A 57671-nucleotide genomic window follows, 5' to 3' on the forward strand; every position below is an offset into this window, starting at 1 on the left:
TACTACATTATTTGTTGATGGAGGAATGACGCTTTATCCTTCTCAATTAAATGATGAATAATAGAAAAACATCCGCCCCATTAGCCGGCGGATGTTTTTTCTTTGTAGCGGTGTGCTGACTTTGCTGGTTTGCCGAGCAGCATAGGATACTTGCTCAAGAAAGAGATACATGGCACCATGAGCAGCAATGTACCGATCGTATAAAAGAGCGTCCAAGAAAGCTGCGCTGTATCAGAGATATTGATGCCTAGTCCGTAATAAATAAATGCCTTCATGATATCGATACCGGCAAATTGCAGGACGAGAATCACAATGGAATGACGTCCGAGATACGTCAATATCGTGGACGTTTTCAATTTGAAGCTTAAATAAATGACAGCAGCTGAACCGAGCAGTGCACAAGCATAAAAAATGAATAGATCTCCATAGTCATTGACCCGCATATCAATTCGTGAATTAAAGCTTTGCATATATGCAGTCAGTACAAGCAGACCTGTACATAACAGAAGGGTAGGATCTGTTTTTAATTCCACAAACCATTGTTTTGCTAAAAATCCAATTGAATAAAACACAACAGCCGTTAACGCAACGTTGGCGTTCCAAGGGAGACTCTGGTTTAACAATAGCGTGGAAGCATATCCGGCTCCGCCGCAAAGGACGGTCAGTAACATCAATACAGCTGGTTTTCCTTTTGTCAGACGATGCATTAAGAAAAACAACATTTCCACTAAAAAGAGCGTCGTTAAAAACCAGATGGCTGGGTTATGCGTCAGTCTTGCTTCATCGGCATTTGAAATGAAAATTCCCGTAAATGGAACGAAGGGATCAATATCTGTTTGCCCTTTAAAGGCGAAAAATCGGGTCACCGTGAACCAGAAAACGTACGTAATAATGGAGAAATAGAGATAAGGTAAGAGCAAGCTTTTCGCTTTTTTCTGTATAAATGACATAGCAGGTTGTGAGGATGATCGAAACATCATACCTGATAGTAAAAAGAAGAGTGGCATATGAAAAGAGTATATAAATTGCTTGAATGAATCAGGAATGGGTACATGCGCCATAACGACGAGCAGAATGCCGATTCCTTTAGCCGCATCCACCCAGTCGAGTCGTTTATTCATGGCCAGTCATCTCCTTCCATCTCAGCATTGTAAACCGTTACTTCATATGTACCTCTACTATATAAAAGGTACACCTACAATGCGTTTACAGTTCGCTAACGATTAGAAGACACATTTGCGATCAGATGACAGAAGGAAGCTTTTTGACATCTCGATGTTACATTTCCCATTTTTTATAACAATGTAAAAAAAGAAGCCAATGAAAGATTGGCTTCAAAATAGTTCTGCGATTCGTTCAAAGGAACGCTGTTTTTCCATTGGATCAAATGAATTGTTTAATATCATCATCTCGTCCGTTTGATAGCGGTCCATTAAGATTTGCAGCTGTTCTTTCACTGTTTGCTTTGAGCCAACAATCATTCGCTGGCGGTTTTGTAACACTTTTTTCTTTTCTTGCTCAGTGTAATGATAGTTCTCTGCTTCTTCTATAGAAGGAACGCGACTGTCCAGCCCTTTTTCAACCCGAAGTAGCCATAAGTCTGTACTGGTGGCAATGCGGCTTGCTTCCTCGTCTGTGTCTGCACAGATCACAAAGACAGCAAACATAGACTGAGGCTGACGTGAGAAAACGGATGGAGAAAAGTGTGACCGATACGCTTCAAAAGCTTGCCGGCCTCGTGCAGGATGAATAAAATGTCCGAAAATATAGTTGATTCCAAGTGATGCCGCCTGGATGGCACTGTTTTCCCCGAGTCCAAGCAGCCAGACTGGCGGATAAGAATCAACGAGCGGAGCCGCTTTCACTCCTGCATGCCGATGACCAGAAGGCAGGCTGTCAGATAAGTAAAAAAGAAGGTCCTCCAACTGGCGGTCAAATTGAGACAGTTCTTTCTTCACGCCGTCTGTCAAAGCGAGTCTCGTCCGTTCAATTCCGCCTGGGGATTTACCAACCCCGATCTCAATCCGCCCAGGGTAAAGGGCTTCAAGCTGGCGGGTGACTTCTGCTACTTTAAAAGGGCTGTACTGCGGGAGTAAAATCCCCCCAGAGCCTGTGCGCAATGTCGATGTGTGTGAAGCAATATGTGCCATTAATATTTCAGGCGCTGTACTCGCGAGTCCTCTCGTGCTGTGGTGTTCAGCAAACCAATACCGCTCATACCCCAGTGTTTCCGCAAGCTTGGCCAGCTCTGTCGTATGAACCAATGTTTCTTGTGCGGACTGGCCTTTAGGGATGGCGACTTGATCTAATATATGAAGTGATGGCATCATCAACACCCTTTCATCAATACGTTGAATTCTATTCATAAGTATAAAGAAAGTCATGAACGGAAGGAAATGAAAGGGTTTATCACAGCTATGTATGTGAATTTTCTATATCAACATATGAAGTGGGTGCGCGCCCTGTTTTTAAGCGAGAGGCTGTGTAACGGGAACATTCGACAATGTTTCACATGAAACACTTCTTTTACGACATGAATCATTTTTGTCATGGATCTTTCTTTAAAAAAATATCATCATATTGAAACCTCTTTTATACATAGATCGTATATACTAGTAAATAGAAAAAAGAGTAAGAGGCTCCAATGTCATTTCATGAATTTTGTCGAATTTTCATGTATGATGATTTTAATAGGGTCCATCGCTTAATAAATAGATTTTTATTATGCTGGAGGAGTGATTGATTTGGCGATTACATTAGAAAAAGGTCAACGTATTGATTTAACAAAAGGAAAAGCAGGACTAACCAATATTCTAGTTGGACTTGGCTGGGACCCTGTGTCACAAGGCGGCGGTTTTCTTGGAAAGCTGTTTGGCGGCGGAGGCGGCGCTGATATTGATTGTGACGCTTCAGTGCTGATGCTGAAAAATGATAAGTTTGTTGAAAATAAAGATTTGATTTACTTTGGTAACTTGAAAAGCAAATGCGGCAGTGTCGAACATACAGGTGACAACCTGACAGGTGAAGGAGACGGAGATGATGAACAAGTCCTCGTCAACTTAAGCAAGGTACCAGGCAATGTGAATAAATTGGTGTTCGTTGTGAACATTTATGATGCACTTAGAAGAAACCAACACTTTGGTATGATTCAAAATGCTTACATCCGAATTGTTGACCGTTCAAACAATCAAGAATTAGTGAAATATAATTTGAAAGATGAATATGCAGGTAAAACATCATTAATCGTTGGAGAGCTTTATCGCCACGAGAATGAGTGGAAGTTTGCAGCTGTAGGAAATGGTACAAACGATGCGAAGCTTGCCGATATTACGAGAAACTACATTTAATTAGAAGGGAGAGGTTCCTAGTGGGAATTTCTTTAGCGAAAGGTCAAAAAATTGATTTAACAAAAACGAATCCAGGTTTAACAAAAGTAGTCGTAGGTCTTGGCTGGGATGTAAACAAGTATGATGGCGGACATGACTTTGATCTAGACGCAAGCGTATTCCTTTTAGATGCAGCAGGGAAAGCAAACTCTCCATCTGACTTTGTCTTCTACAATCAAACAACTGGCGGTGGCGGAAGTATCGTACATACAGGCGATAACCGTACAGGTGAAGGAGACGGAGATGACGAGCAGGTCAATGTTGATCTTTCAACTGTACCAGCAAGTATTGAGAAAATCTCCTTCGTCATTACAATCCATGATGCAGAAGCACGCAGCCAAAACTTTGGACAGGTGTCTAACGCTTACGTCCGTATTTTAAATGCGGCATCAAATGAAGAGCTCATTCGCTATGATTTGGCAGAAGACTTTTCAATTGAAACAGCGATTATTGTAGGCGAATTATACCGTCATGGCGGAGAGTGGAAATTCTCAGCTGTTGGATCAGGCTATCAAGGCGGACTTGCCCGCATTGCAACAGACTTCGGCTTAGATATCGGGTAACGCCCGTTTTCATATTTTCAGGAGATAGGAGAGATACGAATATGGCGATTCAGCTTTCAAAAGGACAACGTGTCGATTTAACGAAAACCAATCCAGGGCTGACAAAAGTGATGATCGGACTTGGCTGGGATACGAATAAATATTCAGGCGGAGCCGAATTTGATTTGGACGCTTCGGCTTTCTTAGTAGATGCAAACAATCGTTGTCAGCAAGACACAGACTTCGTGTTCTATAATAATCTGCAGCATCCAAGCGGCAGTGTCACTCATACCGGTGATAACCGTACGGGTGAAGGAGATGGAGATGACGAGCAAATTCTCGTTGATTTCTCGAAAATTCCTGCTAACATTGATCGTATCGGAATTACAGTGACGATTCATGATGCAGAGGCACGCAGCCAGAATTTTGGACAAGTCTCTAATGCATTTGTTCGTGTTGTAAATGAAGAGGGCGGGGAAGAATTGATTCGTTTTGATTTAGGGGAGGACTTCTCAATTGAAACAGCTGTCGTCGTATGCGAACTATATAGACACGGCAGCGATTGGAAGTTTAACGCAATCGGAAGCGGATTCTCTGGCGGACTTGCAGCTCTTTGTCAAAATTATGGGTTAGAAGTGTAAAGAGAAGAAACAACTTCATTCAAGAGGCGCTGCCAATGACTCATATGAGGGGATTTTCCAAAGTGAGAAAGAAACAGCGATCAAGAATAACAGCAGGCGAAAGCCTGCTGATGCTTCTACACTTATAGGAGGAAAACCAGTTGGACATTTTGAAACATATGTTGGACACGTATGCCTCGTTTTTTGATTGGCATATGTGGGCAGAGGTATTAACAAATCCTGTCTCTTGGGGGCTTATTGGGACCCTTGTCGTGCTTGAAGGTTTGTTGTCAGCGGATAACGCACTTGTATTAGCTGTTATGGTGAAACATTTACCTGAAAAGCAGCGTAAAAAGGCATTAACCTACGGATTAATTGGCGCTTATTTCTTCCGTTTTCTATTCATTGGCGTAGGGATGCTGCTCATCAAGTTTGCTTGGGTGAAAGTCCTGGGCGCTGCATACTTAGCTTGGCTGGTCATTAAGCACTTCTGGTTAGGTGACGGAGATGACGAAGCGAAGGAATTGAAAAAAGAAGGCTGGATGATTCGCGTATTTGGCGTCTTCTGGGCAACTGTTATTTCTGTAGAAATTATGGACCTTGCCTTCTCGGTAGACAGTATCCTTGCTGCATTCGCTGTATCTGAGGAAGTATGGATTCTTCTTTTAGGTGGAATGCTTGGAATTCTCATGATGCGTACAGTGGCACAATTATTCCTTGTGCTCATCGACCGTATACCAGAGCTTGAGAATACGGCATTTATTCTCATTGGAATTATTGCCATCAAAATGGGCTTAAGTGCTGCTCATATTGAAATCCCGCATCTCGCATTCTTTGCGATTATTATCCTAGCGTTTATCGGAACGTTTATTGTTCATAAAATCAATAAGAAGAAGCATCAAGGTGTAACAAACGAAGCTGCGGCTTCAAAAGAAGAATAGGACGATCAAAAAGGAATGGAGTTGACTAGCGGCTCCATCCTTTTTTGAATCATCAAGTCATTACAACAGGAGGTGGCACTGCATGCGATATTTTCGTTTTTTATCAGAGACGAGGCAGCACGATATTTTTTTAAAGCGGCCGGCGGCAGTTCATTCATTGACGCCAAGGCATGTACTTGCGCATGCATTAGGTGCTACTTTGTATATGCCTGCGACAAGACAGGATGTAGCAGACATGCTGCTTTCGCAGAAATATGAAGCGCTTTGCTCTGTTGTGTTTTGCTTGGAGGACGCCATTGGTGATCAGGAAGTGGACATGGCTGAACAGAATATAGTGGTACAATTGACCTGCCTTACTGAGACAATTCATCACTCTCCAGAAATAGCTGAGCATTTGCCGCTTTTATTTATTCGAGTTCGTTCGCCTAAACAACTGCTCAAAATGGCAGATTTGCTCGGTCCCTCTCTTCATTTACTGACTGGTTTTGTGTTTCCAAAGTGCTCCGTTCACAATGCAAAGGAATATGTAGACAGTTTGAAACGAGCTTCAGCACAAACTCAGAAAACACTATACGGAATGCCCATTTTAGAAACACCAGATTTATTAGAAAAAGAAACGAGATATCAGGTGTTGTCTGAGTTAAAGCAGATCATGCTGAATGATGAGGAATATATTTTGAATATTCGCATTGGAGCAACGGATCTGTGTGGATTATACGGCATTCGCCGTGATCGCGAGACCACCATTTATGAGATCAGAGTCATTGCTGAGTTGATCACAGATATCATCAATTATTTTGGTCGTTCATTTGTGATATCAGGTGCTGTATGGGAGCATTTTGGACCGGCACGAAAAGAACAAAATCCATTCATCTGTGCAATTTCTAAGAGCGGTGAATCTTCCTCATCTGAACTCGATCATATGCAAGGTCTGCTCAAAGAGACAAAGATGGATGTGGTAAACGGTATTCATGGCAAGACAGTCATCCATCCAACGCATCTCAAGCCAGTTCAAAGCATGTACGTTGTCACAAAGGAAGAGTACATGGATGCATTAAGTATTTTAGAGCATGCAGATGGTACAGTCGGCGTGATGAAGAGTACCTTTTCTAATAAAATGAACGAAACGAAGCCGCACTATCGCTGGGCGGAAAACATTTTAATGAAGTCAGACATTTACGGGGTGTTTCATGAAAATAGAAGCTATATCGACATACTCACAGAAGCAGAAGCCGCATACGCTGAACATCTTGGAACATATGGAGGTGGAGCTTAACCTCAAAGAGGGTACGCTTCAGCTTGAAAAAGAACATCTTTTTGACATGGCGGCACGGGTGAACAAAAAGAGAGCCTTTTTATTTGTTAGCAAGGTGCTCGGGAAACATATGCCTGTTCACCCGTTGAAGCCACTCCTCGTCTCAGGTCTTTTGGCAATGGCTTATGCAAAAGAACAAACAGGCAAGACGCCCCCGCATCAAGACGATGTAGTAGAAGCACTAAAAACGAATGATCATGTTAAGTTAACTGAAGCCTATGCTGCGCTCAAAAAAGAGAAGCTTTCGGCGGTAAACGAGCCGATTGTGATCGGCTTTGCTGAAACGGCAACAGCGCTTGGTCATGGTGTGTATGACGTCATAGAAGGAGCATCTTACATTCATACGACACGTGAACAGCTGTTGGATCTTGATCCTTCACTCGTATTTGAAGAGGAACATTCTCATGCGACAGATCAGCTTTGCTACGCAGATGACGCCTTACTTCGGACGGATCGCCCGATTGTGCTAGTAGATGATGAGGTCACGACAGGCCGGACAAATATGAATATCATTCGGGATCTGCACGCAAAGCACCCTAGATCCTCTTATACGATTCTATCCATTTTAGATTGGAGAACAGAGGAGCACGAGGAAGCGATGCTTCAGCTTCAAGAGGAGCTAGGGGTAAATATCACATCATTATCTTTATTAAAAGGGCAGATGATGTTTCGGGGGACAACGCTGGATGAGCCTGCTTATTCGTATGAAATTGCTGCGCAAGAGAAAAGACCTGAACTCTCTTTTCATTCTCTTCAATCCTTCTTTAAGCAAGTGCCATATTCACTTTCCCATGCAGTCAATCCGGCGGGGCATTCGCCGTATATCCATGAAACAGGTCGTTTCGGTTTAAGCGCAGTGGACACGGACGCCATTGATCAAGCAGCTACTGAGGCTGGGCTGAAGCTTCAGCGAGAACGAAAAGGAAAACAGACACTCTGCTTAGGAACAGGAGAATTGATGTATGTGCCGATGAGACTTGCAGCTCATATGGGCGAAGGTGTCCTTTTTCATTCGACGACAAGAAGTCCGATTCATCCGGTTGAAAAGGAAGGGTACGCTGTTCAAAACGGATTCGCATTTTTGAGTCCAGAGGATGCTCGCATTCAGCACTACGTGTACAATATCCCTAAAGATCAGTACGATGATGTCTTTTTGTTTTTTGAGAAAAAGGTGTCTCAAGAAGCTTTGATGCCGCTGATCCACTTATTTGCCGAGCGGCATGTGAAGCATGTGCATATTGTGACTTTATCAGATGAGGTGAAGGTGAATGGCTAACGTGTATACAAAGATGGGAAGCTATCCAGAGCAGGACGTAACCTTCTTACTCAAGGATTTATCATCGATTGAGATGGAGAAAAGTACAGAAGAGCGGGAGCGCTCTATTCAAAGCGGTGCCCATTACTCAGAAATGCTGCCAATTGAATATAAGCCGACGGCATCTTATATGGACTTATTCTATCAATCTCTTGAAGAAAGTAAGCAAAAGGTAGCGGAAGCCGTAGCGGTTGTCGCAGAACAAATTGTGAAAAAGCGAGGATTTCAAACCGTTCTGTGCAGCTTGGCACGGGCCGGGACACCAATCGGGGTGCTCATTAAACGGTATATCAGAAAGACGTATGGTCTCGATTTGCCGCATTATAGCATCTCTATTATTCGTGACCGTGGAATAGATGAGAATGCGCTGCATTATATACTCAAAGAACATCCAGGTTTTGAGATTGCCTTTATTGACGGTTGGACCGGAAAGGGTGCTATTTCCAAAGAGCTTCAAAAAGCGGTGCTCGATTTTGAACAGAAATATGGAATTCGTCTTTCGAGTGAGCTAGCTGTGCTTGCTGATCCTGGTTATTGTACGAGTGTTTACGGAACGAGAGAGGATTTCCTCATTCCAAGTGCCTGCTTGAATTCAACGGTCTCTGGCCTAGTTAGTCGAACGGTGCTAAACAACCGCTGGATCCATGCCGATGATTTCCATGGGGCCAAGTATTATGAAGAGCTCATTGATGAGGATGTCTCTAATCTGTACGTGAATACAATTGAAGAAGCATTTTCTGAACTTAATGCAAATGTACAAGAGAAAGCAGAGACCCTGCTCGCACAAGGAACGCCTCCTGACTGGCGGGGGATGACCTCCATTGAAGCAATTGGTCAGGAGTTCCAAATTGACAATACGCATTTGATTAAGCCGGGCGTCGGTGAGACGACCCGTGTGCTGCTCAGAAGAGTCCCTTGGAAAATACTCATTCAGCCAGGATCTCGGGAAAAGCTCAAGCACATTTTACTACTCGCAGAGGACAGAGGCGTGCCTGTGATTGAATATGCCAACATGTCCTACACATGCTGCGGGCTCATCCGCCCGTTGGAGCAATCGTCATGAAGAATATCGCATTTGCCAGTGATTTAGACCGGACACTGATATACTCACATCGAATGCTGGAGCAGTATGCATACAAGGGAGCATACGAATTAATTGAGGTGCTGGACGACCGGCCGCTTTCCTATGTGTCGATTGAAACGAAAGCATCCTTACAGGCAATTCATCAAGCAGGTTGGTTTATCCCAGTGACGACAAGAACGACAGCACAATTTGAACGAATCACTCTCTTTCAGCAAGAGATCAAACCAGAGTATGCCGTCACGACAAACGGCGGCTGTATCCTTCATCACGGCAAGCCGCTTGAGGAGTGGCAGGCGATTGTAGATGAGAGACTGCAAGAGTGTATGCCGGTGAGAGATATGCTGCGGGCGATCTCTGAACTTCCGGTTGCCGCTTGGGTGAAACGTACTCGAACAGCTGAGGGAAAATTTCTTTATTTAATTATGAAAGACGAGTTTCTTTCTCATATTCCGCTTGCTGAATTAAGGCTGTGGGGTGAGGAGAGAGGCTGGCAGGTTTCCCTTCAGGGCCGGAAGCTATATTTTATTCCAAAGCCGCTCAATAAGTGGGCTGCTGTTGCTTTTCTAAAAGAAAGGCTACACCTTGAATATGTATATGGTGCGGGCGACTCCTTGTTAGATGCTGATCTCATACGTCAAGCGGATAAAGGCTTCGCTCCGAGTCATGGGGAAGTCTTAGATGTTGAGCTATCGTTTGAACCGACGACAGCCTCTGGCATGGCGGCGGCAGACGAAATCGCCGCTTCTGTCGCAAAGAAGATGAACACAGCAAAAAAGCCTTCGATTCGATAGCAGAAGTAGAAGGCTGAATGATATGATAGTAGTAGCTTTCGAGAAAATATAGGAGAAAGGAAGGAGCGGCGTGAGTTATAAAGAAATCAACGTAACCCAGACACGGGCGAAACAGGAAGCCTGGAAAAACCTGCTGAAAAAGCCGCTCCCTGAACGAGACGGCTACGTCAAGGACGAGCACACCTTATCCTTGCCGCGTCTCGCTGCCCGTGTCCTTGGAACTCCACATGATGCAACCGATTATTTTATTTATTTACATGAATTATACGAAACTGACGGCATGCATATTTTAAGTGAAACCCTCAACCGGCATATTGAGCCGGAGCACTTTCAAGCGCTCCAGCGGATTCATATGATCAATCAGGAAGAAAAGGGATTGTCCGTGAATCGATTTGTGGCTTTCTTAGACGGTGAACAGCTCATTGTCCGTCATCCAAACCCAGTGATAAACCGGCATATTCGCCTTTCGTTAATCCAGGTGTTTGAACATTTCAAGCAGTTGCATGAAGGGGGATTCAAGCATCCTGATTTCCGCCGTGTGTTGCTAGATGTGGTGAAGTTTTCAAATAATCATCTAGGACCATGGCTGAAGGAAGTCAATATGGAAGAAAAAATGCCAGCTGTCATTTGGTATGGAGAGGCGAATAAAAGTCAGCTTTATTTTCTTTACTATGTCATGCTGATTGGCTGTGATGTGGTGCTGTTTCATCCAGAAGGCAAGGATCAATTTCGTGAATTAGATCCAGAAGAAAAGCTGACTTTTATTGATCAGTATCCAGGGACGTCAAAGCTTGAACCGTTCCCTACTGAAAAGCCTGAGAGGAAATCAACGGTGGCGTATCGTTCGACAAGAGAGCTTGAAGAGGTACTTCACACAGAAGATTCCATGCTGTATAAGCCATGGCAATTCAGAGATCATACCCCTCATTCTATTACGCTAAAGACAACGTATGATGAGCTGTTTTTAATTGCAAAGGAACGGTCGTTTATCCGCCCGAATTTCAAAGCAGACCGTGACACCATACAGATTCCGAATCTTTTTGCGAAGATGATGGGGGTGACGAGAGACAAGCGAGAATATTGGGACCGTATCCATACGCTAATGGAGGGGAAAGAAACGAAAACGATTCGTCATTTCCCTTTCACACAAGAAGTGTCTTCAAATTATCAATTTCATTATCAGCATGCACTTTCTAAAGCAGGAGAGGTTGACCCTGATTTGTTAATGAAAAGCAATGTGTGGCAGTTCTCGCATTTGTATGAGGGCACGCAGCGTGCGATCGCAGAGGCCATTTCTCGCATTTGTCAGCATCCGAAGCTGTTAAAAGAAGGCCATGAGACCGAATTAGATGTACGTATTTATTTATTCAAGCAGCTTTTGCATATGAATCAAGATGTAATTGAACTCATTCAAACCTTTGATTATGCCCAGACTGTACCGAAAGTGATTTTATACCATACGGAATATAATGGTGAGCTGACTCGTTCTGATGCGGCTGCCCTGATTTTCCTAAATGAAATGGGTGTGGATCTCTTCGTCTATCATCCCGCCGGCTATCAGTGTATAGAGCGGTATATAGACGATCAATTATTTGATACACATTGGCTTGATGAAATGGTCATGAACCAAGAGTTTAAAGAGCCGTCCATTGTGAGAAAGTTATTTCAATCCATTAAAAACCGATAAGGAGATCAAAGCTTATGACAAATACAAACGGAAATGACATCATTTCAATTGATAAAGAGGAAATCACGATTGAAAAGGCAGACGATATTCGCGTTCAGCTGCGCAATGAACCAGAAGTCCAAAACATTGCGAGACAGATTGATGCCAAAAATCAGCTTGAACTGCTTGAATACGGAAAACAGCCGGCTGTCGAAATCTCTAAGTTTTCTGACCGTATCCTCTCTATGATGCGTTCAACAAGTGTCACAGACTCAGGAACGATGCTTACACAGCTTGGAAAAATTATGGATCGTTTTGATAAAAATGATTTTGACGAGCCTAAGGGTGGTTTGTTATCAAAAATCTTTAAACGCGGCGGCAGCATGATCGAAAAGATTTTCAGCAAATATCAAACGCTCGGTGCAGAAATTGAAAAAATCAATGTGGAAATCAGTAAATACAAAGATGAAATGACCAAATCGACGGTTACGCTTGAAGAAATGTATGAGCATAACATTCAATACTATATGGAGCTTGAAAAGTATGTCGTCGCAGGGCAAATGAAGATCGAAGAATTAAAACAATTGGTTCCTTCTTATGAAGAAAAAGCGGCGGGGGGAAACCAGCTGGCACAAATGGAGTTGGATACGCTTCGTAATGGGATTCAAGCGCTTGAAGAGCGTGTATATGATCTTGATATGGCACGGATGGTGGCACTTCAAACGGCACCGCAAATCCGTTTGCTGCAGCGTGGTAATACGAAATTAATCGGGAAAATTAACTCTGCCTTCATCATTACGATTCCGATTTTCAAAAATGGAATCATTCAAGCGGTAACAGCGAAGAGACAAAAGCTTGTGGCTGATTCCATGAGTGAACTGGACAGAAGAACGAATGAAATGCTGAAACGAAATGCTGAAAATATCTCAAGTCAAAGTGTTGAGATTGCTAAATTATCAGGTCGTCCAAGCATCGACATTGAAACGATCGAATCATCCTTCAATACGATTGTACAAGGGATGAAAGAGACGAAGCAGATTGAAGAAGAAAACAAACGATTACGTGAGGACGGAACAAAACGTATGCTTGAACTTCAAGATAATATTAAGAAAGCTGCCCTAGAGTCCTAAAAAAACAGGCTGTCTGTAACGAAAGTTGCAGGCAGTTTTTTCATGAATTTGATTAAAATTTGAGGAAAAAGGTTTTTATGTGACCTTTTTCGGGTAAATCCTGTTCAGGGGCATGGTTCACCCATGAAAGAAAAAGGCCGCTATCACAAGGATTCGACTTATTTTTTAGCACAATAAGGAATTTCCAGTAAAATATTGTCTGGTGAGAGAAAATACCCCGTAAAATATGTAGTTTATGAAGCATTCTATAGGATTTACGAGTAATACGGCGTATAAACTGTAATCACCAGACCTCTATATGGAATTCATACATATTGTACGGAAATAAGCGAATTCTAAAGATTGTTCGCATCATAACGCTTATGTTACGGTTATAAAGATGCTAATTTGGAGGGAAAAAATGAATTCTGAAGAGAGAAAGATCAAAATCAAGATAAATAATGTATCTAAAATTTTCGGTAAAAATGCTAAAAAAGCATCTCAAATGCTTGAAAAAGGGAAGACAAAGAGAGAAATCCTAAAAGAGACCGGCGCAACAGTTGGTGTCAATCGAGCAAATTTTGATGTGTATGACGGCGAGATATTTGTCATCATGGGGCTATCAGGGAGCGGAAAGTCCACACTTGTGCGGCTGCTAAATAGGTTAATCGAACCAACCTCCGGCGAAATTTATATTGATGGGGATATGATAACAAATATGTCAAAGGATCAATTGCGTGAAGTTAGACGGAAAAAGATCAGCATGGTCTTCCAAAACTTCGCATTGTTCCCGCATCGTACCATTCTGGAGAATACAGAATACGGGCTTGAATTGCAAGGTGTAGAAAAAGAACAGCGCCGCTCTAAAGCGCTTGAATCTTTAAAGCTTGTTGGACTTGAAGGTTTTGAAGAGCAGTACCCAAATCAATTAAGTGGCGGTATGCAGCAGCGTGTTGGATTGGCACGTGCACTAGCTAATGACCCTGATATTTTGTTAATGGATGAAGCATTCAGCGCACTAGATCCATTAATTCGTAAAGACATGCAGGATGAATTGCTTGAGCTTCATACGTCTGTAGGAAAAACAATTATTTTCATCACGCATGATTTAGATGAAGCGCTTCGTATTGGCGACCGCATTGTCCTCATGAAAGACGGGAATATCGTTCAAATCGGAACACCAGAAGAAATTCTGATGAACCCATCGAACGAGTATGTTGAACGTTTCGTTGAAGATGTAGACCTTTCTAAAGTATTAACCGCTGGTCATATTATGAAACGTGCAGAAACAGTTCAGCTTGATAAAGGGGCACGTGTTGCGCTCACGCTCATGAAGAACCTTGGTATTTCGTCTATCTATGCAGTAGATAAGAAAAAGCATTTATTAGGTGTTATTTCTGCACAAGCAGCGAAAAAAGCGGCAGAAACGGGTGCGTCGCTAGAAACTGTTCTTGATAAAGAATTTACGACAGTATTGGAATCAACGTATTTAACAGAGATCTTTGACGCGGTGTCTGATGCGAACATTCCAATTGCCGTTGTAGATGAGAAAAACAGAATGAAGGGTATTGTGGTCAGAGGTGCATTGATTGGTGCATTATCAGGTAATGATGAATATATCAACATGTCTTCTAACGAGCTAGAGGAAATTAAAGCACAAGAGCCTTCTGCACAGGAGGTAGAATAAGATGTTTAGTATGAGTGATTTACCTAGAATTCCGTTCGCGGATTATATCGATCAATTTGTTGACTGGTTAACATTAACCTTTGGTGGTTTCTTTGATGGCATCACAAATGGATTAGCTGGAACAGTAAATGGTATTGTAGCTGCACTTGGCGTCATTCCATCCATTATTTTAACGCTTATCTTTGCCGGCATTGCTTGGTGGATCAGTACAAGAGGAGTTGCTCTTTTCACACTTATTGGATTCTTACTGATCGACTATTTAGGCTACTGGCAGCCAATGCTGCAAACACTTGCGCTCGTTCTGACAGCTGTGGTCATTTCTATCGTGATCGGGGTTCCGATCGGTATTTGGGCATCACAGAAGGAAACGGTGCGTAAAATTGTCACACCTATTTTAGACTTAATGCAGACAATGCCTGCATTCGTATACCTTTTACCAGCGATCTTCTTCTTTAATATTGGAGTTGTTCCTGGGGTTGTGGCATCGGTTATTTTCTCTATGCCGCCAACGATTCGTATGACCATTCTTGGGATTAAACAAGTACCATCTGATTTAATTGAAGCAACAGAAGCTTTTGGTTCAACGACATTCCAGCGTTTGTTCAAAGTTCAGCTTCCACTTGCTACAAAAACCATCTTAGCTGGGATTAACCAAAGTATCATGCTTGCTCTATCCATGGTCGTCATTGCGGCAATGGTTGGTGCACCAGGACTTGGTTCGGAAGTATATAGTGCAGTAACGCAGCTGAAAACAGGGATTGGTTTTGAAGCTGGTATTGCCATTGTTATCGTAGCGATTACACTGGATCGTATTACACAAAACATTAAAACGAAAAAAACCAGGGGGAATGCTTAATGTGGAAAAAGTCTCTCTACATTGGGATGACCGCCCTGCTCGTCTTTTTACTAGCGGCTTGTGGTGCACAATCAGATTCAAATGCAAGTGCAGCACAGCAGGTCAATAAAACGATTATCGGGATTGATCCGGGTTCAGGTATTATGGCCTTAACCGATCAAGCGAAAAAGGATTACGGTTTAGAGGATTGGACGGTTGTATCTGCCTCAAGTGCAGCGATGACAGCGACATTGAAGAAATCGTATGACCGTAAAAAACCGATTATCATCACTGGCTGGAATCCTCACTGGATGTTTTCCCGCTACGATTTGAAATATTTAGATGATCCGAAAAAATCATATGGTGACGAAGAAGAAATTCACACCATTTCTCGTAAAGGATTTGCGAAGGATCAGCCGGAAGCAGCCAAAATGCTCAGTCAGTTTAAATGGTCTCAAGATGATATGGGTGAAGTGATGCTTGATATTCAGGATGGCGTCAAACCAAAGGATGCTGCAGTTAAATATGTGAAAAAGCATAAAGATCAAGTAGCGAAATGGACAAAAGGCGTGAAAAAGTCAAACGGTGACAAAATCAATCTTGCCTACGTTGCGTGGGATAGTGAGATTGCAAGTACCAATGTGGCCGCAGAGGTATTGCGTGAACTTGGCTTTAAAGTGACCTTGACTCAGGTTGAAGCGGGCCCAATGTGGACAGCAATTGCAACCGGAAGTGCTGATGCATCATTATCTGCATGGCTTCCAAATACGCATAAAACGTATGCAGCGAAGTTTAAAGGAAAATATGATGATCTCGGTACAAGTATGAAGGGTCTTCGCATGGGTCTCGTTGTTCCGACTTATATGAAAAACGTCAACTCGATCGAAGATTTGAAAAAATAGCCAATTGTATAACAGTTCCCTTATAATAGAAGGGAGCATATGGAAAAAGCAGTCTGCTCAAAAAGCGACTGCTTTTTCTTATATATAAGGATGGTGGATGAGTTGTCGATGGTGGAAAAACCAATGATGATTTTCCTGCACGGTGGAGGCGTAAGCAGCTGGATGTGGCAGGAGCATATGGAAATATTCAAGGAAACGTATGAATGCTATACCCCTGATTTTATTGGTCACGGGACAAGAGCAAATGAAACGTCGTTTTCCATGCGAGAAAGTGCTTATGAAATCATTTCATGGATAAAGGAGCATGCACATGGCCGTACAGTCATTCTAATTGGCTTCTCTCTAGGTGCACAGGTAGCCGTTGATGTGTTATCGAGAGAGCCAGACATCGCAGACATCGCCATCATCAATAGCGCCCTTGTGTTGCCATTACCATGGCTCTATTTGATGGTAAGGCCCATTTTACCTCTTACATATCCGTTATTAAAGAAAGATTGGTTCATCCAGCTGCAAGCAGAAAAGATGGGACTTCCAAACGATGTACTGGATCATTATGCAGCGGATTCCAAACAATTGCAGAAGAAGACGCTGCTTACGATGTTTCAAGAAAATCTTCATTACAAGCTCCCTGACACGTTTCAACAAGCAAAGGCACGGATTCTTGTGACAGTGGGAGAAAAGGAAAAGGGCATTATGACTAGGTCAGCAGAAAAAATCACGAATGCACACCCGAATGCAGCCGGGTTCATCGTTCCTGACATTGGACATACGTTTACTTTTGAAAAGAAAGAACTTTTTGTCGACATGATCAAAAGCTTTATAGAAGCGCGTGCGTTACCAGAGGAATTAAAGGAAATAAGGAAGCTAGGCCATTTAGAAAGTAAAGATGAGCATAAAAGGGGCAGGCATGTATAAGACACTGTATGATATAGGTATAAAACGCTTACAGATGAATGGGTGTAGTGGTGGAAGCTCGTAAGTGAGCCATGAAGGAGGAAGCATGAGTAAAAACTATATCATATTCGGTGCGAGTCAAGGATTAGGGGATGCCTTTGTAAAAGGTCTTCCTTCAAGTGGAGATACAGTATGGATTGTGTCACGAAGTGAACCAAGCAGTTTGAACATAGACGATGGGGTGCGTAGAATTTGGCTGAAGATCGATTTATCAAGCCAAACCCATATCCCTTTTATGCTCGAAGCATTGAAGAATCAAACAATTGATGTACTTATTTATAACGTCGGTTTATGGGAGAAACGCGGCTTTGAAGATGATTATTCTTTCGATCATGATCAACCGGAGGATATCGCTCATTTAATCAATGTGAACGTTACCTCAACGATTACCTACATTCAAGCTCTGCTTCCGCACGTAAGGACATCTGGGAATGGAAAGATCATCGTCATTGGTTCTACTGCGGGACTTGACCATACGAATTTGTCTCAGGTTTCTTTTGTTGCTTCTAAATTTGGGCTTCGTGGTATTGTGAACGCACTAAGAGAGCACGTAAGGAAAGATAAAATATCCGTTACCTGTATCAATCCAGGGGAGCTGGCGGCAGAAGTTCCGTACGAAGATGGCGCTGAAAAAGCCATTGCTCTGTATGATGAAACGAGAATACCTGTACAAGATATTGTCGAGCTGGCGAGATGTGTTATTCATCTATCCAGGGTGTCCTGTGTCAAAGAAATCAATGTCCCGGCAATGACAGATGTGAATGCGTAAAATAAAGGAGACCACCCGCTTCAGAAAAGACGGGTGGTTTTTTTATTTTACGATGAATGCTGCTGAAGTGTTTCGTATACAGCTTCCGTCAAAATCTCAATGCCGGTAAAAATCGCAGAGCGATCGAATGTCATATAAGGGTGATGAAGCCCAGGTTTTAAATCACAGCCTAAACCGAGCATCGTCGATTTAATATGCGAAACCTTTGCTGCATAAAAATGAAAGTCCTCTCCGCCTGTCGTCACGATCGGTGGATCGAGCTGTTCTTTGCCTAGCACTTGCTCTATGGCATGTGACATGATCTCCACAGCTTCTTCATTTAATGTCGCAGCTGGAAGACGATGATCAGTTGAAAGTGTGATAGAGGCGCCAAAAGCATCCGCTACAGAATGGCATGCTCTTTCAATTTCCTTTTCTAATTCATCCATCACTTCGTTTGTCTGCGCCCGAACGTCGAGTGTAAAAGAGGCCTTGCCAGGTATGATGTTGGAGCTGCCGCCGCCTGCATTTAAATTGGTCATTTTCACAGAATGAGCGACTCGTGGATCGACATGGATATGCGCCAGTCTTTGCACAAGCGTAGATGCAACTTCGATGACGTTGACCCCAAGGTGCGGGCGTGCACCGTGTGCTTCCTCCCCTAGAATGGTCCCGACGTAATGATTACTTGATCCGTGCAAAATGGCAGGAGCGCAGCGTCCGTTTAAGGTTTCTTGAATTGGGCGCACATGCACCCCGTATAAATAATCGACGTCAGCTAACACACCTTTTTCGATCATCTTTAAAGCGCCGCCGCCTCTTTCTTCGGCAGGCTGAAAAATGAATCGGATCGTGCCACTTGGAAGTTCTTTTTCTTTCAATGCCATGAATGTCCCAAGTGCCATCGTCATATGAGCATCGTGTCCGCATGAATGGTTGGCTTGAAATACGCCATCTACTTCCTGCCACAATGCGTCAATATCGGCTCTCACAGCAACCACTGGTGCGCCTTCCCCAATTTCACCAATTACCCCTGTACAGTCTTCAAATGTTCTCGTTTTACAGCCTAATTTCTTTAATAGAGCTTCAATATAAGCTGTCGTATTTGTCTCTTCCCAGCTGATTTCTGGATGAGCGTGCAGATGTTCAAAGATGTCTGTCACGGTTTGTTTCATCTCGTTTGTCAAAGTTGTCATGAGAAGCCTCCTTGCTGACAGATAATCTGCCAAAACATTCTTTTAGTGAAATAATATTGATCTTAAATATCATCAGTGTTTATAATATAACACATCATTTGATTATTCAGAAAATTAAGTGAAATTCCGATCGGGACAAAGGGGTTTTGACAGATGAAAACAGCGACAGTATCAGCACCTGAGAAACAAAAAAGAAAACTTCAGATGCCGGATGCGTATGTACTCTTATTTATGATTGCTTTAATTTGTACGATCGCAACGTATTTTGTACCAGCCGGTGAATTTGATCGAAAAACGTCAGGAGAAATCACAACAGCTGTTCCTGGCAGTTATCACCGTATAGATCAATCACCAGTTAGTCCGGTTGGTTTTTTTACAGCGATTCAAGAAGGGATGGTTGGTTCATCCTCTATTATTTTTCTGATTCTTTTTACTGGCGGAACCATTGCGATTTTGGAAAAGACAGGTGCCATTAACGGGATGATTCACAATGTCATCAGCCGGTTCCAAACGAAACAGCTATTGTTTATTTGTATTGTTGGCGGATTGTTTTCTGTACTTGGGACGACCGGAATTGTGGTGAACTCGGTCATTGGCTTTATTCCTATTGGAATCATTGTGGCACGTTCTTTAAAGTGGGATGCAGTGGCGGGAGCGGCGGTTATTTACATCGGCTGTTATGCAGGTTTTAACGCAACCATTTTGTCTCCATCTCCATTAGGTTTATCACAAACGATTGCAGAACTGCCGATTTTTTCTGGTATTGGTCTGCGTGTCATCATTTATCTTTGTTTTCTTCTATCTAGTATTGTGTACATCTATTTATATACAAAACGCCTGAAAAATAAAGAAAAGGGGAGCCTGCTTGGTGACGAGTGGTTTCCTGCTAAAGGGCTTGGAGGAGCTGATGCGGAATCTGTGGACAAGCCTGAATTCACCGGCAGACATAAGCTGATTTTAGCGGTGTGCGGTTTGTCGCTTGGGGGTTTTTTATATGGTGCGCTTCAGCTTGGCTGGACCGATAAGGAAATGGCTGGTGTGTTTATTTTCATGGCCATTGCTGCTGGACTGCTTGGGGGATTAGCTGCCAATGATATTGCAAAAACGTTTATTGTCGGCTGTCAAAGCCTTGTATACGGCGCACTCATTGTCGGCATGGCACGCTGCATTTCAGTCATTTTGGAAAACGGCAAGCTGCTTGATACTGTGGTGAATGGGCTTGCGAGTATGCTGACAGGGTTTAGTCCAATCGCTGGTGCGATCGGCATGTATATCGCCAGTGCGCTCCTTCACTTTTTGATTTCATCAGGATCAGGAGAAGCGGTTGTCTTTATACCGATTCTTGCGCCGCTTGCTGATTTAATGGGTATCACGAGACAAGTAGCGGTAGAAGCAGTGATGCTCGGTGAAGGGGTGGTCAACTGCGTGAATCCGACTTCAGGTGTGTTGATGGCTGTCTTGGCTGCAAGTGGGATTCCATACGTGAAATGGCTGCGTTTTATGGTGCCGCTTGCGCTCATTTGGTTCGTCATCGGCCTTGTCTTTATTTGTATCGGTGTCATGATCAATTGGGGACCTTATTAAATAAGAGAGAAGCCACCAAAGAGTGTTTGGTGGCTTTTTTCTTATGAGAACATGTATGGGGACAGCGGTTTAAAACCACAATATGAGTGTTCACAAAATGGCTACATTATTTTTTTGAGCAATCCCCTTGCAAAAGTTTGTGAAGTGTTGCACAATAAGAATGTGAAATACTTCACATAAGAAAAACAACCTAGTTTTACTCAGGAGGATGAGATAAATGACAAACGAAAAAGTAAACAAAGTAGCACTTATTGGAGCAGGTTTTGTCGGCAGCAGTTATGCCTTTACATTAATAAATCAAGCAATCACAGATGAATTGGTAGTCATCGATTTGAATCAAGATAAAGCAATGGGTGACGTCATGGATTTAAACCACGGGAAAGCATTCGCCCCGCATCCTGTGAATACTTGGTATGGAGATTATGAGGATTGTCAGGATGCTGACATTGTATGTATCTGTGCTGGTGCAAACCAAAAGCCAGGTGAAACGAGACTTGACCTTGTTGAGAAAAATTTAAATATATTTAAAGGCATTGTAGACAATGTGATGAAAAGCGGATTCGATGGTATTTTCTTAGTTGCTACGAACCCAGTTGATATTTTGACTTATGCGACTTGGAAATTCAGCGGACTACCAAAAGAACGAGTGATTGGCAGTGGAACAACGCTTGATACGGCAAGATTCAGATACATGCTTAGTGAGTACTTTGAAGCAGCGGCGCACAATGTGCATGCGTACATCATTGGAGAGCATGGGGATACAGAGCTTGCTGTTTGGAGCCATGCGAATATCGGAAGTGTACCGATCACAGAATTAATGAAGAGAAATGACCAATACAAACAAGAAGATTTAGACGACATCATGGAAAATGTCCGTCATGCCGCTTACCAAATCATTGAGAAAAAAGGCGCGACTTATTACGGCGTAGCGATGAGTTTAGCCCGTATTACTAGAGCCATTTTACACAATGAAAACAGCATTTTGACTGTCAGCACTTATTTAGATGGGGAATACGGAGCAGAAGATGTCTACATTGGTGTACCTGCCCTCGTGAACCGAAATGGTGCAACAGAAGTGATGGAGCTCGCACTGAACGACACAGAAAAAGAAAAATTCGCACATAGTGTGAATGTGTTAAAAGAGATTTTAGCTCCTCATTTTTAATCAATCAAAGGCAACCTATCTGAGCAGAAAAGGATGAATCACTATGTGGCAGCAAATATATGATCCGTTTGGTAATGAGTTCGTCAGTGCATTGGTGGCCATGCTTCCAATCTTGTTTTTCCTACTAGCATTAACTGTATTTAAGTTAAAAGGGGTATTAGCCGCTTGTTTTACCTTGATCGTCAGTTTTGTAACAGCTGTTTTCTTCTTTCATATGCCAATTGAAAAAGCATTATCTGCTGTGGTGCTCGGTGTATCTAATGGGCTGTGGCCGATTGGATATATCGTCATCATGGCCGTGTGGCTCTATAAAATTGCTGTGAAGTCTGGAAAGTTTGATGTCATTCGTTCTAGTATTGCAGGAATTTCTCAAGATCAACGGTTACAGCTCTTATTAATTGGTTTTAGTTTTAACGCATTTTTAGAGGGAGCCGCTGGATTCGGTGTACCGATTGCGATTAGTGCCGCTCTTTTAACAGAGCTTGGGTTTAAACCACTAAAAGCCGCAATGCTCTGTTTGATTGCGAATGCTGCGTCTGGCGCTTTTGGTGCAGTAGGTATCCCGGTTATTACTGGAGCACAAATGGGTAATATGACGCCGCTAGAGCTGTCTCAAACCCTTGTGTACACCATTCCGTTTATTTCTTTCTGTATCCCGTTTCTGCTTATCCTCATTGTAGACGGCTTTAAAGGGATCAAAGAAACGCTTCCAGCCTTGCTTGTTGTGAGTGGAAGCTACGCGATTCTGCAGGCTGTTACAATGGTCACGATGGGCCCTGAGCTTGCCAATATTATTTCAGCTTTAGCGAGTATGGGAATTTTGGCTTTATTTCTTCGAAAATGGCAGCCGAAACATATTTATCGTGAAGAAGGGGCACCAGCCATTGAGAAGAAACAAACGTATAGCGGGGTTGAGGTGCTGAAAGCATGGTCTCCGTTTTATATTTTAACTGCCGTCATTACTGTATGGAGCCTACCAGCTTTTAAAGCATTATTTGCTGAAGGAGGACCGCTCAACTGGACAACCATTTTAGTGAAAATGCCGTTTCTGCATCAGCAAATTGTGAAATTACCACCTATTGCTCAAACAGAAACACCGATTGATGCGATTTTTAAAATTGATGTTATTAGTGCAACAGGTACCGCCATTCTAATTGCAGTGATGCTGACAGGATTGTTCAGCAGACATATTACATTAAAAGAAGGGGCTGCCTGCTTAAATGCAGCGGTCAAAGAGCTTTGGGTCCCTGTTCTTACGATTTGTTTTGTCATGGGCTTTGCCAACTTGGCGAACTTTGCAGGTCTAAGTTCTGCTATCGGACTGGCGCTTGCTAAAACAGGCGATTTATTCCCGCTTGTCAGCCCAGTGCTTGGCTGGATCGGCGTGTTTATTACGGGATCTGTTGTGAGTAACAATGCCTTATTCGGTAACCTTCAAGCAGTCACCGCTTCTCAAATCGGCTCTCAGGCAGGTTTGTTAATCGGGGCAAATACGACCGGTGGTGTGATGGCGAAATTAATCTCTCCACAATCCATTGCCATTGCAACAGCAGCTGTTGGAGAAACAGGTAAAGAATCTGAGCTCTTCCAAAAAACAGTGAAGTACAGCTTCATTTTGCTCGGCATCGTATGTATATGGACATTCATTCTTGCTCAATTTGTATAGGTTGATCGATTGATTGAAAAATGAAAGACTGAGAGATTTCTCAGTCTTTTTTTATGTAGATTCTCGTGTGACAAGCCGAGTAGGTAGCTGAATATGTTCACGTTGTAATGGTTTTTGATCTTGGAGCAGCTGAATCATTTGTTTTACAGACTGCTGGCCAAGCTCGACGATGGGGATGTCGATGGTCGTGATCGTTGGAGCTGTCACCTCGCAAATGTCTTGGTTGTCATAACCGATCACCGCTACATCCTTAGGAATGTGATATCCATATGAAATGGCTTGTTTAATGAGGCCTGCTGCCACTTGATCATTGCCGGTGAAAATCGCATCCGGCGCATCCGGCATCCGGTGGATTAAGTCCATCAAACGAAAGCCGTCTTCAATGGTAAAAGCCTCGCCAAACAGCCAATCTTCTTTAAGCGGCAAACCGTGATCAGAAAGCGCATCAAGATAGCCTTGCTTTCTTTGTTTTTGTGCTTCACTGCTTTCTGTATCAAAGCAAAATCCAATGGATGTACGCCCTGATTGAATCAAGTAGTCAACCGCTTTATAGGCAGCTTCCCGCTCATCATATCCGATAATCGGAATGTCTGCTGTTTGATGAAATTCATTTGCCATGACGATTGGGCCGTTTGCTAAAAATGGCTCGATTGTTTCCCACTTATTTTCTAACGCCCCCAATATGACACCATCTACTTCTTTTCTTTTTAATAATTGAAGCCCTTCAAGTTCTACTGATTCTTGATAAAACGTCTGGAGCACGATGGCTTTATACCCTTGATCTAGTGCTTCCTTTGAAATGCCTTTAATCAATTGTGCAAAAAAAGGATGGTCCACAGCTGGAACAGACACAGCAATGGTTTTTGTCTGATGTGACCGAAGGGTGCGGGCTGCTGAGCTTGGTGTATACTCCATTTCCTTCATCACCTGTAAAATGTGCTGGCGCTTTTCTTCGGATACATATGGATGGTTGTTCAGCACCCGAGAAACAGTGGTCGTTGAAACCCCGCAGCGTTTGGCAATTTCATAAATTGTACACATATTAACAAATCCTTTACACAAAGTTATTGTTCTGAAATCGATAACATCATTTACAATGTGAAACAAGTTAAATATTAACAAATGGAATTGATTAATTGGAGGGAATGGAATGCAAATATTGACGAAGATATCAGGTAAAAGCAAGGATTATCTACCGTTGCTGGATATGATCAATCAAGGTGTTCAAGTAAAGGCTGATTCAGTTGAAAAGAATCTAGCGAATGATAAGCTTGCTGCGTTCCTTGAGCAAGATATTGCGCGTACGGGTTTGGAAAAAATTCTCTTCCATTATAAACAAAATAAGGAAAAAAAGATACCGTTCCTGCCGGTCGATAAACTGATTTCGGAGGATGAGATCGATGATATTATGCAGGTGCTGAAAGAAGTATTAAGTTCAGGCCGTTTTACATCAGGCCCTTATATTCCAAAGTTTGAAAAGACGCTCGCAGCATACTTAGGGAAAAAATATGTCATTGCCACATCAAGTGGAACAGATGCCTTGATGATCAGTTTAATATCAGCAGGCGTCCATCCTGGAGATGAGGTCATCCTGCCTGCCAACAGCTTTGCTGCAACAGAAAATGCAGTGCTTGCGATTGGTGCGATTCCAGTCTATGCTGATATTGATCCAGACACCTACTGCCTAGCGGCGAATGAAATAGAAAAGCATATCACAGATAAGACAGTATGTATTCTCCCGGTTCATTTGTATGGAAAGCAAGCGGATATGAAGGCAATTTCGACGATTGCGAAACGGCATGGTCTATCGATCATTGAGGATGGCTGTCAGGCGATTGGCAGCAGCGGGCTTGGGGAATTTGGGGATGGACTTGTTCTCAGCTTTAATCCTTACAAAAACCTTGGAGTTTGCGGAAAGGCAGGAGCCATCGCGACAAATGATGAAGCCCTAGCCGAAAAATGCATGGAAATCAGCTATCACGGTTTTGAACCAGGAAAGAAAAACGTGAAGCGCAGTGACTATGGCTTTAATTCCAAGATTGATAACTTACAGGCCGCAATCGGGCTAGAACGAATGAAATATTTAGGTTTACAAAACTTTAAACGCTTTTACTTGGCAAAGAGATACATAGATCAGCTGCAAACGCTGGAAGACGAAGGCTATATTAAGCTTCCGAAGCTGACAGACGATCATGTATGGCATCTATTCCCGATCAGAGTGGTGAAGGGAAGCCGAGATGAGCTGGCAGAGAAATTATTAGAAATGGGCATAGAAACAGACGTCTATTACCCAATTTTATCGCATCAGCATCAAACGAATCTTGTTTCTCAAAAGTATAGACAAACGGAACTACCACATACGGAAAAAGCCGTACAGCAATTACTCCACTTGCCGCTTTATCCAGGTATGCCGCTGCAAGATCAGGAGAAAGTCATCGAGGGGGTCCATCATGTTATCAAATCTTCCATTCAATAAAAAGCTTGTGCATCAACCGCAACATCCGCAGTGGATCGTCTTCTGTGATTTCGATGAGACCTATTATTCTCACGGAATGACCGAGGAGCAGAGAGAGGATGTAAAACGGCTGGAAGCTTTTGTGGCAGAAAAGAGCGAAGCCGGACAGCTCATGCTGGGCTGGGTGACGGGAAGCAGCCTCGATTCTGTTACGAGCAAAATGGAGAAGGGTGGTTTCTATCAATTCCCGCATTTCATTGCGTCGAATTTAGGAACTGAAATCGTGTATACATCAGATGGGAAATTTGGACAGCCAGATGCAGAATGGATGAAACGGCTTGATGCACAGGGCTTTTCAGACGAAAAAATCGAAGATATTCTGCAAAGCGTACGTGAAAAGGGGATCACTCTTAGGCCGCAAACGCAACTGGGCAGCTCTGGGTATAAAAAGAATTTCTATTATCAGGAGCAGGATGAACGGACAGACCTTCATCATCTATCATTCATCCAAACACTTGCGAAGGAGCGGGGTGTGGCGGTGAACATCAACAAATGCAACCCACTTGCGGGTGACCCTGCGGATTGCTATGACGTTGATTTTTTACCAGTTGGAACAGGAAAGGATGAAATCGTTCGGTTTATGCTGAATCAATATAACCTGTCAAAAGATAAGGGCTTTGCTTTTGGTGATAGTGGGAATGACCTGCGGATGCTTCAATCCGTCACGCACGGCTTTCTTGTCCAAAATGCAACAGCCGAAGCCAAACGGCACCATCATCAAATTTGTCATCATGGGTATGCAAAAGGAATCTATGAAACATTGAAAACAGTGATGTATAAACATGAGGAGGCACATTCATGAAGAAAATTGGAATTGTTGGAGCAGGGAATATTGCAAAAGCACATGCTAGAGCATTATCAACGATCAAAGGTGCAGAATTATCTGGGGTCTATGACTTGCACGAATCCGTCGCACAAGGATTTATTAAACAGTACGGCGGACGGGTGTATGCCAGTATCGAAACACTAGCGGATGCATCAGATGGATTGATCATTGCTTCCCCTAACTTCTGTCACAAGGACCATGCCCTTCAGGCGCTTAGAGCAGGACAGCCGATTTTATGCGAAAAACCGATGGCTGTATCGTTAAAAGAAGCGAAGGAAATGGTGGAGACAGCCAAACAGTTCCAGGTTCAAGCCAGTATGGGTTTTAACTATCGCTATTTATCCTTTGTGAATATTTTGAAGAACTTGATCGCCAATGGTGAATTAGGACGCGTTTTGACAGTACGGACACATTTTAAGAAAAATAGTGCCCTTAGAAGAAAGACATTTTCGTGGAGAGACAGCGGTGAAAGTCTGCGTACAAGCGGTGCATTAGGAGATTTAGGGATTCATTTGATTGATATGCTGTGGTACTTATTTGGCAGTGAAATGAAAAAAGAATCCCTTAATACGAAGATGCTGACACATGTAAAGGAAAAAGAAGAGAAAAAGGTACAGGTCGATGACCATACCGAAATTTTTGGGCAAATGGAGAATCAAGTGTTCTTTCATTTGGTGACGTCCAAAAGTACGCAGCCCGAGGAATGTGGATTTAGTGTAGAAGTGGTGGGGCATGACAAGGTTTTTAAATACCATACAAACATGAAAAACGAATATGAGATCAGTGATGGCTTGTGTGTAGAGCGTCATCAAATGCCGCAAACATTGCTGACAGATCCACCAAATGAATTTTATGGATGGTCTGATACATTCCGTGATCAGCTGATGCATTGGGTAAATACAAACTCATATCCATCTCATATGAAGGTAGCTGATTTTGAAGATGGTTATCGCGCGCAGGCTGCGCTGAATACATGCTTCGAGAGGGAAGAGGCTGTCGTCTCTGCCCGTGCATATTAATGAAGAGGTGGAGCGGAGGATATCATAACTCCGCTCCTTTTTAGAGGAAGTGAAAAGATGAAAAAGGTGTTTTATTTTGGCTGTATCTTTTATTTTTTTATTGGGACCATTCATGTGTTTTTTGGCAGTTTAACGCCTTATTTGCTGTCTAGTTATGATAAGGGTCCTGGGGAATTATCTTCTTTAATCTTCTTTCAGTTTATTGGTTTTTTGACAGGCGTTCTTTTGTCGCCCATTCTTGTGAGGAAAAAAGGCTATGGCACTGTTCTGACGATGGGATTGCTGCTGATGATCGGAGCGCTTCTTCTTGGCCTTTTGGTACCAGGTTGGACGATTCTTGTGGTGGCAGGTTTTTTCCTTGGGAGCGGTGCAGGCAGTCTTGAGACGACGGCCGGGGCGTATGTGATTTCAATGGCAAACAGTGCAAAGCGAATCAGCATCATGGAGGTCTTTTTTGGATTAGGTGCGCTATTATTTCCTCTATTGATTCTGCTGACTGTGACAGAGGAAACGTGGCATTATGTGTTTTTATTTCAAGTCGGTGCACTGACTTTTTTTCTCATGCTCTGGCTTACCTTTATGAATAAACTCCCTCGTGGGCAGATGGCGGCTCCAATTCAAGACATGAAGAAACCGTCCTTGCTGTTTGATCGAGGGAATCGAATGATTGTGGTGTTGATGATCTGTTTTGCGTTTTTCTACGCAGGAATTGAAACGAACTTTGCGAACTTTTTACCGTCGATCATGCTAGAAAAAGGGGGAGACAACTGGGGTCTTTTTGCGGTCTCTACTTTTTGGACAGCGATCGTCATTGGCAGAACTGTCATTGCGAGAAAAGCCGATCAGCTGCATCCGCTGCGTTTTTTAAAACTAAGTGCAGCACTTATGATTGTGCTGCTCGCCGTATTTGCTCTAGCCACCCACATCGCTGCGCAGCTGATTCTTATCTTTTTCATCGGTCTGTGCGCAGCTGGCATGTTTCCCATTGCCTTGACGGCTTCTGCATTAATGATTGAAAATGCCATCGACGAGGCAACGAGTTATTTTATTGCCGCCGCTAGTTTAGGTGGAGCCTGTTTGTCCTTTTTGATTGGGTTTAGCCTTGAGTGGGCAGGTGCGGCAAGCGCCGTCTTTGTTTTCGCCTTTTTAGCTGTTCTCCTTTTTGCGGCTGCCATTCAAATGAATCGATCTCGGAAAAAAGAAACCATACCCACACAGCCGCCGGCGATGAAAGCAGATCGATAAGCAGCTGATCTGGTGGCTCCTCCTTTTGTATAGCTTATCTTCAGAAAAGGTGACGAAGGACTTGTACTAAAACAACGAAAGCGTGAATAACATGTACAAGTCAGCATCAAAAGGAGGACGTCTATGTGGCGGTGTTTTTTGGTTATATCTTTTTAGGGTTGTCACTTTCAGCGCCTGTTGGGCCAGTCAATGCAGCCCAAATCGACAGAGGGATTAAAAGTGGATTTTGGCACGCTTGGATTTTTGGTGTGGGGGCTATGGCTGCGGATATTGTCTATATGATCCTCATCTATTTTGGTGTCGCCCAGCTTTTGACTGCACCTCTTGTGAAAACCTTTTTGTGGCTGTTCGGCTTTTTCGTTCTGACCTATACCGGTATTGAAAGCCTTCGTAAAATCAATTTGCAGGAAAGCCCAAAGAAGGATGGAGGAAACACGTCGATCGGGCATTCGTTCATGACGGGATTTTTTATTTCTCTTTCCAATCCGCTTAGTATTTTATTTTGGCTTGGAATTTATGGAAGCATTTTGGCCAATACGATTGAAAAGTATGGAGCATCTCAAATGCTGATGTACAGCATCGCTATTTTCATCGGCATGCTCATATGGGATTTCTGTATGGCGATGCTCGCCAGTACGTTTAGACGATATTTAAATGAACGAATGTTGCACGGCTTATCCGTTCTGGCAGGTCTCTCTTTACTCGGCTTCGGTGCTTACTTTGGATATCAAGGGATCATGGCGCTCATTGGATAGAATGGTTGATCAGAAAAAGGGCTAAAATCTAAATCATTTTAGCCCTTTTTCATATTTGACAATAATAGGACACTCTTCAATAATGATGGAAGATACATAAAATTGAAGGAGTTTTTGCCATGCGTATGTTCCTGCCAGCATTCAACTATGTGTGTATGCTGATTTTGTCTGTGATCACAGCGACATTCGTTTATACCATGTTGTTTGCCCCACCTGAATCCAGATTCAGTTATGTGGAGGTCACCAGTCTTTTCATTTTGATCGCTTATGTCCTATTTGCTGCACCTATCCAAATGGTTTTACACCGTCATCCTGAGAAGTTTCGACGCCGTGATTTATTGGTTTATTTTATCGGGGCGTGGGTGGTTTGTTCGGCGCTTGCTTTATGGATTGATTATGGTGTTGTCGTCTTTATTAGCTACAAAGTTTATCTATTTAGCTTTTGCGCGGCCTTTATTTATTGGCTGCTTGATTCAGTCTTTTTAAAGAAGAAGAATCAATCATAAAGGTTTTTCCCGTTTTTTCTCCTGAAAATGAACGTGTATGACCTTCGAGAATCCGCTTGATACAAAAGCAAGAGCTGTCATCAGAAGGACCCAGTATAGATTGCTAAGGTCAAATCCAGTATAAACGAAGATGAAAATCATCGAGATCACAGACGTTAATATGAGGACAGGCCATATCCGTTTAAATAGCAGATAACCAACAAATCCCCAAAGGAAAGCCATCACTGGTAGTGTAAATAAGATCAGATACATCGGATGGAGAAAAAGAAGACGCATGTCATTCACCCATTTCTTTTATGATGACCGACTCTATTAGATAGAGGCGGCTAAATGATGATATGCAGAAGCATACTCATACATGATTAGATAAATGGAAGTGAATTCCTCCTTCATTCTTTCAAATAAACCACCTTGTGAATGTCCAGTGAAAGTCGTTGAAGGACAGTCACCACAGCTTTTTCCTCCTCATAGGCTATGGAGAAGACGCTAAAACGAGGTGGAAAAAAATGGCCCAGCTGTATGCAAAAAGTTGCCTTGATCAAAATCTACGATCACTAGATGAATGGAAGCAGGATGCTTTCACACAGTTTGGAGAAATGGTCGGGGATGAGGCAGATACATTTCCGTGTGTACCAGGCAGACAAGGATTTTTTCTCGATCATTTGCGTTATGGGTTTGTCGGTGATCCGCGGGGAGAAGAGGCCGTGAATGAATTAGCAGAGCTTTTAAGGGAATACCAAAGCTGCTCTAGGGAAACCGGTCAATATGCTTCGTTCATTTGCTTTTTTGAAACACCGCAGGATATGAAGGAGTATTCGCTCGAAGAGTATGAGGAGCAGTTTTGGTCGGTTGTTCAGCAATTACATCAAAAGGATGAAATGAAATGGCCAGAGGAAATTCCATCAGATCCTGAAAATCATGAATGGGAATTTTGTTTTCATGGAGAGCCTTATTTTATTTTATGCGCGACACCAGCGCATAAGCTAAGAAAAAGCCGTCACTTTCCTTATGTGATGTGGGCCTTTCAACCAAGGTGGGTGTTTGAAAAGATGAACGGTTCCACCACATTTGGTCAAAAAATGAGTAAACTCGTTCGGAAGAGGCTGAAGGCGTATGATCAAGTAGATGTACACCCAGCATTAAAATGGTATGGGGATCAGAAAAATTTAGAATGGAAGCAATATTTTCTCTCAGATGATGAGGCGGAGAAACCAGCCTCCGCCAAATGTCCATTTACTGCTTTAAAAAACATGATGAAATTATGATGCGGCCTGATCCTGTTTCCACTTTTTTCTCATAAAGAGTACCATGATGCCAATCACGGCGATGATCCCAAGGCTTATAAAAAAGCCGGGTCGTCCGCTTGCCTCTGTCAGAGTGCCTGAAACGGCGGCACCGATTAAGATCAGGGCAAGAACCATTTCGCACGTTTGGCGAGTGGATGGCTTTGACAGCTTTTTGCTTGAAAGCAGAATAAACACCCATGTGTATAAAAGAGTTAAGCCGGCTGCTGTTGTGAGATGCTCATATATGTGTTTGGACAAAAAGAGTGCCAGCAAAATCGAGACAATCAACCCTGCAGCAGTTAAAAGAATTGAAGACCATCTGACATGAGATGGTTCTTTTTGTTTAAAACAAGCAGGTGCATCCTGATGCTCCGACATCGTGCCAAGCAGCGTCGTGACTGCATAGAGGGAGGCAACCAATGTGGAAAACCCAGCAATAATGAAAATGCCATTAAAGATATGAAGAAAAATCGATAAATGAAATGGTTCCAGTGATGTAATAAATGGACTGCTATTCTCGTTAAAGGCTGTCACTGGAACAAGCAAAAGCGCAAGTCCGATGGAGACGATATAAATGACAGCAAGAATGATCAGCATCACACGTCCAGATTTTGCGGCGTCCTTCGGGTCTTTTAAATGAACCGCCATCAGCCCCATGACTTCAATTCCCCCGAAAGCATAAAACGCATAAATCAGCCCATTCCATAGACCGAGCGGGCCGAGCGGCATCCATTCATGGTCTTTATTTGGCAGGTGGAGGGTGGGCCTATGCTCTGTGAGAATGCCGCATAAAACAAGAACGGCAAGGACGACAAACAATAGGATCGCCCCGGTCTTCAGCACGGCAAGGACATTTTCCGTCTTTTGAAAAGAAGAAAGCCCAATGATAATCACAAGCAGGGCAAGAGCGGAATAAATCGCTGAAAATACCCAAAGTGGAATGGATGGAAACCAGTGACGAGTAAAAAGAGAAATCGCCGTCAGCTGACTCCCTGTGATGAGCATTTCTGAAAACCAATACACCCAGCCATTACTAAATCCCGCCCAGCGCCCATAGGCTTTTCGGGCATAGGAACAAAATGATCCCTTATCTGGGTTCTCGGCTGTCATCGCAGCCAGGTGTTTAAAGACGAGATATGTGCCGACTGCCGCAAGCAAAAATGAAATGCAGACGGAATAACCGGATTTTGTAATGGCGATGCTGGAACCAAGGAAGAAACCAGTGCCGATTGTACAGCCGACTCCGATAAGAGAAAGCTGCCACCAAGATAAAGATTGTTCTTCTTTCAATTTGTGTGCAACACCTTTCCGATTCAATAGCATTAGCTTGTGACCGCCTCTTTTTTTTATACATGATCAAGAGGACGTTTTGGGCATACTGTCAACATGGAAAGGAGTGCATGTGATGAATGGAGAATACGTGATTTTACCAAAGGATGGATTTGGCTTTCGGTTAGGAAAAGGACAATGTATTCGAGTGGTTGATGTCGAAGGGCAGCAAGTAGCAGACGTGATGGCCTATCATGAAAAGGATTTTTATGAAAAATTTGATCAAGGCGCTACAATGGACAGCCTGTTCTCTTCCAAGGTGAAAAAGGGAGATCAGCTATATTCTAATTTATATAAACCAATGTTTACGGTCATCGAAGATACAGTTGAATGTCATGATTTATATATGCCTGCATGCCGGCAAGAAATGTATCAGCTCTTATACGGCAGGACGCACCTAGAGGTCATGCATACATGCTACGATAATCTCAGGACGGCCTTTGAGCCATTCGGGATTCCAAAGGAGGATATGTATTATCCTTTTAATGCGTTTATGAATACAGTTATTGATGAGAAAGGAAAACTGTCTGTCGAGCTACCAAAATCGCTCCCTGGTGATTACATTCGTCTGCGTGCAGAAATGGACCTCATCGTCGCCGTGTCTGCCTGTCCTGCCGACATTGGAAAATGCAATGGATCAAGCTGTACATCCATCCGGGTGGAGATTGATTGAAAAGGAAAGACCAGTCAAAGAGACTTGGTCTATTTCGTTTGTGAATGTTTGATCATTTATGAAAAAGGGGAACGTCTAAAAAATATCTTTTTTCAAAACATGATATAATAAAGTAGCTAAAATCGTAGGTAAATCAATTGAAATGGAAGTAAAACCTGTTCTCTTCATGTAGAGGATGCTTAGGAGGAAAAGTGTATGAGTTTGCAGAAAAAAATCAGCCAAGAGTTGCATGTGCAGCCCTCAATTGACCCAAAGCAGGAGATCGAAAAACGGGTTGGATTTCTAAAGGCTTACTTGAAAAAGACCGGTGCAAAAGGATTCGTTCTCGGTATTAGCGGCGGACAGGATTCAACGCTTGCCGGCCGTCTCGCTCAGCTCGCTGTAAGTGGGCTTCGTCAAGAAGGAAAAGAGGATGCTGTCTTTATTGCAGTCCGTCTTCCGCATGGCACGCAGCAAGATGAAGACGATGCGCAGCTGGCTCTATCATTTATTCAGCCGGACAAGTCTTGGAAATATGATATCGCGCCTGCCGTGACGGCATTCAGTGAACAATATCAAAAGGAAACAGGCGGTGCGCTGTCTGATTTTAATAAAGGGAACGTCAAAGCACGCATGAGAATGATCGCACAGTATGCCGTCGGTGGACAGGAAGGATTACTTGTCATTGGAACGGATCATGCAGCTGAAGCTGTGACTGGGTTCTTCACGAAGTATGGTGATGGCGGTGCTGATGTCCTTCCGCTCACAGGTTTAACGAAACGCCAAGGACGGTTGCTGCTTGAGACCCTTCAGGCGCCGGAGCGATTATACTTAAAGAAACCGACAGCCGATCTGCTGGATGACAAGCCTCAGCAAACGGATGAAACAGAACTTGGTATTACGTACAATGAAATTGATGATTACTTAGAAGGAAAACCAGTTTCAGATCAAGCAGCAGAAGCGATTGAAAAACGCTATGTTCAATCAGAACATAAACGTCAAGTACCAGCTTCTATGTTTGATGACTGGTGGAAATAAAATAAGTGACCTCTCCAGAAGATGGAGGGGTTTCAGGCTGTCGAGAAAATCTCGACAGCTTTATTTTTTCCTTAAAGTTTCCATATCCAAATTTTATAATAGAGATACAACATCAATCTGTAAAGGATTTATCCGATCGCCGCATTTTTGGTGTCATCGCACATAGACGCTTTCATCGAAAAAGAGGAAATTCCAGTATCATTTTGAACATGATCATTACATATGCCCAAATGGTGAAAAGCTATCATATACGACAACTGACCGAAAAGGTTATAGGTACTATAAATCAGACCCTAAAAAATGCGTTTCTTGTCCTTTCCTTGAAAGCTGTACAAGATCGAAAAATTATCAAAAAGTGATCTCAAGACATGTATGGGAGGAACAAGAAGAAAAGATTAGACAAAATCGTCTGTCTATCTCTGGAAAAAAATTATATAAAAAGAGAAAAGAAAAAATAGAGCGAAGCTTTGCAGATTCAAAACAACTGCATGGGCTTCGCTACTGTTGGTTGAGGGGAAAACAGAATGTGAGTGTGCAAGTTCTCCTCACAGCTACGTGCCAGAACATGAAAAAGATTGCCACAGACCTAGACAAGCTAGGCTAGGTCTGTGGGAGGCCTTTTTTATTTATTGTTGCTTAACAGTAATTTTTAAGGTATTTTTACAGTATATGCTAAATTAACAAACATAATATTTACGCCTACATCAACTTTCTTATATTTGTTTTTAACTGCCCATGCAACAGCACCAGAAGTTCCAGCAGTAATAGCCGCAGCGGCTCCAGCACCCCATGGTCCAGCAGCAGCAATTCGACTTGTGTACCAACCGATATATCCGGCTGCAAATCCACCTGCTACTATGGCATTCATGCTTCTAACTTTCGGTCCTAATTTGAGGTGTAAACCTACAAAACCTAATGTCTGCATGTCACCTTTTTTCTCATTCTCTTCAAAGCTAAATTCTTCTGATTTCATTGAAGTCATTAGTAGACTGTCGTGTTCTGAAATTCCCATTTCCATAAGGGTTTCTTTATCAGCTGTAAAATGAATATTTCCATCCTTATCTAATTCGAAGTAATTAGATAGTTTCTCTGCTAATTCCAATTGTTTTTTATCTACACTGACTGGGGGGTTCTCATTATTACCTTGACTGGCATGACTAATCATTGGAGAAGAGAAACCAAATGTAATAGTAAGCACACATAACACTACTAGAAATTTTTTAAACATAGGTACCACTCCTATTTGTTTTTTGGGTAACGCATACATGATATTTCCTTCTATTGGGGTGGAATACTTAGAGGTTAAGGAGAGTAATAAAATGTATTTATTCTTATTTACTTTGATTTATTGTGTAATCACACAAATGTTGAGTTTTTCCTTTGAGATGTCTTTTGGTGTGTACTTGATAGGGTTAGCTTTAATCAAAGGACTTTCCAGTGGGGAAATTAAAGACATCTTTAATTTCAAAAAGACAAGTGACGTGTTCAAAGAAAACAGATTTATAGATTCTTTGATGGAATTGTTTTCTTTGGTAATAGTGTTTATTAATGCATACATAATTGATTATGAACCATTCTCTCCCTTTGAGTTTGTTTATACTTTTTTCTTGCTTGTAGTTCTGTACAGGTTCCTATTTTGGGGGATCATAAGAGAGTCTAAAAAATGGTTGCATAAAGAGTCATAAGAGACAAGGGCTTATAAAAATCACTCACTTTCTTTGATACATTCCAATGCTACCATTTATTTCTATGTAATTGGTAATATGGTGGGAATTTTATTTTTCAGTTGCGGTGTCCGCAATAAAGGTTCTTTTAATTGGGAGGAGAAATTTCGAATAGAGAAGAATTAGATTGTCAATTATCGCTAATGAACAGGCTGGAGAGCCTGTTTTTTTTTAAAAAAATATTATGTTTTTGTTGAAAAATTCCATTTTGCTTGCGGTGTCCGCAAGCATTTTTTTTATTATTCAGTGCTTCATTTTGACGGATTTTTTTTTGTGATAAAATCCAGTCACTGCGGAGGTGAATCATGTGAAGGTAGAAGTAGGAATAAGCCTGTTTGAGATAGGATTTCTCATTCTAGGTGTTTCAGTTTTGTTTTTAATCAAAGCTAATGAGGAACGAAAACGAAAAAGAAAGAGCTAGGCTGCTTCTTGAAAGGCGCTTGACGGAAATCAAGAGATTTTAACACTCACATAGAGGTTTACTTAAAAATTTCAGTTGAGATCGCTCAGATTTGATTCTGATCGCTTTTTTTGTTTAGGTATTAAAAGTAGGGGTGGTGTGTCAAAAACGCTTATAAGGGCTTTAAATGTGTTTTTTCGTTTTGGCTACTGAAATCAGTTTGAAAATCTGTTTGCGAGATACCGAAAATTTTCAAAATTGGAACTAAAATGGGTTTTGGACGCATTTCATGTGCTAGGATTTAACATAAAACGGCAAAAATTGAGGGGGATGAATGAATGGCAGCTGTATCTTCAGCGAAAATCGGTCAGAAGATTAATGAATGGTATCAGAATATCAAGAGGCTGAATGTAACAGATGCGGAAATGCTTCGGAGTGAGATCAGAAGGGATTTAGACATCATGGAGGAAGATGAGCAAGCTGTTCTTTATTTTCAGCTTATGGAATTCCGCCACGAACAAATGCTTGAATACATGAATCTAGGAGCTCGGAAATTAAATAAAGCGGAGTACCTGCGATCAGTTGAAGGGCAAGGGCGGAAGCTTACTGGAATCCTGGAATACTATTTTAATTTTTTCAAAGGGATGTATGAGTTTTCGCAAGGTGATTACATTACTGCGATTACTTTTTATCGACAGGCAGAAAAACGGTTGGATCGAGTGGCGGATGAAGTTGAAAGAGCAGAGTTTTACTTCAAGATGGCAGAGATTTTCTATCACATGAAGCAAACTCAAATGTCTATGTATTACATCATGCTAGCCCTTGATACATATAAGGCGCACCCGACTTATCTTGTCCGAGAAATTCAGTCTCGTTTTGTTGTTTCAGGAAATTATATTGATCTTAACAGTTCTGAAAAGTCTCTCCCGCATTTAGACAAAGCATTAGAAAAATCACATGCGATTAAGGATGAATTAATGATTGGTATAAGTTTGATGAACTTGGGTCACTGTTATTCTAGTTTGGAAAAATATCAGTTGGCATTAGATCATTTGGAGGAAGCTGAAATTTATTTGAAACGTCATTCTCACATACGAGCAATCCTTTATCAGCAGGCTCTGATCCATTTTAAATTGGGTAACGATGAATTGGCCAAGGAATATTTGCAGCGTGGCATAGATTATCTAAAATCAAACCCTGATCAATTATTCGGATCTTTGTACGATTTTCTTGTAAACCTATATATAAAGCCACTTAATCTTGATGATCTCAAGGATATTTTGAAACGATTTGATAACATTAGGGGTTATCCATATTTAGAAGAACTGGCATTAGAGTCCGCAGAATTTTATACTAAATGTGAGCGTATGGAGGAATCTGTATATTTGTATCAGCAAATGGTGTACGCTCAAAAACAAATTCGAAGGGGCGACTGTTTGTATGAACATTAGAAAAAGCTTTGTTTTAGCTGGTCTTGCGATCATGATGTTGGTTGGTGGTTCATATCTGAATCATACCGAGACTGCTATGGAGTTAGCTATTCGATTAGGTACATGAAAAATGGCAGACCTTTTGGGTCTGTCTATTTGGAAATTCTTCTGGAACAACACCAATGCACTAACAGACACTCAGAAAAAATCCCTTCCAATTGGATAGGGATTTTTTGAATAAGCTGTGATCTAATTCAAAGTTGCATAACCCTAATCAACAACAAACAGTACGGCCGTTCCATCTTCGGATTCATTTAGTTGGTGGGACACCCAAGATCCCGCACCTCGATTGTCTGAAGGAGATATTTATTCTATATCGGCTCCTGCACCGCCTTCTTCACACATAGCCATAGGGAATTCATCTCGATCATATCCCCTTTTTGTTGGTATGTCTTTCAATGATTCTTCTCTATTTTTATCGGCACCTTCTTTATCAATCGTGCAGACGGCAGAAGCGCCCTTTTTTATAGCATTGTTTATGTCTCGTGCTCTTTCTGGATACTTATCAAACGGAAACTTCAATTTCACATCATACTGAGACCTCTCCAGAAGAAGGAGAGGTTTTTTTATGTCGAAGTGGGTTTGACAAAACAACCAAAAATTCATTAAATTAGTAGAACGATATACTTAATTCCATTTAACTAAATATCAATTTTTTGATTGAAAAAAGCAAATATAATTAGTTCGATTCACTTAATTTCTCATCAAAAGACAGTATTTTCAGAAAAAATGATTGACGATAAAAACGAATGCGCTTACAATAAAAACACATTCCAAAAAGTGAAATTGAATTCCACTAGACGGAATATAAGGAGTCGTTCATCTCCAAATAAGTGGCTAAAGGAATGATTCACACAATGAAAAATCGAAGTGCACTGGAAATATACAAAGAAGGAGGCGCTTGGTGGGAGACTGAGATTAGTCATATTCAAAAAAATTCAATTGAACTTCGGGGCTATCCAATTGAAGAGCTTATTGGTGAATTGTCGTATCCGCAGATGCTTTATTTACTGCTTGTTGGTGAATTACTAGATGATTCGAAGGCAGCTCTTTTTGAAAGTGTTCTTGTCGCAGGTGCGGATCATGGGCCAAGAGCACCGTCTATTGCAGCGGCAAGAATGGCGGTTACGTGCGGCATTTCGTTTAATTCTTCTGTTGCAACAGGGGTGAATCTATTAGGTGATATTCATGGCGGAGCTGGTGAAAAGGCGATGCGTATGTTATACGACGCCAAAGCAGCCTACGATGAACACAAGGATATCAAGTCTGCTGCAAAGCAAGTATGTCAGACGTGGTTAGCCCGCAAGGAAAAAATTCCGGGGATCGGTCATCAGCTGCATGACGATGATCCGAGAGTGAGACGGCTGTATGAGCTGAGTCAAACATATGTGCAGCAAGGTGATATCAGCGGAACGTACTTACGGTTAGCTGAGGCGATTAGGCATGAACTTGAACAATTAAAAGGGAAAAAAATCACGATGAATATAGATGGTGTATCTGCTGCGATCCAATGTGAATTAAGCATTCCAGCTGAAGCGGCAAAAGGCATCTTTTCCTTATCCAGAGGAATGGGCATCGTGGCGCATGCATATGAAGAGCTGACAAAAGGTGCCCTAGTGAAAGGCCCTTGTCCGAATGAAGAAAGACTTGTTCGTTATGCGGGGGTCGGGACGCGTCACTTGAAGGAGGGTGAGAGAATTTGAGTGAATTGAAAGCGTTATCATATATAAACGGCGAATGGCTGGATGCAAACCATGGCAAAGAAGATATCATCAATCCATACTCTGGGGAAATGATTGGTACATCCTATCTTGCATCCTCAGAAGATATAGAACAAGCGCTTTCTATTGCGCAGCAAGCTAAAAAACAAATAGCGGCAATATCAGCATTAGAACGCTCAACGCTTCTAACAAAGGCAGCCGCTTTATTGGAAGAACAAAAAGAGCATTTCGCAAAACTCATTTCTTTAGAATTAGGCAAACCGCTTAAAAATACAAGAGATGAAGTCTCACGATCAATTGAAACGCTCGCACAGTCAGCTGAAGAAGCCAATCGATTAATCGGTGAGACCATTCCAGGCAATGTATCTTCCCGTGGACAGAGAGCAATGGCGATGACATTTAAAGTGCCGGTTGGGGTTGTGCTGGCGATTACGCCTTTTAATGCGCCTCTCAACTTAATTTGTCACAAAATCGGTCCAGCTTTTGCGGCAGGGAATGCCATTATTTTAAAACCAGCACCGCAAACATCAGCTGTTGCCACAGCGTTTATTAAGCTCCTGCTTGAAGCAGGGTTTCCAGAAAAGAGCCTGCAGCTTGTAATTGGAGGAGTAGACGCCGGCAGACAGTTAGTCACGGATGAAAGAACCAATCTTGTTTCTTTTACTGGCGGTGCGGTGGGCGGAGAACATATTTCAAACTCTGCTGGATTAAAAAAGGTACTGCTGGAACTCGGAGGAAATGGAGCGACGATTGTTCATCATGATGCAGATATCGAGCAAGCCGCATCTCTTTGTGCCAAAACGGGCTTTAGCAACTCTGGTCAAAGCTGTATTTCTGTTCAAAGAATTTATGTTCACAAGCAAATTATGTCGACATTTACTGAGACACTTAAACAAAAAGTAGAACAGCTCGTCGTTGGAGATCCGCTGTCTAGTGAAAGTGATATCGGCTGTATGGTTGATGTACAGGCAGCAAAACGTGTGGAGGCTTGGATACAAGAGGCAGAGAAAATGGGTGCCGAGCTTCTATCTGGAGGACAACGAAATGGCGCAAGCATCACACCGGCTATTTTGCTAAACCCGCCAAAACAAGCCAAGGTCGTCTGTGAAGAAGTGTTCGGTCCAGTTGTCAGCATTCTCCCATATGAGGAGCTGGATGAGGCAATCAAAGAAGCAAACGATAGTCGATATGGTTTGCAGGCAGGTGTCTTTACGAATCAGCTAGATGTTGCGTTACACGCAGCAAAAGAGCTTGAAACTGGCGGCGTAGTCATCAATGGGACATCGAATTTCAGACTAGATCACTGGCCATATGGCGGGATTAAACGAAGCGGTATTGGAAGGGAAGGCCCACGTTTCGCCATCGAGGAGATGACCGAAACCAAAATGGTTGTGCTGCCAAATGGGCTATAAAGGGGGCAGATGGACGTGAATGACTTTCAGCAAAAGGTAAAGAGTGCGCAGACAGGCGGTCAGCCGATGATTTGTACGCCGCTCATTGGACAAACAAAGGAAGAATTGTTTCTTGAAGTTGAGGTGTTAGCTGATAAAAAGCCTGATGTGATAGAGTGGCGAGCAGATTTTTTCAATCACCTCAATGACAAGGAACAAGTCATCGACACCCTAAAAGGGATGATCGAAAAGGCAGATAACATCCCATTTTTATTCACCATTCGTTCTGAAAAAGAGGGCGGCGAACGCATCTCACTCTCAGAGGATGAAAAAGTTTCCCTGCTTGTCGAGCTTTGTACCACTCATCTTGTGGCTGCCGTTGATTTTGAATTAATGCATGATGTCTCGCATATCCAGCAAGTCAGTCAGGCGGCTAAGAGAAACGGGGTCATCTTGATTGTGTCGTACCACGATTTCCAGCGTACCCCGGAGGCGGATCGGCTCGTGGAACTATTCACCAATGCAGAATCGGTCGGTGCCGACATTGCAAAGATCGCCGTCATGCCGCATTCCTATGAGGATGCACTGACACTGCTCTCTGCGACTGGCAAGGCGAAAAAGCATCTGTCCATCCCCGTTATTTCGATGGCGATGGGGGAATACGGCGCCTTCACAAGAATGGTAGGTGGACTCTTTGGGTCTATCATGACCTTTGCTGTAGGGAAAGAAAGCTCAGCACCTGGACAAGTTGCGATACAGGATTTGAATACCGTTCTATCGATTGTGTTTTCAAAGAATCAGTGAGTAGCAGATTCATAGCTGCACCGTGAGAGGAGAGAAACATGAAGAAGAATATATCTACACAGGTCATTCAGTATTTAGAAAATCGAGGAGTTGAGCATATCTTCGGTCTGTGCGGTCATACGAATATTGCTTTTTTATCAGCGTTAGAAAAAAGCCGTATTCAATTTGTGAATGTCAGACATGAACAGATAGCGGCGCATGCAGCAGACGGTTATGCACGAGCGAAAAAACAGACGGCTGTTGTGCTCAGTCACTTAGGTCCTGGACTCACCAATGCGGCAACAGGTGTAGCGAATGCCGCACTCGATTCCATTCCAATGGTTGTCATTGCAGGAGATGTTCCAAGTCATTACTACGGAAAGCACCCACACCAAGAAATCAATCTTCATTCCGATGCTTCTCAATACGAAATTTATCGCCCGTTTGTGAAAAGAGCATGGCGAGTCGACATTCCAGAATTATTTCCTGAAATTTTATCAAAAGCGTTTCAGTTAGCTGAAAGCGGCCGCCCTGGGCCAGTCCTGATTTCAGTTCCGATGGATGTGTTCTCAAAAGACTTAGATGTGTCGTTATTTGAACAAATCGCTCATCATACACACACCGTTGAAAAACCATCTATTGATGATCAAACAGCGAATCGGATAATAGATCGATTGCTGCAGGCAGACAAACCGCTTTTATATGTAGGGGGAGGCATTTTACTAGCCGATGCAGCAGAAGAGTTAAAGGCATTTTCTGATCATTTGAGTATCCCTGTTGCCCATTCTTTGATGGGGAAAGGGGCGATGCCAGATGATCATCCAATGACCCTTGGCATGACAGGGTTTTGGGGGACGAAATTTATCAATGATCAGTGTAAAGCAGCGGATTATATATTGGCATTAGGCACCCGTTTTGCTGAAGCAGATGCGAGTTCGTGGGAATCGGAGTATACGTTCAATTTCCAATCAACCAAGCTCATCCATATTGACATTGATCCGAATGAAATTGGCCGAAATTATCCTGTGGAAATTGGAGCAGTAGCAGATCTCAAGCAGGCGCTGACTGTACTTAATCGTGTGGCGAAAGAAAGGCTGCCAGAAGGTCTGGATCGCCCTCAATTGAAAAAGGACATTGCGGCATATCGTGAGGAATTTCAGAAGAGCAATTTGACGAATATTCAAGACGAGTCTTTCCCAATGAAACCACAGCGTATTTTGCAGGAAGTGCGGGAAGTATTGCCACCTGATGCCTTCATTACAACCGATGTTGGCTGGAATAAAAATGGGGTCGGACAGCAATTTCCTGTATACACGCCAGGCACTATTTTAACCCCAGGTGGTTTTGCGACGATGGGATTTGGCGCTCCTGCTGCACTTGGAGCAAAGATTGCCCAACCTGACCGTGTCGTTGTATCACTTGTTGGGGACGGCGGTTTCGGTCAAAATCCATCTGTTCTCGCAACAGCCATGGAAGAAAACATTCCTGTCGTGTGGATTGTGATGAACAACAGTGCGTTTGGGACGATCGCCGGCTTGCAAATGGCACACTATGAAACGACTTACGGCACTGTTTTTAGAAAAGATGGAGAAAGCTATTCGCCTGATTTTGCAGCCATTGCAAGAGGTTATGGGATGAAGGGGATCAAAATTACGGCGGCTTCTGAATTCAAAGAAGCTTTGGCTGAAGCAATCGCTTCTCAGGAGCCATGTGTCATTGATGTAGCGATGAAAAATGATCCAGTGCCTACTGATGGACATTGGAACATTAATGATATTTATTCACCAAATACAAAACGTTCACATGTCAGTGTGAACTAAACATGACTAGGGAGGAATCAACAATGAAAATTAAAGTATTAAATCCATTTCAAGACGGTCATCCATTATGGTTAGGTTTAGATCATCCAGAAGAGAAAATGATTCGGAAAGTGTTTCAAACGATCACACCAGATACCGTAGGGTCAGAGCATATGATGGCAGGTCTCACTATTTTTGAGCCGGGCGAAGCAAGCTCGGTACACAATCACCCGGGTTCAGAGGAATTTGATTATGTGATTAAAGGGTCTGGCGAAGTCATTTGCGATGGAGAAAGACAATCATTTAAACAAAATGACTTTATGTTTATTCCAGATGGTGTCTCACATCAGCATGTGAACACAGGGGACGAACCTTTATGGCTGATTTGGCTCTATACACCGCAAGGGCAGCTTCCGAAGGACTAAAAAAACCTTGCACGAGAGAAAGAAGAAAAGGGGCTAAAATAGAAAGCATTTTAGCCCTTTATCAATTGAATGAAAGGGAGTCAAGCAATGAATAAGAATACACCGCTTGAAGGAATCAAAATATTAGATGTTTCTACGATGATTGCTGCACCATACGGCGCGGTGCTTCTAGGGGATTTTGGTGCAGAGGTCATTAAAGTCGAGATTCCTGGAAAAGGGGATACACTGCGGCATGTTGGTCCTTTTGCAGATGGTGAACCTTTGAGATGGTCTGGGCTTTCAAGGAATAAGAAATCTCTTACACTCGATTTGCACAAAGAAGAAGCAAAAGACATTTTTAAAAAGCTTGCAGCGCAGGTTGATGTGATCATTGAAAATTTTCGTCCAGGAACACTAGAAAAATGGGACGTTGGGTACGATGTATTAAAAGAAATCAACCCTCGTTTAATTATGATTCGTGTTTCGGGTTATGGGCAAACCGGTCCGTTTAAGGACAAGGCGGGATTTGGTACACCTGCGACGGCGTTTAGCGGCTTTACATATATTCAAGGGTTTCCAGATCGGCATCCAGTCAGCCCTTCCTTTTCCCTTACGGATTATATCGCAGGAATTTATGTGGCGTTTGCCACTGTGACAGCGATGTATTACCGTGACACACATTCAGAAGGAACTGGGCAAATGGTGGATTTGGCTCTCTATGAATCTGTGTTCCGCATGTTAGAATTTTTGGTTGCTGAATATGACAAGCTAGGGAAGGTGCGTGAGCGTTCACCAGGGTTAAGCGGTCATTCAAGCCCTGCTGGCACCTACGAGACAAAGGACGGGCATTATTTGGTTCTTGTGACGAGTACTGATTCGACCTTTAATCGATTGGCAGAGGCGATGAATCGCTTAGATTTACTTGAGAACGAGAAATTCTCTGTGAATGCAGCCAGGCTGAAGCATAACGATGAAATGGATGCGATCGTCTCGCAGTGGATTGCGTCCAAAACAAGAGATGACGTCCTAGACATTCTAGATACACATGGTGTGCCTGTGAGTCCGATTCTAAGCATTCGGGATATCTTTGAGCATCCGCAATTTAAAGCACGAGAAAATATTGTCGAGGTGCATCATCCGCGTCTTGGAAAAGTGAAGGTGCCTGGGATCATTCCGAAGTTTGAAAAAACCCCCGGCCGTATTCGCCATATTGCGCCTGATTTAGGTGAACATAATTATGAAATTTTAACGAAAATGCTTGGCTTCACAGAAGAAGAGTGTAAACAGTTAGAAGAAAAAGGGGTCATTTAAGACACTCAACCGATCCGCACGCTGCGGAAACAAAGGAGGATGGTTATGAAAGTGCATTCAGAACTGAAGGGGAACGACTTGCGGCCTGCTTATGCGAAACCAACAAAAGCTCGTTTCGGCATCTTGATTCTGTTGTTTTTTATTACCGCTATTAATTATATTGATCGAGCCAGTGTATCCATTGTTGCACCTGCGATTCAGTCTTCATTGCAATTAAACCCTGCCTTATTAGGCCTCATCTTTTCAGCATTTAGCTGGACCTATACAGCCATGCAGATCCCTGGCGGCTTTATTCTTGATAAGTTTGGATCAAAGGTAACGTATGGAATATCACTCATTACTTGGTCTATTTTCACCGGTTTACAGGCGTTTGCGAACAGCTTTGCCTTCTTATTTGGCTGCCGTTTGTTTATCGGAATTACAGAATCTCCTGCATTTCCTGCGAATAATCGCATTGTGACCACATGGTTTCCAAGGCGTGAACGCGCATTTGCAACAGGGGTTTATACCGCTGGAGAGTATGTGGGGCTTGCATTTGCGACACCTCTTCTTTTTTGGATCATGACAACTTTCGATTGGAGAACCGTCTTTATCACTGCTGGTGCGCTCGGTATTATATTTGCTTTCTTTTGGTACAAGTATTATCACGAACCGAAAGAGCATCCAAAGATCAATGAAGATGAGTTAGAATTGATCCGTCAAGGCGAAGGGCTGACAGTGGCATCACAGGAGAAACTGAAATGGGCAGACTTTGCCGCACTTTTAAAATATCGTAAATTGATTGGACTCTATATTGGTCAATTTTCTGTTGCGTCTACCCTCTTTTTCTTTTTAACATGGTTTCCGACCTATTTAGCAGAGGCGAAAAATATGGCCTTTCTCAAAGTGGGTTTTGCGGCATCCCTGCCATACATCGCTGCATTCTTTGGGGTGCTGTTTGGAGGATATGTGTCTGACTGGCTGCTTAAAAAGGGTGTATCGGTCAATGTAGCGAGAAAGCTGCCGGTTGTGGTCGGTCTGCTTCTGACAAGTACCATTGTTTTAGCGAATTTTACAACGAATATCCCGCTTGTGCTGACTATTTTATCCATCGCTTCCTTTGCGCAAGGACTGTCTAATATCTCCTGGACCATGCTGTCTGAGGTGGCACCACGAGAAATGGTCGGTCTGGCTGGCGGCGTATTCAACTTTTTTGCTAACTTATCCGGCATCATCACCCCGCTGATTATCGGATTCATTGTATCGGCGACAGGCTCTTACAACGGCGGTATTTTATTCGTCAGCTTAGTGGCATTAGGCGGAGCGTTGTCGTATATCTTTATTGTAGGTAAGATTGAGCGGATTCAATTAAAATAATAGAGAGAACTCATTGGGTTCTCTTTCAGCGTGTAGACAAACCCTCGCATTCGGTGTCAGTCCTGCGCGCTGGTGCTCACGAATGTCAAATTCGCTCCGCGCCGGTACTCGTCCTTCCTAGACTGTAAAGGTTTTCTATCACACTGAAAAAAAGACAAAGGGCTAAAATCAAGTTCATTTTAGCCCTTTGTCAACAATCTTAAAAGAGAACTCATTGGGTTCTCTTTTTCTATGAATAAAAGATGACGGTGATGATCGTTGCACATGCGATACCCATGCTGACATAAAAACCAGCAAACCAGATATTCCATCGAGTGATTCGGTAAGGGTTGACCTTCATCAAATCGGCTAATAGGGAGACAGATACATTATATGGGCTAAACATGACCGTTGAGGTTCCGGCGATAATGAGCATGATTGCGATGGGAAGGGCAGGCAATTCATGAATGACAGGTGCCATCAAGCTCACTAATAGAGCAAGCGAAACGAGCGGGTGAAAACCGCAAAGAGCGGTGATGAGAAAATACAGCCCGATGACCCCATAAACCCAAATGGCATGATCTGATATACTGACGATAAATGCTTGAATCGGCTGCAAGCTGTTTGTGACAAGCAGCATATCGACAAAGAAGCCCGCGCTTAAAAATAGACACATATAATTGGAGAGCTGGCGGGTCCGTTCTTTCCAATGGGGAATAGAGACGGCTACATATTGTTTTCGTTTTTTGATGATAGACGAGAATAATAGAGCGAAAGGAATAATCGTCAGCACAACAGCGAACAGATAACCTTTCCCGATCCAGGCGTCAACAAGCGAAACGACTGTCATAAAACTGAGTAGCATGAAAGCAAGCTGAAGGGTTTTTCTCTTGATGCGATGAGGGTTGGAGTGAGCTTCTGCCGGCTGGATGATATGCGGCAATCGTTTGCTTTGACGAGAAAACAGCAACCAATCCGTCAACAGCACAAGCACCATTAAACAAAAGGTAACGGGTGCAATCTGATAATATTTCAATTTGGTTGCATCAATGGTGACACTCACCAGTACTTCGACAGGACTCCAGCTAAGACATAGCGCATATGACCTTAAAAGATTGCGCGTATAAAGGTGCTGTTTGACTTGTTCCTGAAGGGCGTTCAGCGATGGTTTCAAGGATGTATATAATAAGGGAATCGTTGCGATATTTAAAAACATGCCAAGAACATGAGTGACAAATGAACTCTTGCGATAAAGCTGATTTGTACTCGTTGTATGTAAAGTAAGCAGTTTATTTAATTGAGTATCGAAATGTCCAACATGTATGAGAGAATGAATAAATGGCAACATGAAAAATAAAGAAAGCAAGCCTAGCATGGAATGAAAATGAAGAAAAAGCGTATGCAAAGGCTGTTCTGACCAGAAAAATAACACCAATCCAATCAAGAGAAACATAGCACCCGTTTTCAAATAAAGCCCACTTGCCTTCTTAAAGGAAATGGTGAGCGAAGCAGCCGCCAGCAGACCAACCAAATAGGAGAGAATGGGAGCAGGGAATAGTTGATGAACGATGTATAAGCTAATAAGAAGTGTGAAAATGAGCAGGTAGATCATGATATCTCCTCCATCAAAACATCTATCGGTTTTATTCCGTACAGTGGAATTTGTTTTCTTTTAATGGAACATTTAAAATGGATTATAGCAAAATTGGTTAATCATGTCGATAAGAAATCAAAGGGGAAAAGGAGAAAGTGAACATGGCTGATAAAAAGTCAAAAGAAGAATCAGGATTGCGTACCGTTCAGCGCGCTTTGGATATTCTTTCTTGCTTTAGCGAAGAACGTCAAGAGCTGACGCTAACGGACATATCAAAAGAGATGAACTTAGCAATGTCTACCACAACGAGACTGCTTAAGGCACTTGAAATGAATCATTTTGTAGAAAAGAACCAAGAGACAATGAAGTACCGGCTCGGTCAAAGACTTTATCTTCTCGGTTATATTGCTGGGAAGTCCATCAAATTGAGGGAACTGGCAAAACCGCTCATGTACACACTTCGTGATGAAACGAAGGAAACCGTCAACCTGTATGTGCTCGATCACAAAAGCAGGGTATGTATTGAACAAGCCGAAGGGCTGCAATCGATTCGGCATCTTGTGAAAATAGGTGAGAAGCTGCCGTTATACGCTGGTGCTGGTGGAAAGGTGCTGCTTGCTTTCCAAAGCGAAGAGTTTCAACAGCAAGTTTTTGCATCTGAGGCTGATCACATGACGATGGAGCAATGGCAAAAAGAATGTCGTCATATTCTTGAAACGCATACCGCTTGCAGTATTGATGAACGGGAAGTCGGATCGGCGGCAGTGGCGGCACCGATCTTTAACATTCATGGGGAGGTGCAGGCATGTTTATCCATATCTGGACCGACCCAACGATTTACTGAAGATGTCATCCCTCAATTGCAGCAAAAAGTGAAAGAGCATGCCGAGAAGCTCTCCGAACAGCTCGGTTACGTCGTCAAACACAATTTTTAAGAATGCCTATCTTTTCTCAGTCCATTTATCATATAATAGAAACATTATGTAGCATTCCTTGTCGTAAGGAGGACGTGTCACGAACATGAAAAACAATAGAGAGATTCCTGTGAGACAGCGAAATATTGTCCTCATTGGCTTTATGGGCGTTGGGAAAACAACCATTGGGCAGCTCGTTGCCAAAAAGTTATATAGAGATTTTATTGATGTTGATCAGGAGATTGAGAAAAAGTACAACATGACGATTCCAGAAATGTTTCAGCAAAAAGGAGAAGATTTCTTCAGACAGGCTGAAAAGGACTATATCGTCGATTTATGTGAACATACTCAGCTAAAGATCGTGTCTCTTGGAGGCGGTGCGTTTAAACAGGAAGAAATCAAACGATCTTGCTTAAAGCATTGTACGGTTCTTTTCCTTGACCTATCTTGGGAGAATTGGAAACAGCGGCTGGATATTTTAATTGAAAACCGTCCTGTTCTTCATAACCGCACGCTTGACGAGATGAAAGAGCTGTTTGAAGAGCGCCGGGAAATTTATTCCCTTCATAACTCAAGAGTGGAAACAGATCATCTAGAAGCTGAAGAAGTCGCCAATTATATTGTCGACACACTCAAGCTTGGCTGGGATCTATATTCGAAATAAAAAAGTCTATCCTAAGGGGTAGACTTTTTCTATTAGATCAGGAGTAGTCAAAGAAATGACAGTCTAAGTTGGATGATGGATGAAAAAAAGAAGAAAAGATGTTTTTTTCTTCGTCATTATATCAAAATGCATGCATCCTTTATGTGGTGTGTCTAGCCATTTGAAAAAAGTGGTGATTAGACTACAACTAAGTCAAGATGATGAGGTTTTTGATTGATGCGGGAAACGACATATATCTCTCATTTTCTTTTTTTGAAAAAATAAAATAGTATCTAAATTCCAATAATAGTTTTTTGAATTATTATAATTTTTAAAAATCTGGTTGACACCTTCGGTTATATCATTCTATGATTATTAACGTAAACGCTTACCGTAAACGTTTACTATAACGGATGGGGAGGAATTTGTTGATGAAAAATAAAGAAAAATGGAGCGGTGTATTCCCGGCAGTCTTAATTCCTTTTAAAGATGACTATTCAATTGATGAACCTGCTTTTCGTAAGCTTGTTCGCTGGGTGGCGGGGCACGAAGGGATTAATGGGATCGTTGTCAATGGACATACTGGCGAGATTATGACTTTGCTGCCACATGAACGAGCTGAAGCTGTGCGTATTGCAGCCGACGAATTAAAGGGAGAAATTCCTGTCATTTCTGGGGTTTCAGCTGAAGGGACAATTGAAGCGATCCAGCATGCAAAAGCAGTGGAGGAAGCTGGTGGAGAAGGTATTCTTCTTATGCCGCCACATTCATGGCTGAGATTCGGTATGCAGCCTGAGTCACCTGTCCAATTCTTTAAAGATGTTGCAGAAGCAATTGACATTTCAATCATCGTCCATCAGTATCCAACATGGACAAAAACCTCTTATACAACCAGTCAATTATTAGAAATGTCGGAGATTCCAAACGTTGTCTCATTTAAAATCGGTCAAAGAGACATGGCGCAATATGAAGTCGATGTGCGCGCACTGAAAAAGCATGCACCAGATGTATCGTTGCTCACATGTCACGATGAATATTTATTGCCAACATTAGTTCAAGGAATTGATGGGGCGCTTGTAGGTTTCGGCTGTTTTGTACCAGATTTGATTGCTGAGCTTGTGAAATGTGTGGAAGAACAAGACCTTGTAGCGGCTAATAAAGTGTACGATAGAATCTTTGAATTAAAGCATGCTGTGTATAAAATGGATGAACCTTCCTCTACCTCTCATCTGCGAATGAAGGAAGCGATGTTCCAGCGAGGTTTGATCAGCAGTTCGCTTGCGAGGAAACCAGTATTACCTTTAACTCAAAAGGAAAAAGAAGAGATTCGTCAGGGCCTTCAAAGTGTTGGTTTACTTAAGGAAAACGTTAGTAAATAATAGACCATTGATTTCATGATGAAGGTGAGTCAGGTTATAATAGAGTATAAAACAACAGACTCCCGGAGGTATGAAATGTGTCAGTAAGTATTAAAGATGTCGCATTGAAAGCTGGAGTATCTATCGCCTCTGTTTCCCGAGTATTAAGTGGCAAACCAGGAGTAGGTGCTCAAACGGCTGAAAGAATCAAACAAGTGATTGATGAATTAGGCTATCGTCCTAATTTAGGAGCTAGAGGGCTCGTTAAAAGAAAGACTGGCAATATTGCTGTCGTGGTTCCTCGTGGTTCATATATTTTGAATAATCCATTTTTTTCGACGATTTTAGATGGGATAGCGAAGGAATTAGATGAGACTGAATTCAATATGTTGATGTCATTTACATCTGTACAGCAGCAGCGATTACTTGAAACGCAGGCTGTAGATGGTGCTATTTTATTTTCTCCAAGAAATGAAGAATTGAGCATGGATTGGTTAAAAAGTTTAGCTATTCCCATTATCGTTGTCGGAAGTTACTTAGAGGATTCTCCATTTCCATGTGTCAGGCCTGATGATGAAGAAGGTGTGTGCCAATCTGTCACGGCCTTATTTGATAAAGGTCATCGAACCATTGGACTGGTCAATGGTCCAATGAGTTCGATGCATAGTGTGAGGTATTACAAGGGGTATGAGCGTACACTGAAAAGTTTAGGATTAACAATGAACAAAGAGCTTGTGTTTGAGTTAGATGAATTTGATGGGGGAAAAGTAGTAGAAGTGGTTTCTCAATTTCTCCAAGGAAACCAGTACATGACTGGAGTTGTTTGCTCTTCAGATTTTTTGGCGATAGGGGTCATGAAAGCGGCAGATATCGCAAATGTGTCAATACCTCATGATTTGTCTGTCGTTGGTGCTGATGATGTGCCCATTGCAAGTTTTCTAACCCCTTCTTTATCTTCTGTTCATGTTGATTTAGTTGGAATGGGAAGAAAAGCGGTTTCTTTACTAACGCAGTTAGTAGAAGGAGAACAGTTAGAGAAGATGGAACATATCTTCCCGATGTACTATGTAGATCGTGGCACCACGGGAACGCCAAAAAAGAAATGATAGATGCTGAAAACTCATATGATCGCTTTAGAATGTCTCTTCATTTAAAATGTAAGCGATTTCTTTTGTGCTCATCAGCATGTACTTTTGCATCATTTCCTCTATTAAGGAGGAGATATCATGACGTTAGAACTCAGCGGAAATTCAAATTCTCATGATGAGCAAGTTGTTGATAGAGCTTCACAACTATTGACTAGGATGGAAAGTGTACCTTTTTCGAGATGGCATTTAAAACCTCGTATCATTATGGGATCTGCTACCTTTTTTGATGCTTTTGATGCACTATCTTTAGCGTTTGTTCTCCCAGTTCTCATCGGCATGTGGAATTTATCACCTGCTCAAATTGGTCTTCTTATTGGGTCTGGTTATATCGGACAAGCGATTGGTGCTATTTTCTTTGGATGGTTAGCAGAAAGACGTGGCCGTGTATTTAGTGCAAAGTGGACTGTATTTCTCATGTCTATTATGAGTATCGCATGTGTATTTTCAGGTAACTTTATGGCCCTTTTTATTTTTCGTTTTATACAGGGGATTGGAGTAGGAGGAGAAGTGCCAGTAGCGGCCTCATATATCAATGAGTTGTCCCGGGCCCAAGGCAGAGGGAGATTTTTTATGCTCTATGAGATGATTTTTCCATTAGGATTAATGATCTCAGCTCAAATTGGTGCATTTGTTGTACCTAGCTTTGGGTGGAAATGGATGTTCTTGATTGGTGGAATTGGCGGTTTAATCGTCTTTTTCTTCTTTTTCATGTTGCGTGAATCTCCAAGATGGCTTATTTCAAAAGGCAGGTTAGATGAAGCCGAAAGAATCATTGAAGAGATTGAAGCTAGTACGGACAAACGAATGCCTGTTGCAAAGCAAGTGTCCAGCAGCACTGAAAAAGGCGACTGGAAAGAGCTCTTTTCTACTTTTTATCGTAAAAGAACATTGATCGTATGGGGACTATGGTTTTCTGCCTACTTTGTATCGAATGGATTAAATAACTGGTTACCGAGTCTTTATAATACGGTTTACAATTTGCCAGTTGGAGATTCATTAAGGGCAGCCTCTCTCACAAATATTTTACAGACCATAGGGGTATTCGCTTGTGCATTTTTGATCGATAAAGTAGGACGGAAGCGCTGGGCAACCATTGCATTTATCGTAACAGGTGCTTTATTAACGGCTTTATGGATCAGCGGAGCAAATTCTCCAGAAAGCGTTATTTATTTAGGGTCCGCTGCCTACGGAATGATGGGGACCATTACAGTTCTTCTCTATTTATATACACCTGAAATCTATCCAACCCGTATGAGGGTAATTGGTACGGCATTTGCTACAGCGTGGCTTAGGCTGGCCTCAGCCATCGCTCCTATTATGATAGGTTTTATTTTAGAGGTGAGCGGTGTTTCAACTATTTTTATTCTTTTTGCAAGTGTGACTGTAGTGGGAGCAATTCTTGCTTTTAAAATGATCGAAACGAGAGAGAAAGTATTAGAGGATATTGCACCGTAAGTGATGCATGCAGTGAAGAACTTATTCTAAAGAGGGTAGGTTCTTTTTTTATTCAGAGGATTTACGTACACTTTTGAAAAAGCCTAACCTACCTCAATTCAATTATCTTATAATAGAAACATTATCAACACTCCTTGTCACGAACATGAAAAGTAATATCTATCAGATAGTGGAAATGTATATTCATAATATAAAAGTCTACCGGCTAGGGTAGACTTTTTCGATCAGTTTAATGTTTGATCCCTTGAAGTAGTGCGGCTTTTAGGCAAAAGGATATTGGCTGACGATGTTCGTCGAATTGCAGTTGAAACAGCTGTTTCGTTTCATCGTCTGCAGCATGAAGGTGGGCAACAATCTCCTTTTGAACATTCTCTGGTGTACGTCCACGTATGATCCAGTCCTGATATTCAATATGCAGATCCCAGTAACGGATATCTTCTTTCGTCAGATGGTTGTCAGCGAAAAGCTCTTTCCATTCTGATAACGAGCTTTCTCGCACATGGGAAGGATCTCTCAGTCTATTTAAATGATTAATAAATGAATCCTGTACAGGGTTTTCGGGTGCATAATGATCGACAAGTAGAAATTTGCCGCCTTTCTTTAAGACTCGGCTGATTTCAGACATGGCTGCCGGGAGATGTGGGAAGTGATGAGCAGCAAATCGGCATGTGACGAGATCAAATGATGCATCAGAAAAGGGCAATGCGTCTGCGGATGCCTGCTCAAACGTAATGTGGTTCAGCTGTCGCTCTTTTGCAAGTGCTGTAGCAACCTCGATCATTTTGTGCGTGACATCAATCCCGATTCCTTTAGAGATGACGTCTGAAAAGGAAAAAACAGTATGACCTGCCGCGCAGCCGATATCAAGTAGGTGCTCATCGCCCTTTGGCTTCGTCGCCGTTTTCATCCATTCAAGCTCTTTTCCAGCTGCAAAGATGGGTGAATCTCGATAGTTCTCTGCATTTTGTGAGAATTGTTTCTCTGCTTTTGAATATGGATTCATTTCTTTACCCCCTTTTTGTTGTTTCTTTATCGTAGGGTTCTTCTTGTGATTTGTCTAAGACATAAAAGATATGATATGAATAGTTAAAACCTATGAGGTGAGAGAAGTGGATATACGAATGATGGAATATGTCATGGAAGTGTACCGGCAGCAAAGCTTTACAAAAGCAGCGGAAAAACTTCACATTGCACAGCCCTCATTAAGTCAGCAAATTAAAAAACTTGAGGAGGAATTAGATACTCCTCTGTTTATTCGGAAGTATGGACAAGTCACTCCTACACCTCAAGGAAACCGATTGATCAAAAGAGCAGAGACCATTTTGAAGGAACGAGATGATTTGTTACGTGAGATGGGGGAAGCTGCTTATGAGGTAGGGAAAGAACTGAAGATCGGTGCGCCAGCTGTCACAGGGGGATATGTCCTGCCAAGTTTATTAAAAACCTATTGTCAAACGTATCCGCACGTTCACGTTCATTTGATAGAAGAATCGCCTCGTGAGCTAGAAAGACGTTTACTCGCTGGGAAACTGGATCTTGCGATTCTTTCTCTGCCTGTCGAGCATGAATCATTGAAAACAAAACAAATGCTGACAGAGCCGCTTCTCCTCGCCATTCCGCAAACGGCTCAACCGTGGTTGACGGATGAACTCAATGAAATCATCAATCAAGCGGATCAAGAAGGGTCTGTCCCGTTTCATCTTCTGGAAGATGCCCCATTTATTATGCTGAAAGAGGGATATGGCTTTCGGCAAGTGGTCACGGAACTGTGCCGTCATCATGGCTTTCGGCCTAGGATTGCATTTGAAACAAGTCATATTCAAACAGCTCAGGCATTGGTTGAAAATGAGCTAGGGGTGACAGTGGTGCCGAAAATGGTGGCACAAGAGGAAAGGAAAGCAGTCACTTATTTACACATTGATTCATGCCCAACCCGCACACTTGTGTTTGCATATGTGGAAGAAAGATATTTAACGAAAGCCGCTCAAGCCTTCATGGACCTTCAACAGAATCAAGGAAAAGCTTAAACAAACGTTTAATTAAACGCAAAAAGCAGGGGAGTCCCCTGCTTTTACCTTTTTTCAGCGTGATAGAAAACCTTTGCAGTTTAGGAAGGACGAGTACCGACGCGGAGCGAATTTGACATTCGTGAGCACCGGCACGCAGGACTGACACCGAATGCGAGGGTTTGTCTACACGCTGAAAGCAGGGGAGTCCCCTGCTTTCTAATATAAATCCAGCCGCTGATCTGTCATGACGGGGATTTGTTGTCTCACTTCATCTACGAGCTGAAGATCAATGTCTGCATAATAAATGTCTTCTTCATCATTTGTCTCAAGTAGAATGCGTCCGAGCGGGTCAATCACCATGGAGTGACCAGGGAACTCAGTGTCTCTGCTTGTGCCCGTCCGGTTCACCGCAATCACAAATGACTGATTCTCAATGGCTCTTGCGATGAGCAGACTTCGCCAATGGTCCACTCTTGCTGACGGCCATTGAGCGGTATTAACAAGCACCTTCGCCCCTTTGTTCACGAGCGTCCTAGAAAGCTGAGGGAAGCGGAGGTCATAGCAGATCATGGTGCCAATCTTGACATCTTCATCATAGTTAAATAAACCAAGCTGATGACCGGCGGTTAAATAGTTGTGTTCATCCATTAAGCGGAATAAATGAATTTTATCATAATCTAACAAAAGCTCACCTTGGCGGTTAAAGACATACATTGTATTGGTGATGTTTTCATCTTCTGTCCTCTTATTTAAAACACTGCCTGCGATGAGATACACTTGGTGCTGACGAGCAAAGGAAGAGAAGAGTTGTTTTGTTCGCTCGCCATCTGCATCGGCAAGCTCATCCGCTTGTTCTAACGCATAGCCGGTATTCCACATTTCGGGTAGAATAATCAAATCAGGCTGTTGGCGGATGGCTTCTTCTAAACATGCTTCTGCTTTCTGAAAGTTTACATCAGGTTCTCCTATTTGTACGTCCATTTGAATCAGGGCGATGTTCATGTCGGTCGTCCTCCTTTATTCGTTTCATGCAATGAATGGTTCGGGTGATATTGCCTGAAGCATCTAGTCTTCAAGCCAGTTTCTTTATCATAAAGCTTTCCGCTATCTTTGCCAATAGAAATGTCAGAAGGTTTTGTTAAATGACTTTCTCAATCAAGAAATGAGTGGTATGATACTCATAACTAATAAAACAAAGGGGAATAGTATGATATGCAATTGTTCGATTTATCACTAGAAGAGCTACAGAAATATAAACCAAAGAAAACAGCACGTCCTGATTTCTCAGACTTTTGGAAGAAATCGCTCGAAGAACTGCGCCAAGTGGAGGCAGAGCCAACACTTGAATCTTATGACTATCCAGTGAAAGGCGTCAAGGTGTACCGCCTGACGTATCAAAGCTTTGGACATTCTAAAATTGAAGGCTTTTATGCTGTGCCTGATCAAACTGGTCCGCATCCATCGCTCGTTCGTTTTCATGGCTATAATGCCAGCTATGACGGCGGCATTCACGAC

Annotated in this window: 53 protein-coding genes and 2 pseudogenes (2 of these 55 cut by a window edge); 44 read left to right on the forward strand and 11 right to left on the reverse strand. The window is 42.5% G+C overall.

Translation table 11 applies throughout. The features are described from left to right. On the forward strand, window positions 1-61 hold the 3' portion of the coding sequence (locus NSQ11_RS01690) for a glucose 1-dehydrogenase (protein WP_017366553.1). Its footprint begins 722 nt before the window's first position; 61 of the gene's 783 nt are visible here — the last part of the coding sequence; its start codon lies beyond the left edge, outside the window; its stop codon occupies window positions 59-61. 19 nt (window positions 62-80) lie between these two features. Here the strand turns inward: NSQ11_RS01690 and NSQ11_RS01695 are convergent, their stop codons facing one another. Both NSQ11_RS01695 and NSQ11_RS01700 read right to left on the reverse strand, forming a co-directional pair. Next, window positions 81-1121, reverse strand: coding sequence for an acyltransferase family protein (locus NSQ11_RS01695; protein ID WP_342501218.1), 1041 nt, complete (start codon window positions 1119-1121; stop codon window positions 81-83). 213 nt (window positions 1122-1334) lie between these two features. Further along, window positions 1335-2327, reverse strand: a complete 993-nt coding sequence (locus tag NSQ11_RS01700) for an LLM class flavin-dependent oxidoreductase (RefSeq protein WP_045034624.1) — start codon at window positions 2325-2327, stop codon at window positions 1335-1337. Between the two features lie 417 nt (window positions 2328-2744). On the opposite strand from NSQ11_RS01700, the gene NSQ11_RS01705 reads away from it, so the two are divergent. The 15 genes from NSQ11_RS01705 (at window position 2745) to NSQ11_RS01775 (ending at window position 17916) form a co-directional block, all read left to right on the forward strand. Then, the gene (locus tag NSQ11_RS01705; RefSeq protein WP_017358594.1) at window positions 2745-3347 is read left to right on the forward strand and encodes a TerD family protein; all 603 of its coding nucleotides are present in this window, start codon (window positions 2745-2747) and stop codon (window positions 3345-3347) included. Window positions 3348-3367: 20 nt separating this feature from the next. Then, the gene (locus tag NSQ11_RS01710) at window positions 3368-3949 is read left to right on the forward strand and encodes a TerD family protein (RefSeq protein WP_008342133.1); all 582 of its coding nucleotides are present in this window, start codon (window positions 3368-3370) and stop codon (window positions 3947-3949) included. Window positions 3950-3990: 41 nt separating this feature from the next. Then, window positions 3991-4569: a TerD family protein gene (locus NSQ11_RS01715; RefSeq protein ID WP_007498343.1), complete on the forward strand. Its 579-nt coding sequence runs from the start codon at window positions 3991-3993 to the stop codon at window positions 4567-4569. Window positions 4570-4709: 140 nt separating this feature from the next. Then, window positions 4710-5489, forward strand: coding sequence for a TerC family protein (locus tag NSQ11_RS01720; protein ID WP_050826900.1), 780 nt, complete (start codon window positions 4710-4712; stop codon window positions 5487-5489). An 82-nt stretch (window positions 5490-5571) separates the two neighbouring features. Then, complete coding sequence (locus NSQ11_RS01725; RefSeq protein ID WP_342501219.1) at window positions 5572-6765, forward strand: HpcH/HpaI aldolase/citrate lyase family protein; 1194 nt, start codon at window positions 5572-5574, stop codon at window positions 6763-6765. After that, window positions 6749-8080 (forward strand): phosphoribosyltransferase family protein, encoded by a 1332-nt coding sequence (locus NSQ11_RS01730; RefSeq protein WP_025206691.1) that lies wholly within the window; start codon window positions 6749-6751, stop codon window positions 8078-8080. Before NSQ11_RS01725 ends, NSQ11_RS01730 begins: the two co-directional genes overlap by 17 nt. Next, window positions 8073-9182 carry a cysteine protease StiP family protein gene (locus tag NSQ11_RS01735; protein WP_144610400.1) on the forward strand — a complete coding sequence of 370 codons (1110 nt, stop codon included), beginning with the start codon at window positions 8073-8075 and terminating at the stop codon, window positions 9180-9182. Before NSQ11_RS01730 ends, NSQ11_RS01735 begins: the two co-directional genes overlap by 8 nt. Continuing rightward, on the forward strand, window positions 9179-9994 hold the full coding sequence (locus tag NSQ11_RS01740; RefSeq protein ID WP_035390542.1) for an HAD family hydrolase: 816 nt from the start codon (window positions 9179-9181) through the stop codon (window positions 9992-9994). The genes NSQ11_RS01735 and NSQ11_RS01740 overlap by 4 nt, the downstream gene beginning before the upstream one ends. A gap of 70 nt (window positions 9995-10064) precedes the next feature. Further along, a complete protein-coding gene (locus NSQ11_RS01745; protein WP_342501220.1) occupies window positions 10065-11681 on the forward strand; it encodes a YceG family protein in 1617 nt (538 codons plus the stop codon). A gap of 14 nt (window positions 11682-11695) precedes the next feature. After that, a complete protein-coding gene (locus NSQ11_RS01750) occupies window positions 11696-12790 on the forward strand; it encodes a toxic anion resistance protein (protein ID WP_007498324.1) in 1095 nt (364 codons plus the stop codon). Between the two features lie 400 nt (window positions 12791-13190). Then, entirely contained in the window at window positions 13191-14456 is a 1266-nt protein-coding gene (gene opuAA, locus NSQ11_RS01755) for a glycine/proline betaine ABC transporter ATP-binding protein OpuAA (RefSeq protein WP_008342124.1), read from the forward strand. A gap of 10 nt (window positions 14457-14466) precedes the next feature. After that, a complete protein-coding gene (gene opuAB / locus NSQ11_RS01760) occupies window positions 14467-15312 on the forward strand; it encodes a glycine/proline betaine ABC transporter permease subunit OpuAB (RefSeq protein WP_024718999.1) in 846 nt (281 codons plus the stop codon). Continuing rightward, window positions 15312-16193 (forward strand): glycine betaine ABC transporter substrate-binding protein, encoded by an 882-nt coding sequence (locus NSQ11_RS01765; protein ID WP_008342122.1) that lies wholly within the window; start codon window positions 15312-15314, stop codon window positions 16191-16193. The genes opuAB and NSQ11_RS01765 overlap by 1 nt, the downstream gene beginning before the upstream one ends. 39 nt (window positions 16194-16232) lie before the next feature. Next, entirely contained in the window at window positions 16233-17108 is an 876-nt protein-coding gene (locus NSQ11_RS01770; protein ID WP_138825007.1) for an alpha/beta hydrolase, read from the forward strand. An 85-nt stretch (window positions 17109-17193) separates the two neighbouring features. After that, window positions 17194-17916, forward strand: a complete 723-nt coding sequence (locus tag NSQ11_RS01775; RefSeq protein WP_052320683.1) for an SDR family oxidoreductase — start codon at window positions 17194-17196, stop codon at window positions 17914-17916. A gap of 47 nt (window positions 17917-17963) precedes the next feature. Here the strand turns inward: NSQ11_RS01775 and NSQ11_RS01780 are convergent, their stop codons facing one another. Next, window positions 17964-19091 carry a M20 peptidase aminoacylase family protein gene (locus NSQ11_RS01780; RefSeq protein ID WP_052320682.1) on the reverse strand — a complete coding sequence of 376 codons (1128 nt, stop codon included), beginning with the start codon at window positions 19089-19091 and terminating at the stop codon, window positions 17964-17966. 153 nt (window positions 19092-19244) lie between these two features. Between NSQ11_RS01780 and NSQ11_RS01785 the strand changes: the two genes are divergently transcribed. The 3 genes from NSQ11_RS01785 to NSQ11_RS01795 all read left to right on the forward strand — a co-directional run bounded on the left by NSQ11_RS01785 (window position 19245) and on the right by NSQ11_RS01795 (window position 23506). Further along, on the forward strand, window positions 19245-20675 hold the full coding sequence (locus NSQ11_RS01785; RefSeq protein ID WP_007498311.1) for a YfcC family protein: 1431 nt from the start codon (window positions 19245-19247) through the stop codon (window positions 20673-20675). Window positions 20676-20892: 217 nt separating this feature from the next. Beyond that, window positions 20893-21840 (forward strand): L-lactate dehydrogenase, encoded by a 948-nt coding sequence (locus tag NSQ11_RS01790; protein ID WP_007498309.1) that lies wholly within the window; start codon window positions 20893-20895, stop codon window positions 21838-21840. A 43-nt stretch (window positions 21841-21883) separates the two neighbouring features. Beyond that, a complete protein-coding gene (locus tag NSQ11_RS01795; protein ID WP_061417836.1) occupies window positions 21884-23506 on the forward strand; it encodes an L-lactate permease in 1623 nt (540 codons plus the stop codon). 51 nt (window positions 23507-23557) lie between these two features. On the opposite strand, the gene NSQ11_RS01800 is transcribed toward NSQ11_RS01795, so the two are convergent. Further along, window positions 23558-24547, reverse strand: a complete 990-nt coding sequence (locus tag NSQ11_RS01800; RefSeq protein ID WP_017366563.1) for a LacI family DNA-binding transcriptional regulator — start codon at window positions 24545-24547, stop codon at window positions 23558-23560. A gap of 109 nt (window positions 24548-24656) precedes the next feature. Between NSQ11_RS01800 and NSQ11_RS01805 the strand changes: the two genes are divergently transcribed. From NSQ11_RS01805 to NSQ11_RS01830, 6 genes are all read left to right on the forward strand, one after another. Next, window positions 24657-25982, forward strand: coding sequence for a DegT/DnrJ/EryC1/StrS family aminotransferase (locus NSQ11_RS01805; RefSeq protein ID WP_017366564.1), 1326 nt, complete (start codon window positions 24657-24659; stop codon window positions 25980-25982). After that, window positions 25957-26823, forward strand: a complete 867-nt coding sequence (locus NSQ11_RS01810) for an HAD-IIB family hydrolase (protein WP_017366565.1) — start codon at window positions 25957-25959, stop codon at window positions 26821-26823. Before NSQ11_RS01805 ends, NSQ11_RS01810 begins: the two co-directional genes overlap by 26 nt. Beyond that, complete coding sequence (locus tag NSQ11_RS01815; protein WP_007498302.1) at window positions 26820-27866, forward strand: Gfo/Idh/MocA family oxidoreductase; 1047 nt, start codon at window positions 26820-26822, stop codon at window positions 27864-27866. The genes NSQ11_RS01810 and NSQ11_RS01815 overlap by 4 nt, the downstream gene beginning before the upstream one ends. Window positions 27867-27923: 57 nt before the next feature. Then, window positions 27924-29111, forward strand: coding sequence for an MFS transporter (locus tag NSQ11_RS01820; protein ID WP_025206703.1), 1188 nt, complete (start codon window positions 27924-27926; stop codon window positions 29109-29111). Between the two features lie 125 nt (window positions 29112-29236). Then, complete coding sequence (locus NSQ11_RS01825) at window positions 29237-29866, forward strand: LysE family translocator (RefSeq protein WP_342501221.1); 630 nt, start codon at window positions 29237-29239, stop codon at window positions 29864-29866. Window positions 29867-29985: 119 nt separating this feature from the next. Next, the gene (locus NSQ11_RS01830; protein WP_050826910.1) at window positions 29986-30372 is read left to right on the forward strand and encodes a UPF0715 family protein; all 387 of its coding nucleotides are present in this window, start codon (window positions 29986-29988) and stop codon (window positions 30370-30372) included. Here the strand turns inward: NSQ11_RS01830 and NSQ11_RS01835 are convergent. Beyond that, on the reverse strand, window positions 30367-30648 hold the full coding sequence (locus NSQ11_RS01835) for a DUF2651 family protein (RefSeq protein ID WP_008342109.1): 282 nt from the start codon (window positions 30646-30648) through the stop codon (window positions 30367-30369). The genes NSQ11_RS01830 and NSQ11_RS01835 overlap by 6 nt on opposite strands. Before the next feature lie 230 nt (window positions 30649-30878). Here NSQ11_RS01835 and NSQ11_RS01840 point away from each other — a divergent pair, with 230 nt between their 5' ends. After that, window positions 30879-31637, forward strand: coding sequence for a YqcI/YcgG family protein (locus NSQ11_RS01840; protein ID WP_008342108.1), 759 nt, complete (start codon window positions 30879-30881; stop codon window positions 31635-31637). Here the strand turns inward: NSQ11_RS01840 and NSQ11_RS01845 are convergent. Next, a complete protein-coding gene (locus NSQ11_RS01845; protein ID WP_046527187.1) occupies window positions 31632-32981 on the reverse strand; it encodes an amino acid permease in 1350 nt (449 codons plus the stop codon). The two genes, NSQ11_RS01840 and NSQ11_RS01845, sit on opposite strands and share 6 nt — an antisense overlap. Before the next feature lie 82 nt (window positions 32982-33063). Here NSQ11_RS01845 and NSQ11_RS01850 point away from each other — a divergent pair, with 82 nt between their 5' ends. From NSQ11_RS01850 to NSQ11_RS01860, 3 genes and pseudogenes are all read left to right on the forward strand, one after another. Then, window positions 33064-33660: an urea carboxylase-associated family protein gene (locus tag NSQ11_RS01850; RefSeq protein ID WP_046527192.1), complete on the forward strand. Its 597-nt coding sequence runs from the start codon at window positions 33064-33066 to the stop codon at window positions 33658-33660. 195 nt (window positions 33661-33855) lie between these two features. Next, on the forward strand, window positions 33856-34677 hold the full coding sequence (gene nadE / locus NSQ11_RS01855) for an ammonia-dependent NAD(+) synthetase (protein ID WP_046527186.1): 822 nt from the start codon (window positions 33856-33858) through the stop codon (window positions 34675-34677). A 34-nt stretch (window positions 34678-34711) separates the two neighbouring features. Continuing rightward, a pseudogene (locus NSQ11_RS01860) lies at window positions 34712-35281 on the forward strand (transposase); the annotation flags it as partial. 45 nt (window positions 35282-35326) lie between these two features. On the opposite strand, the gene NSQ11_RS01865 reads toward NSQ11_RS01860, so the two are convergent. Beyond that, window positions 35327-35905 (reverse strand): hypothetical protein, encoded by a 579-nt coding sequence (locus tag NSQ11_RS01865; protein ID WP_139761164.1) that lies wholly within the window; start codon window positions 35903-35905, stop codon window positions 35327-35329. 1234 nt (window positions 35906-37139) lie between these two features. On the opposite strand from NSQ11_RS01865, the gene NSQ11_RS01870 reads away from it, so the two are divergent. Further along, window positions 37140-38252, forward strand: coding sequence for a Rap family tetratricopeptide repeat protein (locus NSQ11_RS01870; RefSeq protein WP_079920454.1), 1113 nt, complete (start codon window positions 37140-37142; stop codon window positions 38250-38252). A 249-nt stretch (window positions 38253-38501) separates the two neighbouring features. Here NSQ11_RS01870 and NSQ11_RS01875 read toward each other — a convergent pair. Beyond that, a pseudogene (locus NSQ11_RS01875) lies at window positions 38502-38828 on the reverse strand (NucA/NucB deoxyribonuclease domain-containing protein); the annotation flags it as partial. 308 nt (window positions 38829-39136) lie between these two features. Between NSQ11_RS01875 and NSQ11_RS01880 the strand changes: the two are divergent. The 7 genes from NSQ11_RS01880 (at window position 39137) to NSQ11_RS01910 (ending at window position 47056) form a co-directional block, all read left to right on the forward strand. Next, complete coding sequence (locus NSQ11_RS01880) at window positions 39137-39994, forward strand: citryl-CoA lyase (RefSeq protein ID WP_342501222.1); 858 nt, start codon at window positions 39137-39139, stop codon at window positions 39992-39994. Next, window positions 39991-41424 carry an aldehyde dehydrogenase family protein gene (locus NSQ11_RS01885; RefSeq protein WP_342501223.1) on the forward strand — a complete coding sequence of 478 codons (1434 nt, stop codon included), beginning with the start codon at window positions 39991-39993 and terminating at the stop codon, window positions 41422-41424. Before NSQ11_RS01880 ends, NSQ11_RS01885 begins: the two co-directional genes overlap by 4 nt. A gap of 9 nt (window positions 41425-41433) precedes the next feature. Then, on the forward strand, window positions 41434-42207 hold the full coding sequence (gene aroD / locus NSQ11_RS01890) for a type I 3-dehydroquinate dehydratase (protein WP_060832056.1): 774 nt from the start codon (window positions 41434-41436) through the stop codon (window positions 42205-42207). Between the two features lie 38 nt (window positions 42208-42245). Then, window positions 42246-44006 (forward strand): thiamine pyrophosphate-binding protein, encoded by a 1761-nt coding sequence (locus tag NSQ11_RS01895; protein ID WP_017366574.1) that lies wholly within the window; start codon window positions 42246-42248, stop codon window positions 44004-44006. Window positions 44007-44029: 23 nt separating this feature from the next. Further along, window positions 44030-44410: a cupin domain-containing protein gene (locus NSQ11_RS01900; protein ID WP_008342095.1), complete on the forward strand. Its 381-nt coding sequence runs from the start codon at window positions 44030-44032 to the stop codon at window positions 44408-44410. Between the two features lie 87 nt (window positions 44411-44497). After that, entirely contained in the window at window positions 44498-45700 is a 1203-nt protein-coding gene (locus tag NSQ11_RS01905; RefSeq protein ID WP_017358567.1) for a CoA transferase, read from the forward strand. A 45-nt stretch (window positions 45701-45745) separates the two neighbouring features. Beyond that, complete coding sequence (locus NSQ11_RS01910) at window positions 45746-47056, forward strand: MFS transporter (RefSeq protein ID WP_008342087.1); 1311 nt, start codon at window positions 45746-45748, stop codon at window positions 47054-47056. 229 nt (window positions 47057-47285) lie between these two features. Here NSQ11_RS01910 and NSQ11_RS01915 read toward each other — a convergent pair whose 3' ends face one another. Continuing rightward, complete coding sequence (locus tag NSQ11_RS01915; RefSeq protein WP_079920404.1) at window positions 47286-48647, reverse strand: hypothetical protein; 1362 nt, start codon at window positions 48645-48647, stop codon at window positions 47286-47288. 143 nt (window positions 48648-48790) lie between these two features. Between NSQ11_RS01915 and NSQ11_RS01920 the strand changes: the two genes are divergently transcribed. The 5 genes from NSQ11_RS01920 to NSQ11_RS01940 all read left to right on the forward strand — a co-directional run bounded on the left by NSQ11_RS01920 (window position 48791) and on the right by NSQ11_RS01940 (window position 54147). After that, window positions 48791-49564, forward strand: coding sequence for an IclR family transcriptional regulator (locus tag NSQ11_RS01920; protein ID WP_079920407.1), 774 nt, complete (start codon window positions 48791-48793; stop codon window positions 49562-49564). A gap of 85 nt (window positions 49565-49649) precedes the next feature. Further along, window positions 49650-50207, forward strand: a complete 558-nt coding sequence (locus NSQ11_RS01925; protein WP_025206715.1) for a shikimate kinase — start codon at window positions 49650-49652, stop codon at window positions 50205-50207. Window positions 50208-50617: 410 nt separating this feature from the next. Then, a complete protein-coding gene (locus NSQ11_RS01930; protein WP_060832059.1) occupies window positions 50618-51565 on the forward strand; it encodes a dihydrodipicolinate synthase family protein in 948 nt (315 codons plus the stop codon). A gap of 77 nt (window positions 51566-51642) precedes the next feature. Then, window positions 51643-52650 carry a LacI family DNA-binding transcriptional regulator gene (locus NSQ11_RS01935; protein WP_342501224.1) on the forward strand — a complete coding sequence of 336 codons (1008 nt, stop codon included), beginning with the start codon at window positions 51643-51645 and terminating at the stop codon, window positions 52648-52650. A gap of 120 nt (window positions 52651-52770) precedes the next feature. Next, window positions 52771-54147 (forward strand): MFS transporter, encoded by a 1377-nt coding sequence (locus NSQ11_RS01940; protein ID WP_342501225.1) that lies wholly within the window; start codon window positions 52771-52773, stop codon window positions 54145-54147. A gap of 229 nt (window positions 54148-54376) precedes the next feature. Here the strand turns inward: NSQ11_RS01940 and NSQ11_RS01945 are convergent, their stop codons facing one another. After that, the gene (locus tag NSQ11_RS01945) at window positions 54377-55150 is read right to left on the reverse strand and encodes a class I SAM-dependent methyltransferase (RefSeq protein WP_342501226.1); all 774 of its coding nucleotides are present in this window, start codon (window positions 55148-55150) and stop codon (window positions 54377-54379) included. 118 nt (window positions 55151-55268) lie between these two features. On the opposite strand from NSQ11_RS01945, the gene NSQ11_RS01950 reads away from it, so the two are divergent. After that, complete coding sequence (locus NSQ11_RS01950) at window positions 55269-56174, forward strand: LysR substrate-binding domain-containing protein (protein ID WP_017366581.1); 906 nt, start codon at window positions 55269-55271, stop codon at window positions 56172-56174. 198 nt (window positions 56175-56372) lie between these two features. Here NSQ11_RS01950 and NSQ11_RS01955 read toward each other — a convergent pair whose 3' ends face one another. Next, window positions 56373-57158 carry a carbon-nitrogen family hydrolase gene (locus tag NSQ11_RS01955; protein WP_335358088.1) on the reverse strand — a complete coding sequence of 262 codons (786 nt, stop codon included), beginning with the start codon at window positions 57156-57158 and terminating at the stop codon, window positions 56373-56375. 210 nt (window positions 57159-57368) lie between these two features. On the opposite strand from NSQ11_RS01955, the gene NSQ11_RS01960 reads away from it, so the two are divergent. Continuing rightward, window positions 57369-57671, forward strand: the start of a protein-coding gene (locus tag NSQ11_RS01960) for an acetylxylan esterase (protein WP_241511721.1). It continues 660 nt past the right edge of the window; only the first 303 of its 963 coding nucleotides appear in the window; its start codon is at window positions 57369-57371; its stop codon lies off the right edge, out of view.

The sequence above is a fragment of the Bacillus sp. FSL W7-1582 genome (assembly GCF_038593325.1).
GTDB classification, from domain to species: Bacteria; Bacillota; Bacilli; order Bacillales; family Bacillaceae; genus Bacillus; species Bacillus altitudinis.

Coding starts and splice junctions, on each gene's coding strand:
- NSQ11_RS01800 (WP_017366563.1), bottom strand. CDS start 24,547: ATGTGTACAATTTATGAAATTGCCAAACGCTGCGGGGTTTCAACGACC.
- NSQ11_RS01870 (WP_079920454.1), top strand. CDS start 37,140: ATGGCAGCTGTATCTTCAGCGAAAATCGGTCAGAAGATTAATGAATGG.
- NSQ11_RS01835 (WP_008342109.1), bottom strand. CDS start 30,648: ATGCGTCTTCTTTTTCTCCATCCGATGTATCTGATCTTATTTACACTA.
- NSQ11_RS01915 (WP_079920404.1), bottom strand. CDS start 48,647: ATGATCTACCTGCTCATTTTCACACTTCTTATTAGCTTATACATCGTT.
- NSQ11_RS01725 (WP_342501219.1), top strand. CDS start 5,572: ATGCGATATTTTCGTTTTTTATCAGAGACGAGGCAGCACGATATTTTT.
- NSQ11_RS01785 (WP_007498311.1), top strand. CDS start 19,245: ATGAAAACAGCGACAGTATCAGCACCTGAGAAACAAAAAAGAAAACTT.
- NSQ11_RS01735 (WP_144610400.1), top strand. CDS start 8,073: ATGGCTAACGTGTATACAAAGATGGGAAGCTATCCAGAGCAGGACGTA.
- NSQ11_RS01780 (WP_052320682.1), bottom strand. CDS start 19,091: ATGACAACTTTGACAAACGAGATGAAACAAACCGTGACAGACATCTTT.
- aroD (WP_060832056.1), top strand. CDS start 41,434: ATGGACGTGAATGACTTTCAGCAAAAGGTAAAGAGTGCGCAGACAGGC.
- NSQ11_RS01740 (WP_035390542.1), top strand. CDS start 9,179: ATGAAGAATATCGCATTTGCCAGTGATTTAGACCGGACACTGATATAC.
- NSQ11_RS01900 (WP_008342095.1), top strand. CDS start 44,030: ATGAAAATTAAAGTATTAAATCCATTTCAAGACGGTCATCCATTATGG.
- NSQ11_RS01775 (WP_052320683.1), top strand. CDS start 17,194: ATGAGTAAAAACTATATCATATTCGGTGCGAGTCAAGGATTAGGGGAT.
- NSQ11_RS01850 (WP_046527192.1), top strand. CDS start 33,064: ATGAATGGAGAATACGTGATTTTACCAAAGGATGGATTTGGCTTTCGG.
- NSQ11_RS01910 (WP_008342087.1), top strand. CDS start 45,746: ATGAAAGTGCATTCAGAACTGAAGGGGAACGACTTGCGGCCTGCTTAT.
- NSQ11_RS01895 (WP_017366574.1), top strand. CDS start 42,246: ATGAAGAAGAATATATCTACACAGGTCATTCAGTATTTAGAAAATCGA.
- NSQ11_RS01940 (WP_342501225.1), top strand. CDS start 52,771: ATGACGTTAGAACTCAGCGGAAATTCAAATTCTCATGATGAGCAAGTT.
- NSQ11_RS01815 (WP_007498302.1), top strand. CDS start 26,820: ATGAAGAAAATTGGAATTGTTGGAGCAGGGAATATTGCAAAAGCACAT.
- NSQ11_RS01830 (WP_050826910.1), top strand. CDS start 29,986: ATGCGTATGTTCCTGCCAGCATTCAACTATGTGTGTATGCTGATTTTG.
- NSQ11_RS01955 (WP_335358088.1), bottom strand. CDS start 57,158: ATGAACATCGCCCTGATTCAAATGGACGTACAAATAGGAGAACCTGAT.
- NSQ11_RS01810 (WP_017366565.1), top strand. CDS start 25,957: ATGTTATCAAATCTTCCATTCAATAAAAAGCTTGTGCATCAACCGCAA.
- NSQ11_RS01840 (WP_008342108.1), top strand. CDS start 30,879: ATGGCCCAGCTGTATGCAAAAAGTTGCCTTGATCAAAATCTACGATCA.
- NSQ11_RS01865 (WP_139761164.1), bottom strand. CDS start 35,905: ATGTTTAAAAAATTTCTAGTAGTGTTATGTGTGCTTACTATTACATTT.
- NSQ11_RS01770 (WP_138825007.1), top strand. CDS start 16,233: ATGGAAAAAGCAGTCTGCTCAAAAAGCGACTGCTTTTTCTTATATATA.
- opuAA (WP_008342124.1), top strand. CDS start 13,191: ATGAATTCTGAAGAGAGAAAGATCAAAATCAAGATAAATAATGTATCT.
- NSQ11_RS01765 (WP_008342122.1), top strand. CDS start 15,312: ATGTGGAAAAAGTCTCTCTACATTGGGATGACCGCCCTGCTCGTCTTT.
- NSQ11_RS01730 (WP_025206691.1), top strand. CDS start 6,749: ATGGAGGTGGAGCTTAACCTCAAAGAGGGTACGCTTCAGCTTGAAAAA.
- NSQ11_RS01930 (WP_060832059.1), top strand. CDS start 50,618: ATGAAAAATAAAGAAAAATGGAGCGGTGTATTCCCGGCAGTCTTAATT.
- NSQ11_RS01820 (WP_025206703.1), top strand. CDS start 27,924: ATGAAAAAGGTGTTTTATTTTGGCTGTATCTTTTATTTTTTTATTGGG.
- NSQ11_RS01715 (WP_007498343.1), top strand. CDS start 3,991: ATGGCGATTCAGCTTTCAAAAGGACAACGTGTCGATTTAACGAAAACC.
- NSQ11_RS01880 (WP_342501222.1), top strand. CDS start 39,137: ATGATTCACACAATGAAAAATCGAAGTGCACTGGAAATATACAAAGAA.
- NSQ11_RS01795 (WP_061417836.1), top strand. CDS start 21,884: ATGTGGCAGCAAATATATGATCCGTTTGGTAATGAGTTCGTCAGTGCA.
- NSQ11_RS01905 (WP_017358567.1), top strand. CDS start 44,498: ATGAATAAGAATACACCGCTTGAAGGAATCAAAATATTAGATGTTTCT.
- NSQ11_RS01750 (WP_007498324.1), top strand. CDS start 11,696: ATGACAAATACAAACGGAAATGACATCATTTCAATTGATAAAGAGGAA.
- NSQ11_RS01700 (WP_045034624.1), bottom strand. CDS start 2,327: ATGCCATCACTTCATATATTAGATCAAGTCGCCATCCCTAAAGGCCAG.
- NSQ11_RS01805 (WP_017366564.1), top strand. CDS start 24,657: ATGCAAATATTGACGAAGATATCAGGTAAAAGCAAGGATTATCTACCG.
- NSQ11_RS01695 (WP_342501218.1), bottom strand. CDS start 1,121: ATGAATAAACGACTCGACTGGGTGGATGCGGCTAAAGGAATCGGCATT.
- NSQ11_RS01845 (WP_046527187.1), bottom strand. CDS start 32,981: ATGCTATTGAATCGGAAAGGTGTTGCACACAAATTGAAAGAAGAACAA.
- NSQ11_RS01920 (WP_079920407.1), top strand. CDS start 48,791: ATGGCTGATAAAAAGTCAAAAGAAGAATCAGGATTGCGTACCGTTCAG.
- opuAB (WP_024718999.1), top strand. CDS start 14,467: ATGAGTGATTTACCTAGAATTCCGTTCGCGGATTATATCGATCAATTT.
- NSQ11_RS01925 (WP_025206715.1), top strand. CDS start 49,650: ATGAAAAACAATAGAGAGATTCCTGTGAGACAGCGAAATATTGTCCTC.
- NSQ11_RS01790 (WP_007498309.1), top strand. CDS start 20,893: ATGACAAACGAAAAAGTAAACAAAGTAGCACTTATTGGAGCAGGTTTT.
- NSQ11_RS01945 (WP_342501226.1), bottom strand. CDS start 55,150: ATGAATCCATATTCAAAAGCAGAGAAACAATTCTCACAAAATGCAGAG.
- nadE (WP_046527186.1), top strand. CDS start 33,856: ATGAGTTTGCAGAAAAAAATCAGCCAAGAGTTGCATGTGCAGCCCTCA.
- NSQ11_RS01950 (WP_017366581.1), top strand. CDS start 55,269: ATGATGGAATATGTCATGGAAGTGTACCGGCAGCAAAGCTTTACAAAA.